This is a genomic window from Paenibacillus foliorum (genome assembly GCF_013141765.1).
Classification (GTDB): domain Bacteria; phylum Bacillota; class Bacilli; order Paenibacillales; family NBRC-103111; genus Paenibacillus_S; species Paenibacillus_S foliorum.
Genome location: NZ_WHOD01000027.1, coordinates 1 through 57671, shown reverse-complemented (window position 1 = coordinate 57671; position 57671 = coordinate 1). Strand labels below are relative to the sequence as shown.

Sequence of the window (57671 nt, the reverse complement as noted above, 5' to 3'; positions counted from 1 at the left end):
CTGTACAGCCTGTGCTACCTTGATCATCTCCGTCATCGGGAGATCCCCAGTTGATAGTCTGAATTCCACACCATCATAAGTCCACATTAATGTTTTCTTCTCATCACCCGTTACGACAGCCAATGTGTAGCCCAAGTCTACGATATCCCCTGGGAGAACAGATACCGTCTGTGTTTGAGGGTGTGATTCCACCAACGTATAGTTATATTTGCCCGAATAGCGCAGCATGACTGCCTTCTCTTCGCCAAGCTTAATCTCATTAACATCCTGCCGCTTCACGCCGCTAGGTGTATAGTAAGGCTCAATGACGCCGAATTGCTTCTGTGCAGCCTTTTGCTTGGAAGTGTCTACGTTAGCACCCGCTGCAGCTCCATTTGCGGCAGTTCCGCTAGCAGCGGCCCCTGCCTTGCCTTGTGCTCCATTAGCTGCTGCTGGCGTGCTGCTATTGGCTCCAGTGCCCGGCGTCGCTGCGGCTCCTGCTTTGGCGCCAGCTGCTTGGCCTGTCACGGTAGCTCCAGCGCCGGTCGCTTGGCCGGCTTGGGTGCCAGTAGCTGCAGCCTTGCCTTGGCCTGCGGCAGCGTCTTTGCCTGCTGCCGCTCCAGTAGCCGTAGCGGCTCCAGCGCTTGCTCCTTGCCCTGCTGCTGCGCCTGTGGCGCCTGCTGTGCCAGCCGCCCCGGCTTTAGTGCCGCTTGCAGCTGTTGTTCCGGCTTTGCCCGCATCAGCAGCCTTAGCATCGCTCGCTGGAGCGGCTGCCATAGTTGGCAAAGACTCGATCTTCCAGCTTGTCATATTGCGCTGCATATCGAACGAATCCTTTTCAAACTTCTTACTAAACTCAAACTGATTGAAATCCACAATTACCATGACGTTCGCGTTTGAGTCAGACACTTCCACATGCTGTGGAGCATAAGTCTTTTTATCCAGCCAAATCTTCTGCCGTGCCAACGAACCGTTTTGATAATTGGCCAACACGTCGAACACGTATCCTTTATCATCTGTTGTAAATTGACGCTCATTATCTAGCAGAATGCTCTGAACCAAAGACTGATACAAATACACCTGCCCTTGATTCTCTGGCCAATCACTCTGGAAGCGGAAGCTTTTGTTCAAATGAGGAGTCAAAACAAACACCCCATCATCATTGCGCAATACGATTTGTGTAATATCCTTCTTGTCATTTTTCAAAGAAATGCGGTAATAATGAGGGTTCTGGTACCATACATCCACTTGATACTCCTGCGGCTCCTGACCGGTATGCAAGATCATACGCCCACTACCCTGATAGCTCTCCAGCTTGTTCAACATCGTGTCCAAATCCTTAACCACTGATCCTGCATCCTTCTTGCCGCACCCCGCCAACACAAGGCTTAAGCACATCACTAAGGCAATCACCCACGTGACTCGCCGCATTTCAATCCCCTCCAGCACATAGTAAATAGCAACTGATAACATGTCTATGTGGGGACTTGGACAATTATGCAGACAAGGTTGACGAGTTGTTAAACTTTTGGCAGGGTGGCTGGTGAACGGCGGTCATTCGGAGCTGACGGTATACAGAAAAGAGAGAAGCGCTTGACCTCCCCCTTTTGGCTTTCGTGCATGAGTATGGCGCTTATGGAACAAGCTTGAGAAGACTAGGTTTTCGCTGTTGCTGTTGAGGTCCTGACAACCAATTCAGGCTTGTATATGACCGATTGTAATTGGGAGCCTTGCTGTTTCCCTTCAATCAAGTCAACAATCAATTTAGCTGCATCCAGTCCCATGGTTCTTTTGGGATGTATAACAGAGGTGAGTTTCACTTCCGACATTTCAGCCAAATAGGAATCGTCATATCCGACTACAGAAACATCTTCAGGGACATTAATATTTAGTTCTCTAAAAAAATTAATGATGTAAAGGGCAATGGCATCGTTATAACTAAAAATTGCTGTTATATCATATTTATGGTTATTGAATAGATGTATTATTTCATTTTGAATCTTCTCTCTCGGGTCCTCTGTATTATAAGATATGATCAGTCCTGGAATTATTGGCACGTTATGAGCTCGGTGGGCCCGAATAAACCCATTCATTCTATTGACGCCTTGCAGGTCATCCGCCTTAAAAATTCCAATGATCTTTTTATGGCCCAGTTGAATTAAATGCTCGGTTGCAATATATCCTCCCTGCTCCTCATCCATAGTTAGACTAGGCGCTTGAAGTTGTGGATATAAGGCATTTAACATGACATAGGGTATATTGTTTGTTTCCATGTTTAAATAATAATTGATATTTGGGTTATATATCGCGCTTTTAGTGGGTTCAACAATTATAGCATCTACATTTCGGGCTAAAATAGAATCTATGCATTTTTTCTCTTTTTCTATGTTATTATTAGTACTCGTTAAAATAAACATATAATCCGTACTGCTTAAATACGACTCGATTCCTCTTATGATAGAGGAAAAAATATATTCGGAGATATACGTAGTGATTACGCCAATAGTCTTGTATGAATGAGATTTGCTTCTTTTAGATTGATCCGCACAAAATGTCCCCTTTCCCTGCCATCGGTAAATCCACCCTTCTTTCTCTAAATCCCCTATAGCTTGCCGAACCGTATGACGGCTAACGTCAAATATCTCCATAATGTCGTTCTCGGTGCCAATTTTTTCGTGAGGCGAAACTTTGCCTTGCAATATCCAAGACTTTATCTCGTCTTTAACCATTACATATTTTGATTTCATAAAAATCTCCTAGTTTAGTAATGTCTGTCCATACTTAATGTCAACCACTACGCTTTAAGACCTTAACCTTACAGAAAACTCCACCTTCTTTTTCATCGAAAGTGGAGTTTTTCATTAAACCGTGCAAACCATTATTTTAAAGCTTCTGTCATATCCTTTTGAGCTTTTTCCAAAGCCTTTTCAGCTGTCATCGATCCATTTATAGCTATTGGATCCATAATCTCACCATAGATTTGGTTTATTTGTTGGAAACGGATAGATGTCTCATCATCAGCCATCTTAGGATCGATAGTTTTAACGATATTGAGCATTAAGTCCATCTCTTTCTGGAAGGCGGTGTACTTTAACCCCTCATTGATAAGACTTGTACGCACAGGAATAAAGTTAGAAGCCTCAGCGAACGCTTTCATATTTGCTTTATTGGTCATATAGTCAATAAAGATTGCTGCAGCATTTGGATATTTGGTGCCTTTGTATGCAAAGATTGAATTGCCGCCCATATCGGAACCGCTTTTACCATTAACTTGAGGCATATAAGTAACTCCCCAATTACCTGGCATGTTTTCTTCCATGTAAGAGAGATGCCAGCTGCCGGAAAACGTAAACGCTATTTTCTTAGCAACGAAAAGCAAATTGGCTGCTGGTTCCTGTGTAAAACCGGTCTTCACAACGAGCTTTTCTTTCTGCCATGATTCATAAAGCTTTGTAGCTGCAAGAGCTTCCGGTGAATTGATGGTTATAGATTTCATATCTTTACTCAGAACCGATCCGCCGTTCATGTAGATAAATGGAAGATAGCGGTAACCGGAGCCATTCTCCCAAATTCCCCCAAAAGCATATTCCAAATTATTGTCTGCTTTAAGTTTACGTGCATTGGCCGTAAGTTCCTCCCACGTCCAGCCGTCTGTAGCATTTTTAGGAATTCTTATTCCCGATTTCTCGAACATAGCCTTATTGTAGAAAATAGCCATTGTATCCGTATGGTGAGGCATAGCTACAAGCTTTCCGTTATATGTTACAGCTGATCGAAATGCGGGAACCAGATCGTTAAGACTTTCTTCGGAAATTTTACCTGTGAGGTCAAGCATAACATTGTTCTCTTTAAATTTTCCAAGTCTTTGATAGGTGTAGCGCACAATATCAGGCCAATCGTTACCGGCAATTCTTGTGTCGAGGGTTTGTCTAAACGTATTTGATGGATAAACCTGTGGGTCTAATTTAATTTCTGGATGATCTTTTGCAAAATTCTTTATCATGAGATCCCAACCAGCTTTATCAGATGAAGATGATTCCCAATACGCTACCTTAAGTACGGCATCTTTCTCTGCAACTCCGGTACCAGCAGTTTCTGTTTTACCACCTGAAGGTGTACTGCACGCGGCCACGGAAACGACCATACTCAAGGCACACAACGTTGATAGCTTTCTCTTAAACTGATGAATTGACATATTCTCTCCTCCTTTTAATAGATAAACCATCAAAGCTTAACAACTTGTAGTTAGATAAAAGAGCAACATCAGCTAGCCTTTAATGCCTGTATGGGTTATTCCCTGCACAAACTGCTTCTGAAAAGCAAAAAATACTATCAAAACAGGAATAATCGAGATAAGAGCAGCACTCATTAGATCGTTCCAGTTAACATAATTCACTCCATTTAACATCGATAGTCCGAGTTGTACAGTGTACATCTTTTTATCTGAAAGTATGATTAAAGGCCACTGGAAATCATTCCAACGCCACATTACTGTGAAAATAACCAGAACGCCAAGAAGAGGTTTTACGTTTGGAAAAACAATCTTACTAAATATATGAAACTCACTTGCACCATCCATACGCCCCGATTCAATAAGCTCATCCGGTATTTCAGACATGAATTGACGAGAAAGGAACAATCCGAAAGCTTCTGCACAAGTAGGCAAAATGAGTCCTGCATAAGTATTAAGCAAACCCAGCTTAGATACGATGATAAAGTTAGGAATCATAGTTACCTGTATTGGAATCATCAATGTGCTCAATACGATTAAGAACATGAGCTCCTTGCCCTTAAATTTGTACTTAGCAAATGCGTAGCCCGCAAGGAGATTAATAAAAACGGTAATAATAGTTGCAATGGATGTAACGATGATACTGTTTTTAAAATAAGTAGGGAAATCCGTTACTGACATTGATTTTGCAAAGTTCCCCCAAAAAAATTCGCCTGGCCATAGTTTAGGAGGAAATTCAAAGATTTCACCTAAAGGCTTTACTGCCGTTACAAACATCCAATAAAACGGAAATAGAACAACAATAGATACGATCACCATTAGTACATAAGTAAAAATATGCGATGCCTTTGGTGGCCGTATTAGCTGATTTTTTTGTTTTTTTATCATACGTTCTCCTTGTTTGATTTAAGTCTGAACAGAGTAAATATCATAAGAATTAGAAATAAAATAACACCCGATGCAGATGCGCGACCAAAATAATTCAACTTAAACGCAGTATCATAAACGTGCATTACAAGAGTTGTTGTTGCATTAAGAGGACCACCTTTGGTCATAACATATATCAAATCGAATGAACGGAATGAGTGAATGACAACCGTAATTAAGATGAAAGTATGAATAGGCTTAAGGAGAGGCATTGTTATAAAACGAAACTTTTGCCAAGAGTTTGCACCGTCAATGGTGGCAGCCTCATAATACTCGGGGGATATTCCTTGAAGTGCCGCCAAATAAATGACCATATTGTACCCTATTCTGCTCCAGAGAGTACCAACGATAATCATTACCATTGCCATATTGGGATTTGTTGACCAGCCAATAGAATTTATACCAAAGGAATTGAGAATATAGTTAATGAGTCCCAATTGGTCATTGAACAACCATACAAAAACCATACCAACAACAACGGACGATATTATGGAGGGAATGAACAATACACTACGGAAGAACGATCTAAATTTAATTTTTTGATTTAATAAAAGTGCAAACATGAGTGACATTATCATTAGAATAGGAACGGTTGCTACCGTGAATAGGATTGTCACCCAAACAGACTTTCTAAATACCTCATCACCCAAGAGATATAAGTAGTTATCAAATCCTATAAATACAGGACTACCCATGCCTCCCCATTTGACAAGGCTATAGTAAAAAGTCATTAAAATCGGAATAATCATAAAGCATAGAAACAGAAGCATATTTGGCAAAATAAAAAGATAAGGAACTACTTTTATATCATTCCAAAATGGTTCTTTATTTTTTACAAACAAATTCTGTCACCTACTAACATTATTATTCGTTTCGCTACATACGCCCCATGATCCGGTCGAGGTATATTGGACCAACGTCTTCCTTCACCGTTGAATTGTGGTAACCAAAGAGCCAGAACTTCAAACATCTCATCACACCTATCCCATACTTCCTTTGTATTGCAGAATGCATCTGTTAACAGGTTGTGAAGTTTAAGCAACTTGACGAGTTCGCGGTCACCCGCGTAAGTGCTGCCTGTACGGCCATATTGTACGCATGTATCAGTGCACTGCTGCGTTTAATTACCTACGTATTGATCCACACCATATTTTAAGGGGGACTTCAGCATCACATTGAAACGCTTCCAAACCGCCAACACATGCCATGCAAAATAGTGTCTTTTACAGCCACTTTCTAATTCAACGTTGATACTACTGTTGCAGAAAGACTTATTCGATTTTAATCATATGTTGGCAATGGGTTGATATCTTTTGCAGGTTTTCTTCATCCATGTCCATTAATTGAAACTCCGATCTTGGAACTCCTGAACAGCTAAGATATCCATCATCAAGCGTCTTGTTAACCCTACACTTCCAGCATTACTCCTTGCATTTTTAAGCATTAGCTAACCTCCACTAAGTAATCTGAGTACCTTACCGATTTGGTTTTATTTTCAGCTTACCTCCTATTCATACGTACAAATCAAATCTTTTATTATGATTTGTAAAAGTTATACGCACGAATGAATACGCTCTCAATGTATGTCAAATGAAAAATAATTATTCCAACCTTTAAAATTTGGTTTTTTGGGGGCTGTATGCATCTCCCGTTCCTTGCCTCAACCCATTTGGCCGTGCTATTCCCCACCGCAACCAAGATTCCCCTCCAAAGGGAAAACCTAATTCAAGCAAGGTCACAAGGTTCGAGCAAAAATAAAAGATTGCAGCCGTCATCCGCGTTATCTTCAGATCGTCACGTTCTCTATCCTATCGAATGCATTTGGTTCGTCGCGGCAACGTTTCACAGCGTTTTCTAGAAACTTTACCTTAAAGTTTTTACCAGCTACTATTAGGGCAGCAAATAAAAACTCCTACAACCGGGTGGTTATAGGAGCAGGTAACGACTAGTAAACTTAAATTAAGGTAAACATTATCTTCTTTTTAACCTAAAATTAAAATATAATGAAGTAAACTACTATTATTCTAAGGGGATTCCGTACATGTCATCTTTTGTATCCGTTATCGGTACCGTTTTTGTTGATTGCAAAGGTTTTTCAAAAAATGAATACATTCCTACAGGCCGCAATCTGGGCAGCATCCAATTTGTTCATGGGGGCGTTGGACGTAACGTTGCTGAGAATCTAGCAAACCTTGAGCTTACTACCTCTTTTGTATCAACAGTAGACAGCACTGGTCTCGGCGATGAGATCATTCAACGTTTAAAAAAATCCAATGCTCACACAGAGTACCTCGGTAAAATTAATCAGGGTATGGGAATGTGGTTAGCTGTATTAGATGAAAACGGCAATCTGGCCGGCTCCATTTCACAAATGCCGCAGCTGGATGAGCTTGAAAGAACGATTAAGACCTCGGGGAGAAAGATAGTGCAACAATCCTCGCACATTGTACTGGAGCTAGACCTCAACGAACAAATTTCCAAAAGCGTAGTCGAGCTCTCCTTGCAGGAAAATAAGCCTGTCTTCGGTATTCCAGGGAATTTAGATGTTATTTTGTCCAACATTTCTCTGCTTAATCAGCTTGAATGCTTTATTTGCAATGATATCGAGGCGGGACGCCTTTTAGAAAAAAACATTGAAGTGCTGAGCCAAGACGAACTGATCCAAGAGTTAATTGCGTTCGTACAAACCATCGGCCTTCGTTCCATGGTTATCACATTAGGAGAGAACGGCTCCGTTTACTATGATTCTAGAACCAAAGAATCCGGCTATCAGCCCGTATTCCCTGTTAAGTTAGTTGATTCCAGCGGCGCTGGCGATGCCTTCTTCTCGGGAACTGTCATGGGACTTGTTCGAGGCTTGTCACTTAAGGAAGCCGTTGTTTGCGGGACAAAGGTTGCAGGCTGGACTATTGAGTCTCAGGAGAATAATTGTCCGGAGTTACGGAGCAAATATAAAGAGGATGAGTATTTTCAGGGGTTGTTGGTGAAGAAGTAGGAAAGACTCCTATGGTTATTTCACTAGTTTGTTGTAATAGTTAATGATATGCAATTTTAGTAGGTACAATTGAAAGAGCCGTTTTGTCCTTGCTGCTGGTCAGCTCAAATGGACAAACCGGCTTTTAATTGCGGACTCCTATAATTACTAAACTGTGTAATAGTTTTATTTAATCATATTTACATTTCTATTTCAAAATATATTTAGTAAAATGAAACAAAGAATGCGAAAATCATGAAGAAGGAGACTACTACGTGTGTCAACTAAGTATTATTATTCCAACCTACAATGAGAGAGTGAATGTACGTCTAATTGTTAATAGGATTGTACAAGCATTATCTGATAATCCGATAGATTATGAAATATTATTCATTGACGATAGCCGGGATGATACACCCGATGTACTAAAAGAACTGGCTTCCCTTTTCCCACAAGTGAGATACCTTCACCGAGAAAATGCTAAGGGACTGGGCACTGCAGTTGTGGAGGGTTTTCAACTATCTAGAGGACGACATTTAATTGTAATGGACGCAGATTTGCAGCATCCTCCAGAATTAATTCCGTTGATATATCATCGATTGTCCGAAATAGACGTAGTGATTCCAAGTCGTTTTATTCAAGGCGGTTCAGACGGTGGGTTAAATTGGCTTCGAAAATTCGTTTCGTGGACAGCTAGATCAATCGGTCGTATCTTCATTAAGAAAACAAGAAATATATCAGACTGTACCGGAGGTTTTTTCGGACTAAATCGTGATGTCATTGAAAAGGTAGCATTAGACCCTATTGGTTGGAAAATCCTTATGGAAATTCTGGTAAAGGGAAATTACCGAACGGTGCATGAAATCCCATATTCTTTTGTTGCAAGGGATTCTGGGGAATCAAAAATGAGCATCAATGAACAGTGGAATTATTTGCGTCATATTGCAAGGTTAATGTTACGCAGCCCTGATGATAGGCGCTTCTACTTATTTTGTTTCGTTGGGATTCTAGGGGTTATAGTCAACTTGTTTGTCTTTACAATATTAGTTAATTTGCTCGCTATCCCCTCTTTATTAGCATCCGCTGTGGCATCGATTGTTGCAATGCTGCACAATTTTGTATGGCATGACAAGCTTACTTGGAAAGACTACTCCAAAACAAAACTATCGGAGCGCATACTTCAGTTTCCAAAATTTATGGTTATATCAACCTTAGGTATTGCCCTCACAACTTCATTCGTTCAACTATTTATTATGAATGAGTGGAATATTTATTTGGGCCAGACAGCAGGTATCATCGTTGGAACCTTGTGGAATTATTTCGCAAATAAAAAATGGACATGGTCAAATCCCAGCAAAAAACGAAACACTCGAGATATTCTCGTAACTCAGGAGATAGGGCAACAAAACTCATTTTAGTAAACAGTAAATATAAAACTAATTAAAAGAATATTAGATAACAGAGGTGTCCTAAAATTTTATGGAATCAAGTGAGCAGAAGCAGGGCAACAAATTTTACTGGTATCCTTTAATGGTTGGGGGACTTCATATCCTACTGTCCCTTGCACTAGTGTTTGTAGTTAAGCATTGGATCCCATTTAACACGAACATAACGCAAACTAATTGGATAGAAGGATTTGGATCGTGGGATGGACAATGGTATATGAACATAGCAAAAGAAGGCTACACGACTATTCAGTCCACAGCATTTTTTCCCATTTATCCTCTTTTACTACAAATAATGAGTAAAGTAAGCTCTCTCACCTATTTACAGAGTGGTTTGTTGATTTCAAATGTAGCTTTCTTCTTCGCAATATTTTTTTCATACAAGTTTGTTGAACAAAAATGGGGAATTCCAGTAGCGAAAAAAGCAATATGGCTACTTGCAGCGTTTCCAACGGCCTTGTTTTATCATACGGTGTATACCGAGTCCTTGACACTTCTAACGACTGTACTTTTTTTCTATTTTTTGCAAAAGAACAAGTGGTACGCGGCTATGATAAGCGGATTTATTGCAACAGGTGTACACGATCTCGGAGTTGTATTGGCATTCCCAGCTCTATTCTATCTTTGGAAAAACAAAGAGTCTTACAGTCGATCTAAATTTATTGTAAGATTTCTTAGCATTAGTATTATCGGTTTAAGTTTACTTTTTTATATGATATTTCTGTACATAAAGTTTGGAACTCCTTTTGCCTTTGTTCAGGCGCAAGCCTTCTGGCATAGGGAAGCGGTTGTTCCAGTACTCAGCATCTTTTATGTAATGTTAAAGGTTGCTTATAAAATTTTCATTCTAGGAAAACCAGATTGGAATTACTGCTTCATGATGATTGTAAATGCTGCTTGTACACTATCTTTTGTTTACGCAGCTGTGCTCATGTTTAGAAACAAAACAATATCCGTAGGTCTGAAAACATTCTTTGGTGTTACTCTTTTGTTATCAATTGTATCGGGTACAGGAGGAGATCTACAGTCATTCGGGCGGTTTATGGTTGTAATCTTTCCAGGGTTTATAATAATGGCTCTCAAAATGAAAAAAATGGGGTTTACTATTTCACTTATTAGTATGCTGTTGCTAAAATTTTTATTGTTGGGGATGTTTACTAACGGATTTTGGGTAACGTAAAAAGTCATATATCAATTCCTCATCCATCGATTAAATAGAATGTAAACAAGACCATGTAATCTACAATTTGTAGGTACATGGTCTTGTTTATTACTCGTTGAATATCCTTGACTTTCTTAACAAACTAAAAAGGTATCTGTCCCCTTTTTTATTTCGTTACCGCAGCTTCCTGTGAAGCAGCTAAAATCTCAGCTCCAGCTTTTAGCAGATCAGCCTTGTCAGTTTGCTCCCAAGGAACATTCAGATCATTACGTCCGAAATGTCCGTAAGCCGCAGTTTGCCGATAAATCGGTCGACGCAAATCAAGCATTTTAATAATACCAGCCGGTCTTAGATCAAAATGCTCTCTTACAAGTTTAACCATCAACTTATCACTGATAGTACCGGTACCAAAAGTATTTACAGCAATCGAAACAGGCTTAGCTACACCTATAGCGTAGGCCAACTGTACTTCGCATTTATCAGCCAATCCTGCAGCCACGATATTCTTAGCTACATAACGTGCGGCATAAGCAGCGGAACGATCTACTTTAGTTGGATCCTTACCCGAGAAAGCTCCACCGCCATGACGTGCATATCCACCATAAGTGTCAACGATGATTTTTCTGCCTGTTAAACCTGCATCACCTTGAGGTCCACCGATTACAAAACGGCCTGTAGGATTAATGAAGTAGTTTGTATTCTCATCAATAAACTCGTGAGGTACAACAGGTTTAATTACATGCTCATGCATATCTTCCTTGATCTGTTCCAAAGTCACATCCGGACTGTGTTGAGTAGAGATAACAATCGTTTCAATTCGAACCGGCTTCTCCCCCTCGTACTCAACAGTAACCTGAGTCTTTGCATCAGGGCGCAAGTAAGTTAAGGTGCCATTTTTTCTAATTTCAGCTAAACGACGAGCCAATTTATGTGACAGAGCAATAGGAAGCGGCATAAGCTCAGGTGTTTCATTGCAAGCAAACCCAAACATAAGTCCTTGGTCCCCTGCTCCAATCGCGTCAATATCATCCTCGCTCATTTGTCCTTCACGGGCTTCTAGCGCATTGTTAACACCCATAGCGATATCTGGGGATTGTTCGTTAATCGCCGTTATAACAGCACTTGTCTCGGAATCAAAACCAAACTTAGCACGTGTATAGCCAATCTCTTTAATAGTTTGTCTGGCTACTTTATTGTAGTCCACTTTTGCTGTTGTAGTAATTTCGCCTGTAACCAATAGTAACCCCGTTGAGGTTGCTGTTTCACAAGCTACACGCGCATTAGGATCCTGTGCTAAAATCGCATCTAAAATAGCGTCGGAAATTTGATCGCACATTTTATCTGGATGCCCTTCAGTAACTGATTCTGACGTAAATAAGTGTCTATCTTCATTCATACTAGTTTGTTCCTCCTATACTATTATTCAGCCCAACTGGACAAATATTGTTCTTGCTTCTGAGTTAGCTTATCGATTTTCAATCCTAATGTTTCAAGTCTTAGATAAGCAACATAGCGATCTAGCTCACTTGGGACAGGTTGAACTTTGGGTCCAATCGATTTACTATTTTGCACGACATGTTTCAAAGAAAGAGCTTGCAGGGCAAAAGTCAGATCCATTACTTCTGCAGGATGGCCGTCTCCCGCTGCCAAGTTCACTAAACGTCCACCAGCCAAAAGATACAGCTTACGACCGTCCTTCATCTCATACTCATCTATGTTCTTGCGAACTTCACGGACGCTTACAGCGCGTGCAGCAAGATCATTTTTGTTCACTTCGATATCAAAATGACCCGCATTGCACATGATAGCGCCGTCTTTCATAACATCAAAATGCTCGTCAGCGATAACATCTCGGTTTCCTGTAACCGTAACGTAGAAATCACCATGTTTAACAGCTTCTATCATCGGCATTACAGTAAAGCCATCCATGTAGGCTTCAATCGCCTTAATAGGATCGATTTCCGTCACTATAACTTGTGCTCCAAGACCTTTTGCACGCATAGCTACACCTTTACCGCACCAGCCGTAACCAACTACAACAACCGTCTTTCCAGCGACAACTAAGTTAGTTGTTCTATTAATACCATCCCAAACGGATTGTCCAGTACCATAACGGTTATCGAACAAATATTTGCAATAAGCATCGTTAACTGCCATCATCGGAAATTGGAGTTTTCCTTCGTTTTCCAGAGCTTTTAGGCGTATAATACCTGTAGTTGTTTCTTCGCAACCACCAATGATTTCTTTTGTTTGTTCTGGACGTTGGCTGTGCAGAATACTTACAAGGTCACCGCCATCGTCAATAATGGCATTTGGTCTGAAATCCAAAGCCTTATTAATATGCATATGGTATTCTTCATCTGTTACATTATACCAAGCATATGCAGTAATTCCGCTCTCAACAAGAGCTGCAACCACATCATCTTGTGTAGAAAGCGGGTTGCTACCGCATACAGCAACTTCTGCTCCACCTGCTTGTATAACTTGCGCTAAATAGCCGGTTTTTGCCTCTAAGTGAAGGCAAATCGTTACTTTTAGCCCTTTGAAGGGTTGTTCTTTCTTGAACTGCTCTTCGATAGTATTAAGTAAGGGCATATGTGCTTTAACCCAGTCGAGTTTAAGTTTGCCTTGTGGTGCTAGATTGATATCGCGGATAAGCGAATTATTTATGGATGATGTCATTTAAATCTCCTTTGAATTGATTTTTTTGTTAAAAGTAAAAAGTGAATTCCCAAAATAGCTAAGAACTATATATATAAGTCCTCCAATAAATACTGCAATGTTCTCTAAAATAACTCGGTCTGTATTAGTAAAAAAATAGTTTACAACTAATTTTGAGATCCACAATCCACTATAATATGAAACCAGATATGCCATGACAAAAACTATCAGGTATTTCCACAAGACTTTTCCGTAATGATCATTATTCTTAAAGGTATAGTGCTTATTAAGCAAAAAACCATTAATGAACCCAACCAAGTATCCCAAAATAGTGGAAAAAAAGTAACTTAAATTAAGAACATTATAAAAAAAGTAAATAACCAAAAAACCTATTAATGTATTTGAAATACCAGTAAAGATATATCTAACAGATTTCCTATTTAGTAGCTGCAACATAGTATTGTCCCCCCAGAGGGACTTTTGCTAAGTATTTTTCCAAAAATATTACTTTTCTAAATAAACCTTTCCTTGGGAAGAAAATGGTGAATTTGGTTTTTGCAGTTTTAAATCCGACATTTTTAACTAATCTTTTTGTATACTGTGGATTTAGAAGAACAGCATCTTCATCAAAAACACAGTCACTCACAACTTTTCTCGTTACAGGGTTATAAGGATTATGTTCGAAAATATATAAATTGCTGTTTTTCTTTAAAACCCTTAATGCTTCATTTATTACCGATTTATGATAATTAATATCAATGTGATGCATGACACATGCTATGAGAATTATATCAAATGTTTCTCCTTCAAAGGGCAGAACAGACCCATCATAACTAACAAACTTGCTATTTCTTATGTTCCTACTTTTTGCAACTTCAATACTGTCTTTGGATACATCTACTCCATATATCTCAGCTTTCGGAAAATGATTGCGAAAGAATCTTGTACCATTCCCATCACCACAACCCAAATCCAAAATTTTTGTTACCTTCTTATTATTGAGTTCATTATTTTTTATCTCAATAATTTTATATTCACTAAAAAAGTCACTATCTACACCACTAACTTTTATATTTTCATTATGAATTTGTCGATAATCTTTGGCAAACTCATCAAAATTATCAAAAGTTCTTTTAGACATCTCATAAGCTCCTTTACATTCGAGCAGATATATGTTTGACTTTGTCATCTTGAGGTTCATTCATATTTGATTGAATGTCCTCATCATCAACGATGTACAAGGGTCTATTTCTTGTTTCATCGTAAATTCTTCCTAGATATTCGCCAATAATCCCCAATATAAATAGTTGCATACCTCCAAGAAATAGCATAACTATCATTAGAGAAGTCCAACCTTGTATTACATAATCTGTTGTAAATTTTAAAATTAGAGAAATAATAATACCAAATACACCTAATATGGCTGAACTCACACCTAAAAACCCTGCTATTTTTAGTGGGAAGTAAGAAAAAGAAGTTATAGCATCTATTGAAAATTTTATCATTTTCTTCAAAGGATATTTTGTTTCCCCTGCAAAGCGTTCAGCTCTATCATATGGTATTCCAATTTGTTTAAACCCAACCCACGATACCAATCCCCTTATAAAGCGATGTCTTTCTTTAATCTGTTTTAACACATTAACGACCTTCCGGCTCATTAATCTAAAATCACCAGTATCCACTGGAATATTTATATCAGTAATTTTATGAAGATATCGATAAAAATAACTCGCAGTAACCTTTTTAAACCATGTTTCACCTATTCTTTTTCGTCTAACCGCGTAAACAACCTCATAACCATTTTCCCATTGTTCAATAAATTCCAAAATTAACTCAGGAGGGTCTTGTAAGTCAGCATCAATAAGAACAACTGCATCTCCTTTAGCCGAATCAATTCCAGCAGTGACTGCAATCTGATGTCCAAAATTTCTCGAGAAATTGATTATCTTAACATGAGAATCATTTCGGGAAATTTCTTTTAATAATTTAAGCGTCATATCTTTAGAACCATCATTGGCAAATATCAACTCATAATTATAACGTTTTTCTGTACAAGCCATAACTGAAGTTAATCTTTTGTAAGTTTCAATTATGACAGCTTCCTCGTTATAGCATGGAATTACAATAGAAATTAATTTTTTCATTTCATCCTCCGAAGTTAGGATTAATGCATAGCTTTGTATGAATCTACCACATTGCGTAGGTAATCAAGTAATTCCTTGCTTATATCTTCGCGCTCTAAAGCAAAATCAATAGATGTTTTAATAAATCCTAGTTTTTCACCTACATCATAGCGAATCCCACTAAAATGGTATGCATTTACTGGTTCTAATATATTCAATTTATTTATAGCGTCCGTTAATTGAATCTCTCCTCCTGTACCAATTTCTTGATTTTCAAGAATTGAAAAAATACCAGGTGATAAGATGTACCTGCCTAATATCGCCAAATTAGATGGTGCCTCTTTCTGACTTGGTTTTTCAATCAAATTATTAACTTTATATAAACGATGATCTATTTCCTTTCCATCAACTATCCCATATCTTGAAACCTCTTTCTCATCCACAGGTTGAACTCCTATGATAGAGGATCCTATCTTATCAAATAGTTCAATGAGCTGTTTTAAACAGGGTATTGGTTTTGACTGAACAATATCATCCCCTAAGAGTACTGCAAATGGTTCATTACCGATAAACTTTCTTGCGCACCAAATAGCATGGCCAAGCCCCTTTGGTTCTTTTTGGCGTATATAGTGAATATCTACCATTTTGGAAGATTTTTGTACTTGATCCAATAAATCAAACTTCCCTTTTTGAAATAAGTTTTGTTCTAACTCAAAGGAATTATCAAAGTGATCTTCTATTGCTCTTTTTCCTTTACCTGTGACTATAATAATATCTTCAATACCAGATTCAACTGCTTCTTCAACAATATATTGAATAGTTGGTTTATCAACAATGGGTAGCATTTCTTTTGGCATGGCTTTTGTAGCTGGTAAAAATCGAGTACCTAACCCAGCGGCAGGAATAATTGCCTTTCGAACTTTCAATTGAAACCCTCCTAATATTTATTTCGATAAAGATAGATAAAGAGGAACTGGACTTAAAAATTGAATTTAATAATTTATTTGAAAATTGGTTGTTAATATTGATAAAGGTCTAGAATCTGAAGGTACAGTATCAGCCCCTTCTACTATTTCTATTCTAACTACATTTTCTTTTTCAGAAATTAGTTTAATTTTTTCAAATTTTATTTTATTGTTTTTATTTTTAAACGCTTTAAAATCACCGATATATTCATCATTCACAAATACTTTTCCAGTTTTGTATTCTGTTATTGAAGATGGTACAACATTATTGATATCAAAACTTAAATCAACTTCCTTATTTTGCGAGCTTTTTATTTTTATATATCCTTCATTATTCATCCATCTCCATGAAGATTGATCGCTTTTCTCTACGTTATAAAATCCTTTTTCGAATGATACCCCTAAAAAATTATCGGTATATAACAATTTGAATCTATCATTTTGCCATATAATCTTTTCTTTTTCACTTCTATATATATCTTCTTGTTTTTCAAATGAAGTAAGAATATACATCGGGGTTTGTTGTTTGAATGTTAAATCATTCAATCCATAATAACTAAAATAACTTACGTTATTTAACAATATCTTTCTATCTCTCAAAAAATATGAGGCTAAATGTGTTTCACCAAAAGGAGCTAAATTTATTGTGATTGGTATGTCTTTGGGAACTATATTTTTAATTTCTTTTAATTCTATAAAATCTTTATTTATTAGTAATTCATTTGTTAGAACACGATTCTGTATTTTATAAATATTAATTAGATTAACAATTATGAATATACTTAAAAGTACGAGCATCACTTTTTTAAAATTATTTATATAGAATGATATAGAAATAGATATTATGATGATAAAAATACTTTCCATAAAAATAATGTGTTTGTACGTTCCATAAGGGAACATTTTATAGTACCTAAAGTATATAAAGATTAGAAATCCGAATGAAATCATATAACAATAAAATAACTTATTAAAAATCTTTGATTTTATAAAACCATAAGCAATAAATATTAAACTTAATATCACTAAATACTTCATTACAGTAAATGATTGCGTAATTGGAAAAGGTAAATACCCTAATATTAAAGCAATGTAATTATTAGTTGGTATAAAGAAAGTTATATTTCCAGCATCTGTTCCAGATAATTTCATAAGCATTAACTGCTTATGAAACATAATTATAAATCCAGGGACATTAAATAAAACAGTAATAAAGGTGATTATCAAAATGAAAATTATGTTCTTAATAAAATTATGAAGAAAATCTTTATAATTAGCTATTAAATAACACAAACAAAATATAAATAAATAGATTATTATTTCAGCATACACTCCAACAGCAGATGCTCCGGCGATAGAAAGCAACACTATGTTGGGAATATTTTTTTCATATAGTACTTTTATAAAAAAACAAATTGTCAGTAGCATGAGAACAATCCCACATATTTGGGGAATAAACTGTGAAAACATAACATTCATCATTAACGGAGATGTTGAAGATAATATTAAAGATATAAGTGCTATATTTTTTGATAGTTTCAAATAATTTTTACAAAGTTCATATAGAATTACTCCAAGTAATGAAAACAATAAGCATGCGAGAGTCCCAAATATTTGATACGTCTCAAGCCCTGTTAAATTACTTATGTTTAGTGTTATATAATCTAGTCCAACTCTTTCTAAAGCATTTTTTATAAGAATTGTAGAATAATCAATCAAAGGATATCCAGGTATTTTTGGAGGTTCAGATAAATACTTATTACTATTTAGCCACTCAGGATTTAGTAAATACACAATGAGATCATTATTAAATGAATTAAAGGAAGTCAGTCTTCCTACAATAAATTGCGGTAATAATGAAATGAAGCTTGATAAAGAAAATAATAATATTACTAATTTATTTTCGGATAAAAAAATCTTAAAATTGGAAAAAATTTTTTTATTATAATAAATCAAAGATAGTAATATAACTATGAATAGTATTGTTGATAAGTATTTTCCAGACAATATCAAACCTATATTTTGGGAATAAATGATTAAAGCAGCCAATCCAATTATTGGACTAATTAAATAATATTGCTTGTGTTCTAATTTCAGAAGGGTTATTAAAATAAGACCACAAATTGAAAAAAAAAGCATCATAATAATATATAATAAAATGATATTAAGCAAATCGTTAGTCTCCTCTTTAAAATTACTGTTTGCAAATTAGATTTGATTAGATTAAATTTTTAATAATTCTTTATTATTTAAATGGAAAATTTGACCTTCCCATGAAACTTTATATTTTATTAATTGATAAAAATTTTCAGCAAATTGTATTCCGTCTAGGCTTTCAACAAATTGGCCTTCGAAACAAGATGGATCAATGAAAAATGCATTAACTCCTCTTCTTTCCACTGAAACAAACTTATACCCATATAATTCAAAAAGTTTTTTCCATGCCGCAATTGAAACACCATAATATAAATAATTTTCATAATTTCCAAAATCAATCGAAAAATTTTCATCATACTTAATGGTTAAACTGTTATTTGGACCAAATGCAGAATTATATTCAACAGCAAAGATTTTAGGTTTAAATCCTTTTTCTAATAAAGCTTTTGCGATATAATAATCGTTTCCATCTATATCCAGAGAAAAAAAATCAGGTGAGCTATACAACGACTTTGAAATGATTTCATCGGTGTTTTCTAAACTCACAAAAAGGTGATGCCCTTCTACACCTAGGATTAGAGGTAAAACATTTTGCTTTAATCTTATTAAAGAATCTACATTGCCTTCAAACATGATTCCTTCATATTTTCTTCCGAATGCTAGCCACGAAGTATTATTTTCCATACCATCTGAGGCGCCAACTTCAATAAAATAATAATTTGGATTTATGATCTTTTGGGTTAGAAAATCTATAATCCCATCTTCACCGTTTTGACTAAATCCAGAAAATTCCCAAGTGATTGGTTTTGTTTCATCTATTTGTCTAAGCTGCGATGTGGCTGCTGCTCGTGATAGAGCAAGGGTAATTTTCTGCATATACAAGAGATTTTCCATATGCATCTCCGATCTAAATTTACTAAATTACAAAGATCATTCGTTAATCCTTAGCTAATCAAAACTTATTAATTAAATACAAATATCCGCCTGCCAATTTACTTATTATTTTAGTAACAACAGAAGTGTTCTTAAATTTAATCTCTCTAATCATACTAACGCACCAATGCAAAGGCACATACCCTATATGTTTCTTAAGTAATTTAAAAGCTTCCTTGTAATGTTTCTCTTTATTATTATTTGTCTTGGTGCCTTCATGATCTCTCGAACATGCTGTGAAGGAATCTATATGATCTATGCACCCTATTTTGCTTAATCGCCACCACAAATCGTAATCCATACACATATGAAAAGAAGTGTCAACACCATATACGTCGTTCCAAGCACCACTTCGGATTAAAGTAGCCGGTTGACATATAAAACAACTTTGAGCTAAACCCTCAACGGAAAACTTTTCTGTAGGATAATAACTTATTATCTGATTGTGACTATCTGTAATATAAGCATTAGCATATACAGCTACACATTTATTGTTTTCTTCCAGGTGTTTAGCCATTGTTGTTAAACCATTTTCTAAAAAAACATCATCAGCATTTAACCAACAAACATAATCAGTAGCAGGTAAATTTACAATACCTTCGTTGATAGCCGCGGCTTGACCTTCATCTGGATGCGATCTCCAATAAGTGATATAGTTACTATATTTTCTTATAATAGACAAGGAATCATCAGTCGAACCAGCATCCATAACAGCTATAAATAATTCTAAACTAGACTGTTTCATAATGCTCTGAATTGCTTGCTCTAAAAAATGCCCTTGATTTAGATTAGGTATGACGATAGCTACGGTTGGCTTCCTAATATTTATTTGTGCCATGCTTCCGTACTCATCACCTTGTCATATATTTTTAACACTTGGTCTGCTGCATACGTCCATGAGAATTTCGCAGCTTGAATAAGAGCTTTTGATATCAGTTCTTCTCTGAGACCTTCTTGAATATTCAGCTTTAACATAGCGTCTGATAAACTTTCAACTTTCTTAGCGTTTATTAAAAGCCCCGCATCTCCTACAACTTCAGGAATGCTTGAATTATTACTTGTAATAACCGGAGCACCACAGCTCATTGCTTCTAAGACAGGTAAACCAAAGCCTTCATAATGGGACGGATAAATAAAAGCGAAGCATTGACTATATAGGACAGACAACTCTTCGTCTGACACATATCCAAGAAACTTCACTTTCTCAGTAATCCCTAGTTCTTTTATGCGATTTTGTATATCATTTTCCATCCAGCCTCTTCCACCTGCAATATAGAGTGGCTTTGTTTCGTTATTTTCATTCACTAATTTTGCATAAGCTTCAATCAGAAGCCTGTAGTTCTTTCTAGGTTCTACTGTACCTACTCCGAGCCAAAAGTTCTCTTTCAAACCAAACTTAGTAAAAACTTGCTGTATTAAAGTTGTCTCCGTAACTTTATTCAGGGTTGGTCTATTACCAAGATAAACAACCGACACTTTTTCTTCTGGGTAATAAGGAAAATATTTAAGGAATGATCGTTTGGAGAATTCCGATATAGTAATTATATGATCTGCTGAAATACTTGCATCAAAAGCGCCTTTAAAACATACCAATCGATTGGCTTCTGTAGTAAATTCAGGGCAATCTAAATAACCCATATCGTAAATGGTCATTATTCGTTTTGCTTTTACTTCATGAGGAAAACTAAAGTTATTTGAATGAATCAAATCAGGAAAACCCAACAACTCATCCATATTTGAGTTATCTGTCCACATACTATTTACCTTACGCCAAGATTGATCCAAAAACAAACTACTCACATTCGGAAGTTCACTTTTAAAAGCCTGCTTATAGTCAGGATGGCGGTATCCATAAAATACTGGGTATAATAGATACTGATTCTCTTTATTCTGTTCAATAAGATGAGATATAATTTGTTTAGCAAAAAAACCGCAACCCGCCATCTCCTCAGCAGTTTGGCTGACATCATAGCCAATTTTCATTTTTTTACCTCCAGCATTGCTTTTCGTGCACTCCGTAACCACCCCATCATTTCTTTACATTGAGCTAATGGTATACTTTTTTGATATTTCAAAAAAGATAACGCTGATGTCTTAACCACATTTTTAACAAATTCATAATTTTGCTTCTCACTACCACGGCTATAACCTGACTCTTCAGTGATTACATGTGCTAAATTATATATCCATCTAATAGGAGGCTTATTAGATTTTTCTTTTAACATACTGATAATTTCTTCGTGAACGGCTCTTCTACTTCCTAATGTTTTATTATCTGAATATAACCTAGAACCTGCTAGTTTTTGATCTATAAAAGCAAACGGTTTATCTTTACTAATTCTAAGCCAATACTCATAATCCATACAGTAGCGAAGTTCTTTATTTAACACACCAAATTTTTCTACCACTGATTTTCTAAAAAAAACAGCTGGCTGACAAATAAAACAGATCTCCCTTAATCTCTCATAATCCCAGGATTCCGTATAATAGTCTTCTAAGAAATTATCAAATTCATCAATATGATCCGCTCTACCATAAACTACATCAACTTCAGGATTTGTATTAAAAAAATCAATCACGGTTCTTAGAGCATTGGGATAGTACACATCATCTGAGTTTAACCAGCCAATTATTTCCCCCGATGCTTTTTTTAGCCCCTTGTTAACAGCATCTGATTGCCCATCGTCCTTTTGTGAAATAAAGAATAACTTTTCTCCATAACTTTGAAGGATTTCTACTGTATCATCTTTACTGCCACCATCGAATACAAGGTATTCCAAATCATCAATTTTCTGATTTAAAACACTATCAATAGTTCTTTTAAGAAAGATCCCTTGATTGTAAGATGGAGTTACCACAGATATTTTAGTTTTCATTTCCACTCAACCCTTATATATAATTTATGCTTTATGAAAAGTGCGAATAGTCTCTCCTGTTATGTTATCTTTGATTTCGATTTTTATCATTTGAATCCCTAATTCCCGCTTATCCATTATCCCAATATCCTTAGGTCTGAAGGTATTTTCTATTTCAATACAAATATCGCAACTTGTACTTGGTAATATTTCTTTTATCACTTGTACTTGACCATTTATCAACGTATGTTTTTTCTTTTTATTATCTATAGTCACATATACCTGGGCTTGCTTATGTGGTGACACAGGTGGAAGATGCATTTCAATATTTATAACCCTATTCCTTGAATCTTCTCCAACCGAAATGAGAACTTCAGGCTCAGTCCAATTATCTCCGTATACCCCCTTCAACAAATTTCCCTTTACTGATTGTTTTTTTGCGACTTCATGTAATGTATCATGGTAATGCTTTACCATAGTTTCACTGTTAAATTTCTTAACTTGCTCAGTTCCCTTAGTTATTAATTTCTGTCTTAGAATATTATCCGTTATTAACATATACATGATCTCTGCTATTTCCTCTGGTTTTCTCGGATCGAAATATTGAGCTGCATCCCCACCGACCTCTGGAAGACTTGTATTATTGCTACACATTACTGGAATACCATTACTCATTGCTTCTGCTACAGGTATTCCGAATCCCTCAAATAAACTAGGAAATACCAGGAAGTTTGCACCCGCCATTAGTGCAGAAACCTCAAGTTCACTCAAATATCCAAAATGATGAACTTTACCTTGCAAATTCATTTGGTTAATAATTTCATTAAAACTATTTTCTTGCCCTAATAAACTTCCTGTGAGGCATAAATGAAAGTCTATTTCTGGATGCTTGTTTAAAAAAATAGACATTGCAACCAAGAGCATCCTATGATTTTTATGAAGCCAAAAATTTGCCGGATAGTAAGCATATATTTTTTTTGAAAGGTTAAACTTGTCTAATATTCTATCTTGTTCTGTGGAATCTATGTTATTTAATCTATCTTGTATACTAATATAAATAACTTTCGACTTATTTTCCGGGTAATTAAGTTTCTCAATTAATGTGTTCTTTGTGAATTCAGAAATACAAACTACATAATCTGCAAGATCACAAATTCCGTTATAAAATTTTTTTCTATGATGTATTTCTTCATCTGAAAAAAATTGTGGATAATATTCATGCTGTAAATCGTAAATCAAACTAAGGGTAGGAATACCCGGTTCTGCTAAACTAATTGCACTCATTGGGCAAAACAGTATGTCGATTGAATTGGTTCTTAAAATAGATTTACTTTTTTTTTTTATCTTTATATTGAATATTTTAAATAATTTTTTGAGAATCTTTTTTAACAATAAATTGCCGTTTTTTTCAACTTTCAAAGAAGTGTTATGAACACATATTCTTTCCACACCGAACTTTTCAAATTGTTCAAAAAATTGATGGTTCCACTCAGCGGTTAGTAAGTAATATTTATCTGATTTATTAAAAAGAGCAAGGCCTTTTATTAATTCCAAAACTAATAAAAGCGCACCACCCATTTCCCCTGTATTTCTTATAGGAACAACATCGATAGCTACTTTCATATTTACACACCTAACCTTACTTTTGTTTATTACGACTAGTATATCTTTTCAAGAACCAATTTTTATTTATTTTATTTTGCAATGTTTCTAAATCTTCTTTTAACTTCTTATTTTGTACTTGTTCTATTTCTAAATTATGTTGGGTTTCTTTCAATAATTTTTCTAAAAAAATCGTATTATTTAAACGCGCTTTTCGATCATCTTCACTAATTCTAAGGTTCTCTTCAAGAGTTATAATCGCTTCTAATCGTGCTCTTCGATCTTCTTCAGCAATTCTAAGATTATTATTTAATGTTGTTCGTTCTACTTCACTAAGTCGTAGATTTTGTTCTAAAGTTAAAATTGACTTTAATCGTTCACCACGATCTTCTTCAATAGATCGAATTATTTCATCATTTCTATTTAGTAAGTCTAACCTAGCTGCTCGGTCCTCTTCACTTTCAATAAGGTTCTTTTCTAAGGTTTGAATAGCTTCCAAACGAGCCACCCTATCTTTTTCACTTTCTTGAAGCCATATTTCTAGTTTTTGATTAGATTGCAGACGAAGTATTGCTTCGTTCTCAGTTTTTACTTGTTTATCATATAAATCTAAAAGAGCCATAATGATACGACCCTCTCGAGTTTTCATTAATAATTTTTCTATATCTTCAAGTTTTTTAGTGATAATAGGCTTCTTGGAAGCTACAACGAACATATCATAGGGGAACAAAGCAGGTTCAATATACGAATATTCAAACCCAAATTGTTTTAACATTTCCTTCATTCCATCTTCTGTATATAGATATAAATGTTCTTGATCTATCATCATTTGGAGAAAGGGATCATCTGTAGCTATCATTTCATTATAGGATAGATTTTGGTTTCGGAAACATGGAGTTTGAATAATTACATATCCATTGTCTTTAATTAACTTACTAACACTCGCAATAGTTTTCAATGGTTGAGGAAGATGCTCCATAACATCAAGCAAAATGATTGAATCATAACTTTTCGGTTTCGAATCAAGATCCTCGATTTTGTTTTTATATACATTAACTCTATAGATGTCCTTAACATACTGTACTACCCAATCACTTAACTCAATCCCTGAACTATTGAAACTTAAAGCATTCAGTAGAGCTATTAGCCCACCTGAACCGAATCCAACTTCTAAAGTTGTCGCTTTTGGTTCAAGATACTTTAATATAACTTTTAACCAATAGATACATCTACCAGATAAGTCAGTTCTTGATCTGTCGACTATGGATTGTAATCCTAGATCATTAACTTGATGCTCGAGCCAATAATTTTTCCCATAATACGATTGTTCTTCATCAGTTACATCAAAAAACTTATCCTCATATCTTGGAGAATTGATGAGAGTATTACAGGATAAACAACGAACATAATTTTCGGAATAAAGTTCCAACAAAGAAGAACCACACCAACATGTTGTTATATCAATTTTGTTCATCATTAATCTCCTTATTTTTCAAACAACTTTCATAATTAAAAGAAGAAGGCATGTAAGCAATACCATGGAATGTTCTCCATGAAGGTTTCATAACCTCGAGAGTCATGCATCCCTCGATCCAATCATAAATTAAATTACCAACTTCAGTTTGGCAATCGGATGCAGCAACCATAATTGTATATAGACCTTGAAATAAATTCATTTCAATATCGAAAGATGCAGCAATAATCTCACCTTTATGTGCAGTCAATTTATTTTTGTTAACCATATAGGAGTTTTGCCCAAATACTACAGTATTGTGTCTATCTGAAAATTGAAAGGCAAAGGTAAGATCATTAATGTCTTCCATGACTTCTGCATACATACGGAGTCTTATCTTATCACTAGTATTTACAGTTCTTACTTCAAACCCATCTTGATCATGGATAACAGCACCAATTATTTTAACTTTTCCATCTCCACGCCGAACACCAATAGCATTTTCCACATTGATCTTGCTTTCAATTGGAATATCTAATCTGGCAACTAAGTGATCACTGGTTTTTGTTAAATTCTCCTCAATTGTATTATTCTTTGTTCCTTGTTTATTATTCATCGTGTAAAAGAGATTGACCATCTCAAGTGGCAATCCTTCGTGTGTTACATTTCCACCTTCTAATATCAAAACTCTGTCACAATATTTTTTTACTGTTTGCATATCATGAGTCACTAGAATTATAGCAGTTCCTTTTGATTTTAAATTATTTAAAAAATCAAAGCACTTTTGTTGAAAGAATATATCCCCAACCGATAAAGCCTCATCAACTACATAAATATCAGGCTCTAAGTTTGCATATAATGAAAAAGCTAACCGAACATACATACCTGATGAGTATGATTTCACAGGTTGATGTATAAAATCGCCTAGCTCAGAGAAATCAATTATTGACGATAATTTATCATTTAAGTAATTATCTGAAAAGCCCAGTAATTTGCCACTGTTAAATATATTTTGATATCCCGTTAATTCAGGATGAAATCCTGTACCAAGTTCAAGCAAAGACACCATATTACCTTCAGCATAGATAGACCCACTCGATGGCCACAGAGCTTTGGAAAGAATTTTAAGTAGAGTACTTTTGCCGGCACCATTGTGTCCAATGATGCCTAAGCATTCACCTTTTTTAACGGTTATATTCACATTATTTAATGCTTTAAAAACACTATGTTTTTTAAAAAATCCGAAAGTTAACCATTCTAATAACCTATAGTAAGGTTTGGAGTACATCTTATATTGTTTTGATAAATTTCTAATTTCCACAACATTTTGTTGTTCCATTATATAACATCCCTTATTTCAGAACGTAAGATTTTTAAAACAATAGTACCTAAAATCATAGATAACATTGCAAAAATTAGCATAAAAAACCAATTCAATGAATTTGGTAAATGAGAAAATACAATAATCTGATGTAAAGAATCAATATAATAATACAATGGATTATATGTTAAAATTTTCGCAAATCCTGTCGGAACAATCTCTGTCACGTATACTATGGGTGTCAACCACATCCAAATTTGAATGAATGTACCTAAAAACTGGCCTACATCTTTAAAAAAAACATTAATACTTGCAAGTAAAAAAGCTAACCCTAATGCAAACAACAATAATAAGAATAAAATAAATGGTAATAGCACCCACAAAAAAGAAACCGATCCACCTATTAATAATACAATGATAAAAAGTAAACACATTGAGATTAATAAAGTTATCCCAGAACTAATACCGATTTGAATGATGAAAATATATTCTGGGATAGCTAATTTTTTTAAATATGTTGCATTTTCAAGAAAAGCATTACTGCCTCTTATAACTATATCAGAAAAGGCAGCCCATGGAATCAAGCCTGCACATAAGTAAATTGCGAATGCAGTGGATGATTCCATATCAGGCAATTTAGCAATCATAATCTGGGAAAAAACATAAGTAAATATTAGAATTTGAAATAATGGCTGTAATATATTCCAAAGTACACCTAAAGAAGAACCAGCATAGCGGTTTTTCAATTCTGATACGGCATTACCCCAGATATACTTTCGATACTGCCATATAGTCCGCATTACTTAGCCACCCTACCGTATTCAATATACCATTGGATAGTTTTTTCCAAACCTAAATCAAAATTAGTTTTTGATTTAAAACCAAACTCATTTTGAGCACGGCTTGTATCTAAAGATCTACGGGGTTGACCATCCGGCTTGGTACTATCCCATATAATCTCTCCATCAAACCCAGTCATTTCTGCAATTTTTTCAACCAAATCTTTAATAGAAATTTCATGTCCCGCACCTAAATTTATCGGTTCGCTTTTATTATAAGACTCTGTTGCTAAAACAATACCTTCAGCGGCATCTTCTACATATAAGAATTCTCTCGTAGCATTTCCCGAACCCCATACGATAATTGAAGATTCTTTATTCACTTTTGCATCTACACATTTTTTTATTAAAGCAGGAATTACGTGAGACGTTCTTGGATCAAAGTTATCCTTAGGACCATATAAATTAACTGGCAAAAGATATATTGAATTAAAATCATATTGTTCACGATATGCCTGTGATTGTACCAACATCATTTTTTTAGCCAAACCATACGGTGCATTCGTCTCTTCAGGATAACCTATCCATAAATCTTCTTCCGAGAAAGGTACCGGCGTATGCTTGGGATAAGCGCAAATAGTACCAATTGCTACAAACTTCTCAACTCCAAACAAGCGTGATTGTTCTATCAATTGAGTTCCCATCATTAAGTTATCGTAAAAATACTTGCCTGGATTCTCCCGATTAGCCCCTATACCACCTACAACAGCTGCTAAGTGAATGATAATATCAGGCTTCGCTTCGTTAAGCATAGCAACGATGCCTGTTTCAGTTCTTAGATCGTAGTTCTTACTTCTTGGAACGGAAATATTTCCACAACCGATTTGGTGTAATTTGTCAACAACATGAGACCCTAAAAAACCAGCCCCGCCTGTTACAACGATATTCTTATTTGTTAATTTCATCATTAACACCTCTCCAATAATAAAGCATATCTCTCATTGTGTCTTTTAAGTCATATTTTGGTATCCACCCTGTAGTAAGAAGCTTTTGATTATTTCCAAAACGAATCGGAGCATCAATACTCCTTAATTTAGCAGGGTCAACATTAATCTTTGAATCATTGATATTTGAGTAATAAAATAACCAATCAAGAATCTCAGATATTTTTGTAGCCTTCCCAGAACAAACATTATATACCTCACCTTGGGTTCCTTTTTGCATGATTAAATGATATGCATTTACTACATCACGTACATCAAGAAAATCCCTAGATACATTTATATTACCTACATTAATTTCATTCTTTCCTTCAATCTCCATAGATGCTATTTGCTTAGCAAAATTAGAACAGACAAAACTATCATTTTGTTCTGGACCAGTATGATTAAAAGGTCTGGCTCTCATTATCTGTAAACCATAAGTTTTGGCATATTGTTCACTTATTAAATCAGCACATGCCTTGCCACCAGCATAAGGATTATTAGGATGAAGAACTCTTTCTTCTTCAAAACCATTTCCTTCACCATTTCCATATACATCAGCCGATCCTACGTATAATATTTTACAATCTAATCCGAGTTCTCTTACGGCCTCGTATAAAGTTAAAGTACCATTAACTAGTATATCATATACCAAAAATGGATTATTATATGAAAATGGTATGAAAGCTGGTCCAGCTAGATGATAGATTTCGTCTGGTTTATATTTCTCTAATATTTGTTTTAATGTTTGTTTATCATTTATTTCACAACTATGAAAGGAAATTTTATTTTTTTTAAGTTCTACCCTTCGTGAAATGCCAGAAACTTGATATCCTTCTTGCAATAACTTTTCACATAAATAGGACCCAACAAATCCACTAATCCCAGTGATAAAGGCTTTCATTAATCAGTCACTTCCTAAATTTATCTACTACTTATCTCTTGCCCTTTTCCAAGCTTTTTCAAATCACTTTCAACCATCATCGTTACTAACTGTTCGAAACCCACTTCTAGTTCCCACCCTAACTTAGTCTTTGCCTTAGTGCAATCACCAAGTAAAAGATCAACTTCAGCCGGTCTTACGAACTTAGGGTCAACTACAACATAATCTCTCCACTTTAAGCCAACATGACCAAAAGCAATTTCGACCAATTCTTCTACAGTATGCATTTCACCAGTAGAGATTACATAATCGTCAGGTGTATCTTGTTGCAGCATAAGATGCATTGCCTTTACATAGTCACCTGCAAAGCCCCAGTCTCTTTTAGCGTCAAGATTGCCCATTCGCAGTTCTTTTTGTAATCCAAGTTTAATCCTTGCAGCAGCATCTGTAACCTTACGTGTTACAAACTCTACACCGCGGCGAGGAGATTCATGATTAAACAAAATACCGGAGCAAGCAAACATATCGAAGCTTTCACGGTAGTTTACCGTTATCCAATGACCGTATACTTTAGCTACACCGTAAGGACTTCTAGGGTAGAAAGGTGTCGTCTCTTTTTGTGGTGTCTCTACAACTTTACCGAACATTTCACTGCTTGAGGCTTGGTAAAATTTCGCATCAGGTTTCGCCATTCTTACAGCTTCCAACATGTTCGTTGTACCGATACCCGTCACCATACCTGTAGTAACTGGTTGATCCCACGAAGTACCAACAAAGGATTGTGCAGCAAGATTGTAAACTTCGTCAGGCTTTGAAATACGAACGGCATTTATTAATGAACCGGCATCAAGAAGATCACCGTCTAAAAACTCAATCTCATCCTTAATATGTTCGATGTTCTCAAGAATTGGTACGCTTGTTCTTCTACGCAATCCGTAAACTTTGTAGTCTTTTGACAGCAACAACTCCGCTAAGTAAGATCCGTCTTGCCCTGTAATACCTGTAATTAATGCAGATTTAGTCATGATTATTTTTATCTCCCTAGAATTTGATTATTATAAGTATAAGTGATTACAAATATTTATCTAACTTTTGCATTCTGAGTTCTTTTAGAAGCACCTTTACTTCTTGGGCTTTATCTTTAGAACATATCAAGGTTACATCCTCAGTATCCACTATAATTAAATCTTCAACACCTAGCGTTGCAATAAGTTTGCCATTACTTTCGATGATGCATCTCTTTGTATCCAAATTTAGTATATTACCTTTTATAACATTTCCATTTTCATCATGTTCATTAATTCGATCTAGTGCAGTCCAACTGCCAACATCGTCCCATCCAAAAATACAGGGTATTACATAAATATTATTAACTTTTTCCATGATTCCATAATCAATAGATTGATCAGGCATTTTATAAAATTCTGATCTTATAATATCATTCCTGTTTGTTGAAGTAGAAAATGCCGTTTTCATAGTTTCCAGAATATCATGCATATCTGGCATCAACTGTTCTATATATTTCCGTATAACGGCTGTTTTCCAAATAAAAATCCCACTATTCCAGAAAAAGTTACCTGAAGAAAGATAATTTTCAGCTGTTTCCAAATTGGGCTTTTCCACAAATTTATTTACTTTATGAACTTCTAATTCATTAATAATTTCCATCTCTTTCGTGCTTTCAATATAACCATACCCAGTTTCAGGATAAGTAGGTTTTATTCCTAGAGTAACAAGATTGCTATTATTCTGGGCAACTTCCACAGCAGTTCCCAAAATCTTAATAAATCCTTCTTCGTTTTCTATAATATGGTCTGATGGGAGAACTACCATTGTACTATCAGGGAATTTCTCTTCAATGATAATAGAAGCAACTCCTACACAGGGAGCTGTGTTTCGACCGATAGGTTCAATAATAATATTATCTATTGGTAAGTTGGGAAGCTGAGCGTGAATTAATTCCGCATATAGCTCATTAGTAACGATAAATATTTGAGATACATCTATTAACTTCTCCAGTCTTCCTATTGTCTGTTGGATCATAGACTTATTGCCTGAAATATTTAAAAATTGCTTCGGCAAATTAGTTCGGCTTTTGGGCCAGAAGCGCTCGCCTTTTCCGCCTGCCATAATTACCGCGGTAATGGTCATATCTTCCCCTCCACTTGTCGACATAAAACACAGAATATCTACAATTATATCATTATAACGCAACAAAATACGACAACGCAATTTTTCTGGAATTAATTGTTTTTTTCACCATATTGTAATAGTATAATGGTTTTAGAATTTTACTTTCCAAATTAATGTTAGCAAGTAATAAATAAAATGGCTAGTTTTATAAGTTGGTAATATATAAAGTTGTTTTTATAACCGATTGCGAATAAAATTAAATAAGGAGTCGAATTTTGGAGGTATTTCAATAATGAATTACTCTTATGCTACACAAAAAAACAAAAAAGAACATTTTATTCCTACTATGGAAATTAATAAAAAACTTGGGACAAAAAAAATGTATTCTTTCTTTCTTGCCACTGTATTTATAGCATTAGAGGCACTTGTAATTGCACTATTGTATTTCTATCTCTACGAATATCGTATAGGACAAGAATTCGATCGAGATATTGTTTTTTGGGACATGGCCTCCCCCCGTTTTGTTAATTATTCAATTTTCTTTGTCATTTCATCTATTATTTATATCTACTTTATGTATCGTTATAAAATTTTTCGGTTTAGATCTCAATCAGGTCTAGCTGATGAAATATTCAAAGTAGCTAAAGCTTATTCGGTCTCTCTATTGATAACCATTGGAGTCAGTTTCCTCCTCAAATACACGGACTTATCAAGGATTGTTATTGCAAGCTACTGGATAGCCGCCATTATCTCTTCCAGTATTGTTAGAAGCATTAAACGTTTTATTTATATCAAACTAGCTAAAGAAGGAATTCTCAGCAAGAATGTGGTTATTGTAGGAGCAGGAAAATTCGGAAAGTCTTTAATGGAGGAGCTCAGTACTTATAAATACTTAGGATACCATATAATTGGTTTCGTAGACGATAACGAGCAGGATGACTTTGAACAATATAAAAATCTAGGTCCTATATCTAAGTTAAACGAGATTTTGAAAAACAACCTTATTGAGGAGATCATAATTACAATTCCTTCTGAAAGAGAATTAGTAAATAAGCTTATCACTGACTTAAGAAAGCTAGATATTAATATTAAAATCATTCCGGACTTATATAATTTAGTTATGAGTACTGTTCAAATTGGTAATATTAATTCTTTACCTGTAGTTACTTTGGTTAAAACACCTATGCGCGGGCTGGGGCTTTTTGCGAAAAGGATTATGGATATTATTGCTGCATCTATACTAATTATATTTATTTCACCCATTTATGTTCTAACTGCAATAGCTATAAAGCTTGATTCAAAAGGAAGTATTATTTACAAACAACAACGGATTGGAAGAAATGGTAAAACATTCTCTATGCTTAAATTCAGGTCCATGGTTTCAGACGCGGATGTCTTACTTAAAAAGCTAAAAAACAAAAATGAAATCGATGGAATAGCCTTTAAAATGAAAGATGACCCTAGAATCACTAAAGTTGGTAAGTTCATCAGGAAATATTCAATAGATGAACTACCCCAGTTATTTAATGTACTAATTGGTAATATGAGCTTGGTTGGTCCTCGTCCGCCTCTCCCTCATGAAGTAGAGCGATATGGCGACTGGGAATGGAGAAGGCTTGAAGTACTCCCAGGAATAACAGGACTGTGGCAGGTTAGCGGTAGAAGCGATTTATCTTTCCAGCAATGGATGAGCTTAGATATTTATTATATTGAAAATTGGAGTATTGCTTTCGATATTAAAATTTTAATGAAGACCATACCTGTAGTACTAAAAGGGGAAGGGGCTTATTAACCTTGAATGTTTTTTTGGATGCCCAGTCTTTATTAGGAACACGGTCAGGAATAGCTCGCTACGTAGAATGCTTAGGTTCTCAGCTTTCCAAAGATACTGGTGTCAACTTATTTTTAGCCTTTAATCAATTAGCTAATTCTATTCGTGAAAATCACGTTTTGGAAATAAAACGTGATTTTCATCTTCATTTAATAAACAGCGTGTATCCTTATAAAGTGATTCGCAGATTATGTAAGCCAAACTTTTTCTATCAAATGCCATATGACATATTAGCTAAAAACAAAGCAGATATTTATCATGGAACTAATTTCACTTACACACCTTCGGTTAAGGCAAAGAGTATTATAACCATCCATGATTTGGCGTATATGAGATACCCTGAATCAACAAGTGACCGAATTTATAAACATCATAGCAATTGGGTCCCTTTCAGCGCTCGCCAATGTGATCAAATAATCGCGGTATCTCAGCAGACCAAATCAGATATCATTGAGCTTCTAAACATTCCTGAAAATAAAGTTGATGTCGTTTATCACGCTGCTGGAGACAATTTTCAATTTGTTCCCTATACTGCATCCATTCTTGAAAAATATAATTTACCCGAAAAATATATTTTATTTGTTGGTACCTTGGAACCAAGGAAAAATTTATTGGGTTTACTCAAAGCTTTCTATTTGCTCAAAAAAGAATACTCTTGTTCTGAAAAACTCGTTATTGTAGGCGCAAAAGGATGGAAGTTTACACCTATTTTTGAGTGGGTACAGGAACATTATCTAGAAGAAGAAGTAATTTTCACAGGATTTATAGATGATGAAGACCTGCCTGGACTTTACAGTGCAGCTTCGGTTTTTGTGATGCCCTCTATTTACGAAGGTTTTGGGCTCCCCCTTCTAGAAGCCATGCAGTGCCGCACACCTGTAATTGGATCCAACGTCTCCTCCATTCCAGAAATTATCGGAGAAGCCGGTATGTTATTAGCGCCGGATGACCCTATGGCTTGGGCGGAAGGAATGTATGGGATAGTATCTGATTCCACAGTAAGGGAAACCTATTCTCAACTGGCATTTGAACGTTCTAAACAATTTACATGGGATAAAGCAGCTGCTGAAACCAAACAAGTATACGAAAAAGTACTCGGCAATTTAAATTGAGCTATATTTTTATGAAGCTTACAAAAAGAGGTGCATCATGAAAGTCGCCCTTGTTCATGACTATTTAAACCAGTACGGAGGTGCTGAGCGTGTTCTTGAATGTTTCATGGACATGTTCCCCGAAGCACCCGTCTACACGCTAATTTCAGATTTGTCTAAAATGCCTGAACGATTTAGACATACTGATATTAAAAATTCATTTGTTCAAAAAATACCTTCTTCAAATAAACATTACAAAAAAATGCTAGGCCTTTTCCCTTTGGCTGTAGAACAATTTGACTTACGCGAATATGATCTTGTACTTAGTTCTTCCAGTGCCTTTGCCAAAGGAATTATTACAAATCCTTCACAACTACACATATGCTATTGCCATACTCCTATGAGATATGTTTGGGACTTGTACCATCAATATATGGATGAAATTAAAAATCCCATTTTCAAAAAAGCTTTGCCTTTTATTTTGCATCGTATACGTAATTGGGATCAACTGAGCTCACAGAGAGTGGACCACTTTATTTCCAACTCTCACAACGTTTCAAGACGAATAAAAAAATACTATAATCGGGAAAGTACTGTGATACACCCGCCTGTTTCAATTGACCGGTTTCATCCGTCGAATGCAAATGAAGATTATTTTTTGATAGTCTCAAGGTTAATTCCTTATAAAAGAATTGACTTAGTAATAGAAGTATTCAACAAATTGAAATTGCCTTTAGTGATAATTGGAGATGGGTATGATCGAGACAGGTTGAAAAAAATGGCTGGTCCTACAGTTAAAATGCTTGGTTATCAATCTGATGAGATTATTTCCGAATATTATGCCAAATGCAAAGCTTTTATTTTAGCTGGTGAAGAAGATTTTGGGATAACTCCACTTGAGGCGCAAGCAAACGGAAAGCCGGTTATCGCCTTTGGAAAAGGCGGAGCAAAAGAAACCGTGATTGATGGACAAACTGGCCTATTTTTCTCAGAGCATTCTGTTACTTCTTTGACAGAGGCACTAGTTCGCTTTAATAACAGCACCTTCGACTCTCAAACTATCAAAGAACACGCAAACCGATTTAACGAAACTCGATTCAAACAAGAAATGTTAGATTTTATCAATGCGGCCATAAATAAAAAGGAGCTTTCTCATGAGTGAAAAATATGCTTACGGAAAAAAAACTCTCAAGCAAGAGCAACCGGATAAAGAAAAGACCTCGCTATTATTTTGGTTGTTAATGGGCTTTACAGCGCTTTTTTTGTGCTGGGCTCCGTTTCAAAAGGCTCTTTTTAACGGCAATACGGCTGACTTCGAAAGACCTATTTATAGTTCGTTAGTTTGGGGATTTATCGTTCTAGTTGTGGCATCCATCTACCTGTTCTATAACTGGAGACTCCGTGATCATCGTGATATTCTTAGTCTTGTAATCTGGCTGCTTCCGCTTAGTTATTTGATATCTAAAGTCTCTGAAGCATCGCACTATTTTGCGACGAATATGTTATATATTCAGATGATCTACGCTATCTTTTTTATTTTAGGTATTTATTTATGCAGAGGGCAAATTGGCAACAAAGTTTTAACCTATAGTTTGATGGGATCCGGCTACCTGATTGTTTGGTTTGGAGTACTAAACTGGGTAGGCTTTAAGCAATTTGCGGCAAAAATGATTCAATGGTTTGTTGAACTGCCTGGTGATGGATTGCAATATCAAGATGCGGTAATGTCGGCCGAGAATCAGTTAAGGCTCACATCTACCTTTCAGTATGCCAATTCATATGCAGCCTTCCTAATTGCTCTGCTTCTTGGTGCTGTTTACTTAATCTTATCCAGCAAAAAGCCACAAGCTATTCTAGTGAATGCATTTATGCTAGTGCCGATCATCATCTCTTTCTTTCTTACAATATCCAGGGGTGGACTCGTTGTACTACCCGTTGTAATACTCCTAGTCCTTCCATTTATGAAACTGACCAAACAGATTTTTTACTTCATCTATCTAGGCATTGCATTTGTAATTTCTCTATTAATTCTTGATAAAGTAACCGTCATTGGTGAGCAAGCTTTTAAGCAGGATTTATCCTCCGCTTCCGTTGGTTTATGGACGTTCATAGGTGCTTCAGCTATTTGTGCGGCTATTATCTGGGTGCTACATAGGTATGTGTTTCATGCCGTTCAAAAAGTATTGGATGCCAAAATTAAAATTAAGTTTGCCAATATCTTATTACCCGCTGCTGCACTAATTATTGGTAGTTTAGGCATGCTCTTATTGTTTGGAAATACAGGCGCCACTAATTTGCTCCCTGATTATATGAAAAATCGTATAGAGAACATTAATTTTAATCAGCACAGCGTTTTAGAAAGAGGAACCTTTTATAAAGATGCCGTGAAGCTAATTGCAGACTATCCAGTCGTTGGAGCTGGTGGTGGTGCATGGGCTGCCCTGTATGAAAAATATCAAAATAACCCTTATGTAAGTCGGCAAGCTCACAACTTTTTTATGCAATATCTTGTTGAGACAGGAACTGTCGGTATTATAATCCTTATCGGTTTCCTCATTTATATATTTAGCTTATATATTCGCCATCAACTCAAAGCTCAAGAAAGCAGTCCAGATCGTCACGTATTTTATATTATTGCAGTATCTTTGCTGGTTCATAGCATCATTGATTTTGATCTGAGTTATGTATTTTTAGGTATTGTTGTCTTTTTAAGCTTAGGCGCCATGGTTTCTCACGTTACTATCAGCCCTAATCTTCGTTTCATAAAAGATGAGAAAGCACCTTATATCAATAAGATTTACCCATCAGTTCTTTTGATTTTATCCGTAATTATGTTCTTTATTTCCGCTCAGAACTTAAGTGCAAACAGTTTATTCCGTACAGCAACTGCAGCCGCGAGCAGCAACAAAGCGATAAATGAAATTTTCACGCCTTTAGATAAAGCATTGAGTATTCGTAATAATCATCCAGATTACACGCTTTTTAAAACAAGCCTTTTGCTTCAAGCTTTTCAACAAACAAAGGATGAGAAATATTACACGGAGTTAATGGGCCTTCTCAATCAATTAAAAACAAACGAGCCTCATAACCGGTATCGAATTGAGCAAGAAACGCAAGCTTATTTAATTAAGGACCAATTAGCGCAAGCACAAGAGCTAACAAATGCAGAAATAGCTAATTTCCCATGGGATATCAGCTTGTATGAGAGAAGTATTGACCTTGATATGTCTCTGGCTGAGAAAGCCCGTTTGCAAAAAGATGATGCATTAAAAACAAAGTATTGGAACCATGCTTTCGCTGTTCATGATAAGGTTTTAAGTAAAATGAAAGAGCTTGAAAGCCTTCCAAAAGAGCAGGTTCAAGGCCGAGCATTTAATGTAACAAAAAATATGTCACTTCGCCTGGGACAAATGGAGTATATCCGCGGTAATTACGATTCAGCGATTTCTTACTTTAAAATGTATGTGAGTGATCAATTTGATGACACAACAAATAAAGAAATCGCACGCTGGTACCTCACAGCCCTGCAAAAGCAAAATAAAAATGACCAAGCCTTATTCGATAAGCTAGTTGCAAAGGACCCTAAAGAGCGTGAAGAAATCAGCAGATTGGCTAATGCAGCTTTTTAGATAGAACTATCTTACTTCTTAGTTAAGGAGCTAATACAAGTAGACCCGATACCTCGGTATCGGGTCTTTTTAGTGCAAATTTAGGATCTAGACTTTCAGTAGAGCGACGAGCTTACGAAAGCATAGATGCCTCACACTCCACAAGATGCCCAGTAGGCGCCTTTCAATCGCGTTGAAGTAAAAAGTCAGCAATCCTGGTAATATAAGCTGCAGGATCGCAATACAAGCTCTCTCATTTACGTTGATGAGCGATGAGGGTACAACTAGTGAAACTATGAGAACATAATAGCTTATTTTTCCGAGTTAAAAAGCCATACGAATATTTATCCGATAAGTTCAGAACAAAAAGCTAAGATACACCTGAATAGTAACTCTTTCTCCAGAAGCTGCTGATCATCGGGATCAACTGCTACTGGATTTATTCATTTCCATACGAAGGTGTCACACCACCATATCCATACTCTCTAAACCAACGAACTACTACTTCTTAACCGCGGCAGACACTGCGGCATATAATTTCTGCCACTGTAGAGACATATCTTTGATGTGCGGGCTAGTGACTAGATTAAACTGTAACGTATAGTCTTCAACAGCAGCCGTTTTGCTTTTTCTGGGCCCACGCGTTTTCTTTACCTTCTCTTCTTTCTCAACTGCTTGATCTTCTTTAACCACTTCAACGGCTTCAGGAGATTGTTTGGCTTCTTCCGCATCTGCTACTTGCAACTTTGCTCGCCCCGTTTCCTCTTCTTGCCACTCAGCTAGCCCTGCTTTTGCCGCTTCCTCTACTTGCCACTCAGCCCGCTCTGTTTTTCCCGCTTCCTTTACTCGCCCATTAGCTTCCTCTGCTTCTCTCGTCTCTCCTACCTGCCTATCCGTTTCCACTCCTTCTCCCACTCCCACAACCTGCTCCGCAGCATGTTTAGACTGACGTTCCTCCATTCATCCTCTACCTCACTTCCCTAATGTATCCTGACGCAGAGAAAATAGCTCTCTAAGCTCGTCCGTAGACATTTCCGTAACCCAGTTCTCCCCAGTCCCAATAATCTGTTGGCTGAGTCCCTGCTTGCGTTCAAGCATTTCATCAATACGCTCCTCCAAAGTGCCCAGTGTCACAAATTTATGAACCTGTACATCCTTGGTCTGCCCGATACGAAAAGCCCGGTCTGTTGCTTGGTTCTCAACGGCCGGATTCCACCAACGATCGAAGTGAAAAACATGATTGGCCGCTGTAAGGTTAAGTCCGGTGCCGCCAGCCTTCAAGGACAGAATAAAGATGCCGCACTGCTGTTCCTTCGGAAGGGTCAGGTCCTGGAATCTCTCAATCATTTCATCTCGCTTAGCTTTGGGGACGCCCCCATGCAAAAATTGAACCGGCTCACCTCGTACCTGCTCAATGGCTGCTTGCAGCATATGGCCCATATCAATATACTGGGTGAAAATTAGACAGTTGTCCCCCTCATCCCTAAGCTCATCGATCATTTCGAGCAGCCGCATCATTTTGGCAGAACGGTCTTCCCATGTGACCTGCCCATTTTCCTTAAGCAGCAATGCAGGATGATCGCATACTTGCTTCAGCTTAGTCAATGTGGCAAGGATTAGCCCCTTTTTCTCGATGCCGGTTAATGTATCAATCTTATCCATAAGACTTTGAACTACATTCTCATACAAAGCCCCCTGTTCCACAGTTAACGAAACATAGGCTTTCATTTCATTCTTATCCGGCAGATCCAACTGAATGGCAGGATCCTTTTTGACCCTACGCAGTAGGAAGGGACGGATCAGCTTTTGAACCTGTCCGGTTAGCTGTAAATCGCTGTCTCGCTCAACTGCGTTCACGTAATTGTGAGTAAATGATTTTAAGCTGCCCAAATAGCCAGGATTGATATAATCAAAGATTGACCATAGCTCAGTCAACCTATTCTCAATAGGCGTGCCTGTTAGCGCAATACGGTGATTGGCCTCCAGTTTCCGTATCGAGGTGGACTGCTTGGTATAGGCGTTTTTAATATTTTGCGCTTCATCCAAACAAATACAATCCCACTTAACACCTGAAAGCTCCTCCTCATCCATTTGAGCTAAAGAATAGGTGGACATTACCAAGTCAGCTCCATGGATAGAATCCATAAACGCATCTCCTTTGGCCCGCTGAGAACCATAGTGCAGATGAATCTGGAGCGTTGGAGCGAATCTTTGAAGCTCCTTCTGCCAATTACCCAACACAGAAGTCGGACAGATGAGTAATGCAGGTACACCCTTCTCAACAGATCCCTTATTCTCCGATGAGCTTAGGCTCCCCTCTCTGACTTGAAGTAGGTAAGATATAAACTGAATGGTTTTACCGAGACCCATATCATCGGCCAAGCAGGCTCCCAAACCACATTTGCGAAGGAACAACAACCAAGAGAGTCCATCTAATTGATAGCTGCGCAAATCTGCTTGAAGGGAAGCTGGAGGCTGAACCTGCGGAATTTGCTTGGTTTGCTGCAATTGATTCATCAGCTTCAGCATGTGTTTATTTAGCTCAATTTGAATCTGCAGTCCTCCGCTTGAAGATGCATCTTCAGAAAGGGATTCCCCAGAACCTACCGGCCGCTCAGAATCTTCCATACCAAGCAGCTGAAGCTGGAGTACATCCCGAAAGGACATGCCACGTTTCTGATCGACCTTCTTCATCGCTTGACGGACTTGCTCCAAAAAAGCTGGATCCAATTGAATCCATCTGCCGCGAATGTACATCATTCTTTTTTTCTCGGAAGCAAGCTTCATGAACTCTTCTTCTGACAGATCCATGCCGCCTATGGCTATTTTCCAATCAAACTGCATCAGCTGCCCTAGTCCTAGCAAAGATTCGCGTCCGGATCCAACCGAGGTTTTTAACTGCGCTTTGAGCCTAGGTCTGAGCATTCTCAATTCTTCCCACCATGATGGCAGTAATAGGGAGTAACCTGCCTTCAATAACTGCAAGCTGCTTTCTTCCATAACCGTCCAAGCCTGGTCGTCCGACAAAGTTGTTGCTATTTGGTCTGGTTCCCCTTCAATCAGCCTCAGCATAGGTACAATGCGAAGCAGCTTACCGATATCCTTAGATAACCGAGCTTCATAAAAGCTACGCCAATGATCTGGTAAATCATTTGGCATACTGCCGTTATTTAAAAAAGTCTCCTGAACCTCATATAGCAGATTAGAGTCATTTTTAGCCTGTAGGAGCACTTTCAGATGCCATTCCTCGTCAACTTTTTTCGGTGATTCCCACTCCATATCCATGTTCGGTTCCGCCAGTTGAATGCAGACTTTAAATGGGACATCGTCCTGCTTCCATCCTATTGAAACGAGCCATTCCTCTTCATCCAGCCAATCGAAGGATAAACTCTCCTCCTGATTAAAATTCGAAACTGTGAATGCTTCGCGACCCACGTTGGCAGGCAGCTCCGAGTGGTCCAGAGCCTGCTGTTCCATACAAAGCTCCGCCCATGCTTCCATCGTATTAGTGGTACCTTGCAGCAGCTCGTTAGCAGCACTTTGAAACCAAGCTGACATGTAGGTAATTTCCAGTTGTTCCGCATCATTAAGAAGCTTCTCATAGTTAGACTCTTTCTCCTTAGGAAGCAGCAGCTTCCAGCCTGTCCTCCCCTGCTTCCACTCCTCGAACGATGGGATAAACCAGCCCTCGGATAGTGCCTCCATGAAGATAACAGCTGCATGTTTCAACACTTGAAGCTTAGGATCCCATTCGATACGTCCATGAAGCGATGCGGAATCGGAAGCTAAGTAATCCAGTGCCGTGTAGGGCGATAAATAAAGACCGAAGTTATCCTCATATTCAGCCTTACCGCCTAGTATCGCTCCATAAAAAGAATGCCTATGCCAAGCAAACAAGCGAATTCTAAGCTCATTCGAGGTAAGCAAAGAATGCTCTTTTCCCATACCTTTAAAATGAAAATCTCCATTGACTTGCCGCTCTGCGCTAAGGGTCAAGGTGTCAAGTTTAATCATTGGATAAGCTTTCCTTTCTGCAATTCCTCCTGAAAAGCGCGATAGCGCGAAAATTGTTTTTTGATATGCATCAAGTAACGCTGCCCGTGCTCCTGTTCCCCCAAATGCTTGTAGTATTGGTTGAGCTTTTTCATGAGCCTTACGGCACTTTTATAGGCAGCACGGTTTTTCTGCAAAATAAAACGCTCTACTGATAAATGATAAAGTGGCAGTAACAGATTCCTGTCATGCGCTTCAATCAGCTTTAAGCTTTCTTTTTCGATTTCAAAAGGAGTCCGTTCAAATATCATCTGAAGATCAATCCACCGCCGATACTGCTGATGCTTCAATAAATATCGGGAATAGTAGGTAAAGCTCGAAGGCAGCATAGAACAAACGATATCAAGCCACTCTTCAGCAAGCTCCCGATGCTTGGCCGCTTCTTGCCAATAATGAAAATAAGTCTCCATATGAGAAGTACCTGATGATTGTACTAAAGGACGGAGCCATTTCAGCCAGTCAATTAATCGGTCCCATTCCTGATTGGTCATAAAGGCTTGCAGAAAAAAGACATACAAGCTCGGCTGCCTGTTCGGCAGTTTATTTGTCCTTTGCATGGCTTGCTGATCATTTCCTTCTATCACATCGAAAAGAGCCAGGTTCATACTTATGTCTTGCTTCTGTCTGGGAGAAAGCTGCTCTTGATGCTCCGATATCGACTCCAGTCGATCCTTTTCATTGCCGATTCTGGCCTCATCTCTCAGCAATCCCCACCATAATAAGCTATATGTATCTCGCCAGCGCATCATGGAGCTATGCTTAGGAGAGCTGTATGCCGCTAAAAAAGCTGCTGTTTCTTGCATATAACTCGGGTTCAATTGACTTACTTCCATGCTATTCATTTGCGAATCGAGGACAAGAAATTGTTCATAACATTGCTTCGAAATAGCACGAAAGCCTTGTCCGTACGAGTGTGAATAATAAGAGTAGTTACGCTCGATCTGCTGCTGTAAAACATCTGTTCGTTTCATTATGAATAGTAGGACGTTCATCTCATACAATACCTTTAGCGAAGGATTCCAGCCTTGTCCAAATATTAGCAGCTTACTCGAAACCTCATCAAAAAAGCTATCCAGAGCTCCGGAGCTGTAGATGGAATAATTGCTGAATTGCTTTTCAAAATAACGATGCCAATCTGTTACAGAGCCTACTTCCTTTGGTGTTGTGACAGGTTTTATAGCTATGGAAGCACCCTCCGCTGCTGCAATTGTAGGTAGGGTAGGATTGGATATACCTCCATTTGAAACTGAGGCCGACACCTGTAATCCACCTAAATCCATCTCTGCTTGCACCGCGAACAAAGTGTCTACAGGTTTATGATTGGCTGCTGGTTTGGAGTTAATCATCAACTTCCGATCGGGCGTTAAAAATTGAAGAGGCTGTAAACCCACTTGTCTAACCGCCTCAAACATAACTGCAGCCATATGCTTGCAGTAGCCATTATAGGGACAACTGCATTCACTGCTAGAAAAATGCTTAATATCCAACCTCACCTTATATAAATCGGAGCCATAGATTATAGCTTGGACTATTGAACCGTTCTCCATACGGAACCGTTCCACCATATCTTCGCGGTAATATTCCCAACCTCTTTTCAAAATAATTGAGGAGAAATAGGGACGAATGTTCTGAAATAGATTTTCATAGGTTAATTCGAACATAATTCTTGGATCCTCCATAGCTCATATATAGATAATTTATTATATCACATGCAAAATTCACTCGGCTTTGAACAAAAATAGACTTCTCACAATTCTAATGAATTGCTGGAAGTCTTTCTCATTAATTCCACATTCGTGGTATGGGTAACCGATATCTCGGTAATTCATCGTCGGGATTACAAGGAGGTTTATAACTTTATGAGGTACTACTTTTGTTTAAGTAGATATGTTTGTTCTTCTGTGCGAGATATTTTATCACGTTGATAATCAAGCCGCTCGTTAGTTGTTCTAATCGACTCAAGCAGACGATTATCTGCCTCTATATTCTCGATATGCTGCTCTCTTATACTGCATTCTAGCTGCTCTACTCTTGTGTCAAGACGATCTGCTTTGGCCTCAAGACGATCTACTTTTAATTCAAGTCTGTCCGCTTTCAAATCAAGTTGATCAAATCTTGCTTCGAGTTGAATCACTTTTGAATCGAGTTGGTCCACATTGGCATCCAATTGGTTCACTTTTACGTCAAGTTGATCTACTTTGGTTTCAAGACGATTAACCGACGCTTTGACATCCTGTAACTCAGATAATATTCGGTTCAGCAGTTCCTCCACAAAATCACGCTCCCATGAGTTATTATATCATAGGCTCAATTATTTCGTTAGATTAACATCATGATTGGAGAAAAGCTATTTATCTGTACCCAACAATAACCAGATCAGGAGAGATTAGGACGCGGCTTAATATGAATTTCCAAAAAGAAAAAGGCCCCGAAAGGGACCTAATTCCTTGATATATAAGAGCTATCTGGGGGCGATATTACATCATTCCGCCCATGCCGCCCATTCCACCCATGCCGCCCATATCAGGCATGCCTGGTTTGTCTTTTTCTGGTTTGTCAGCGATAACCGCTTCAGTTGTCAAGAAAATTGCAGCAACGGATGCTGCGTTTTGCAATGCGGAACGAGTAACTTTAGCTGGATCAACGATACCAGCTTCGAACATGTTAACCCATTCGCCAGTTGCAGCGTTGTAGCCAATGCCTACTGCTTCTTTTTTCAAGCGCTCAACGATAACGGAGCCTTCTTGACCAGCGTTAGCAGCGATTGTACGTACAGGCTCTTCAAGAGCACGAAGAACGATGTTTACGCCAGTTTGCTCGTCGCCATCATTGCTTTTAACAGCAGCTACAGCAGCATACACGTTTACAAGAGCAGTACCACCACCGGATACGATACCTTCTTCAACAGCAGCACGAGTTGCGTTCAAAGCATCTTCAATGCGAAGCTTGCGCTCTTTCAATTCGGTTTCAGTAGCTGCACCGACTTTGATAACCGCTACGCCACCAGACAATTTAGCCAAACGCTCTTGCAATTTCTCTTTATCGAAATCGGAAGTTGTTTCTTCCAATTGGGAACGAATTTGCGAGATGCGAGCGCCGATATCTTTCTTGTCGCCTGAACCGTCAACTACGATCGTGTTTTCTTTCGTTACACGAACTTGACGAGCAGAACCCAATTGGTCAGGAGTTGTGGATTTCAAATCAAGACCCAATTCCTCAGTGATCACTTGGCCACCAGTCAAAGCAGCGATATCTTGCAGCATAGCTTTACGACGATCGCCAAAGCCAGGAGCTTTAACAGCTACGCAAGTAAAGGTTCCACGAAGTCTGTTCACAACAAGAGTCGCCAATGCTTCGCCTTCAACATCTTCAGCGATGATAACAAGCGGTTTACCTTGTTGTACTACTTTTTCAAGCACAGGCAGAATCTCTTGAATGTTGGAGATCTTTTTGTCTGTGATCAAGATGTACGGGTTTTCCAATACAGCTTCCATTTTATCTGTATCAGTAATCATGTATGGGGAGATGTAGCCACGGTCAAACTGCATACCTTCAACTACTTCAAGCTCAGTTGCAAAGCCTTTGGACTCTTCAACAGTGATAACGCCGTCTTTGCCTACTTTTTCCATAGCTTCAGCAATCAGTTGGCCAACTTCATCGTCAGCTGCGGAAATAGCTGCTACTTGAGCGATGGATTGTTTACCTTCGATAGCTTTGGAAATGTTTTTCAATTCTTCAACAGCTGCTTTAACCGCTTTGTCGATCCCTTTACGGATAACCATTGGGTTAGCGCCTGCAGTTACGTTTTTCAAGCCTTCGCGAATCATAGCTTGTGCCAAAACTGTTGCTGTTGTAGTACCGTCACCGGCTACATCATTAGTTTTAGTTGCTACTTCTTTAACAAGCTGTGCACCCATATTTTCGAATGCATCTTCAAGCTCGATTTCTTTTGCAATTGTAACACCATCGTTAGTGATCAATGGGCTACCGAATTTTTTCTCAAGCACGACGTTACGGCCTTTTGGACCCAACGTGATTTTTACAGCATTTGCAAGCGCGTCAACACCACGAAGCATTGCGCGGCGAGCGTCTTCACTGAATCTGATCTCTTTTGCCATGAGTGATACCCTCCCGAAAATAAATTGTATGTTGGAAACGTTTCGTTTAACTTCATAAGGTAACGGCTTACCGTCCTTCAAGGACGAGCCTGTTTAAGTATATGCTCACTAATTACATTAGCAGCTGATGAGGCGTCTATTCGTATAGGAACCTTAATTAAGCTAGAACAGCAAGGATGTCGCTTTCACGCAAAATTAGAAGCTCGCGGCCCTCAAATTTAACTTCAGTACCAGCGTATTTGGAGAAAATGATACGGTCGCCTTCCTTAACTTCAAGCGGAATACGCTCTCCGTCTTTTAGTGCTCCGCTGCCTACCGCTACAACTTTACCTTCTTGCGGTTTTTCCTTGGCAGTTTCAGGTAGAACGATACCGCTTGCGGTCGTTTCCTCCTTAGCAATGGCTTCAATGACAACGCGATCACCTAAAGGTTTGATCATTAGAAAATAGCCTCCTTATATATGGTTCTAAATTTCTTCACATTAGCACTCAAATACCTTAAGTGCTAACAACACTTATTATGATACTCAGTTTGCAGCAAATTTGCAAGTGCTTTTACCGAATTTTCACACCCCAATCATTCTATCCATCCAAAAGTAAAATATACGGTCATCCGATACAGCCACCAACAGCACCCTATACATTCAATCCAAGTAGACATTAGCTTGTAGAAATACGGCGAAATGTCGATTCTAAGCAAAAAAACACCTGAGTTCCACAGTCATTAGCACTAGCTTTAAATGACTGTGGAACCAGGTGTTATTTCTCTCCGAATTCTTCCTCCCACGCCTTATCCTTGAGCAGCTGCTTACGGTATACAACCCCGGATAACAGCACACTGAACTCGTAGAGCAGGATCATAGGCACAGAGACGACAATCGCAGACACCGCATCGGGCGGAGTAATCATGGACGCTACAATAACAAGCAGCAAATAGGCATAGCGACGCAGAGTATGCAGCCGTTTAGGATTTAAGATACGAAGCTTGGTTAAAAACATGATAACAATAGGAAGCTCAAACAGAAGTGAAATTGGAATCAAAATATTAAACATAAACGTGAAATATTGGGAGATCCCATAGGTCTCTTGCAGCGACAGCTTCTCTGTAATACTCGATGTAAACAGAAAGGCCATTTTGAAAACGACAAAATACGCAAACGCCAAGCCAATCAGAAACAATAAGAAGGCGAAGGGTACAAACATCAATGAAGCTTTCTGTTCCTCTATACGCAACCCCGGCTTTAAAAAAGACCAAATTTGGTACAGAGCAAACGGTAGTGTAACAATAAGGCCCGTAACCAATGCAAAATTCATGTACATCCGTATGGCATCCCAAGGAGAAAATACGTTCCAGCTAATTCCGTCCGCAGGAGGTACTTGCTTGAGATAAGTGATTAGGGGCTGCGCAAAAATCAACCCGATAACCATACCAATAATTAGAACGACGATAATCCAAATAATTCGTTTGCGAAGCTCACCCAGATGCTCGACGAGCGACATCGCATCATCCATATCCATAAAGGTTTCACCAACCTAGCTGTAAAGTGGTAAACGTGAAGCTTATTCAGGCAGTCTCCGCGTATCCGCTGACTTTTCTTGTCGAATCTGCTGAGGTGCCTCCTGCTCATGCTGCGTCTGTGCCTGCGCTTGTTGACCTTGCTGAGCTGGTCGCTCAGATGGAGCCGATACAGGTGGAAGCATCATACCGGATACCGGATCGGGACCCGGACGCGGCGTCACATCTTTACGCTCTTCTTGAGGTGCAGACGCATGAACGTCTTCCATCAAGTCCTGAGCGCCTTTCTTGAATTCTCGCATCGTCTTACCAATGGCTCGCCCCAGCTCGGGCAGCTTGCTCGGACCGAATAAGACCAGTACAACAACAGCAATCAACAAAATATGACTTATGCTCATTTGTTGAAACAACTCCTTTCTATAACACTAGACTGACACCCATCAGCCTTAGCTTATGCGCTAACAATTGTACAAGCCCCCGTACCCCAGCTCCGTAATATCTTCCCGTACTATAGTCTCTCCTGCGCAAATACGCGGTAATAGCACATCAAACGAAGTGTAGGGGTCGTGCATCACACAACCCGGCAAACCCATCACCGGCACCTCCGCTTCGCCTAGATAGCCCATAAGCAGCATCGATCCAGGGAGCATCGGCGTTCCGTAGCTGATTATCCGCGCTCCAGCCTGCTTAATCGCTCCCGGTGTCCGATCATCCGGATCAACCGACATCCCGCCAGTTACCAGAATCAGATCAACCTTCTGCTCCTCCAAAAAATAACGAATTTCATTAACAATCGTATCGCTTTCGTCCGGCGTTAATCGCTGTTCTATAACCTCGGAGCCTAATGCAGCTACCTTTTCACGAACAACAGGCCCGAACTTATCTTGGATTCGGCCCTTGTACACCTCACTGCCTGTAGTAATCAAGCCTACTCGCAAACGACGAAACGGCTTAACCTCAACCAAAGGCAGAACAGCAAGCTGCTCTACCTGCCGTACCTTCTCCTCCTCAACAAGAAGCGGAATAACACGGGTTCCGGTTAATACTTGACCCTGTTTGACAACCGTATTAGATTTCAGCGTGGACATGACCACCTGATCTATGGAATTAGCTGCATCAACCAATGATTTATTGATTTTGACCAATCCATGAATGGTCGATTTTAAGGAAACCTTGCCCTCATGCGGATCCGTCAATGACACGTTGGCCCCTGCAGCAGCTCGAGCCAAGCGGATCGCCGCTTCATCCTCATGCAGCCAGCCTTCCTCCATTGCAATAACATAGATATGCTCTTTGCCGATACTCAGCAGAGCGGGTATGTCCTGCTCCGTAATAACATGGCCTTTCGTAAATAAGCGCCCCTTGAAGGCTCCAGGAATAATTTGCGTCAAATCATGAGCCAGCACCTTGCCTATTGCTTCTTCTACCTTCACCTCACGAAGCATGGAATCAAGCTTCTTCATAGCCATGATCCCCTTCACGCCCAGTCAGTATACCCAAAGCATGGGGAAGCTGCTCCATGATGGCAGCCAAATTTTCAGATACACCCTTCGGACTTCCGGGCAAATTTATTATTAACGTTCTGCTGCGAATTCCCGATACAGCGCGTGAGAGCATCGCACGAGGCGTTTTCTGCATCGATATCATCCGCATGGCCTCGGCAAATCCCGGAGCTTGACGATCTATGACGCTCAATGTTGCTTCTGGAGTCACATCACGCAATGCAAGTCCTGTTCCGCCCGTAGTAAGAATCAAATCCACCTTGAAATAATCGGTCATTTCTATGAGCGCGGCCATAATTTCATCCTTCTCGTCTGGCACGACCCGATATTCGATAATTTCCCCATTGATTTCCTCTTCAATGAGCTCCCGAATAACTTGGGCGCTTGTATCTTCTCGCTCTCCAAGGGATCCTCGATCGCTTGCCGTCAAAATCGCCACTTTCCAACGCATAAGCTTACTCCTCTCCATGGGTCCATTGTATCGTAAAGTTATTACAAATCGGTGTCTTTTCTGTGAAAGTCACCGCTTTTTCCTCCTGATTTATTCAACAGCAGCGTTGGACCAATCTGCATCGTCTTCTCCGCTGCCTTGCACATGTCGTAAACGGTTAGCGCGGCAGCAGAAACGGCCGTGAGCGCCTCCATCTCGACACCAGTTTGCCCTCTGGTTTTGACAGTAGCTTCTATGTATAGCTCATCTTGTTCATTATCGGAAAAACGGACATCTACCCCAGTTAACGATAGCGGATGGCACATCGGAATCCAATCGGACGTCTTCTTCGCGGCCATAATTGCAGCCACCTGGGAAACAGCTAGAACGTCACCCTTACCGATCTTCCCTTGTTTTATCAGCTGTAGTGTAGAAGGCAGCATGGTAACGATGGTTCGTGCAGTTGCACTGCGACTCGTCTCCTGCTTGTCAGAAATATCGACCATACGGGCTCTGCCTTGTTCGTTAAAATGGGTTAGCGGGCTAGCATCAACATCAGACACCGTGCAGCTCTCCTCTCGTACGAATGGTGCAAACACAACAACCCCTGTGCCTCACTTCGTTGTTTTGGCAGCCCGAACCGTTCTTTGCTCTGTAATAAGTTCGTCCAGCCGGAAATCGAACAAGCCCATCGGGACTTCCTCAATAAGTTGTAAATCGAACGCACCCGCAATAATATATGGCCTAGTGAACCCAGCACGAACATACTGCTGCATAAACCGGTCGTAGTAACCGCCCCCATAGCCTAGCCGTCCCAGGTCAAGATCAAAAGCCAGTCCGGGTACAAGCGCAGCATCAATCTGGCGAATATCAGTCAGGAATTCCATATCAGGAACCGGCTCCAATATTCCCCAGGCTCCTTTCTCCAAATCGGAGTGCGAGCGGACCTCGAACAGCTTGAGTTTCTGCTCCGGCTGTACCTTAGGCACCAAGACTCGGTAACGCTTTAACCAGCAAGCCTCCATCACCGGAGTTACATCAACCTCAGATTTTACAGGCATGTAAGTAAAAAGAGTCGGTCTACGGCCCAGCCTAACCCGGGAATCCAAAACATCACTTATTCGCTTGATTAATAATTCATTTATCCGCTTGGATTTTACGCCCCGCTCGGATGGCGTCAAAGCATTTCGTTCAGCCTCCGCCTTGCGTCGAAGCTCGATTTTCCATTCTTTGATATTCATGAGACGGCCTCTCTTTGATGGGGTCGGTAACGTGATTAAGAACATTTTAATGCTGAGCAATGCTTAATAGCAAATTCTGGTGGAATATGAAGTCTAAAAATACCTTTATTTTTTAATATACCATAAACACAGCTAAAATAACGAGTTTAAGTAAGGATACGTTTAAAAACCCCCGAAATTGAGGTCTTTTATAGCCAGAATTCCCCTTTCCATATTTCAAAGCATATTAAAAAGAGCCCCGTCAAAATCTCGGCAGCCCTTCTCATAATTCGATTGGATTAATTAATCGCCTTACTTATGGATTCGAGGACTCTCTCCGACTGGAACGGCTTAACAATAAAATCTCTTGCTCCAGCTTGGATAGCTTGAACAACCATATGCTGCTGCCCCATTGCAGAACACATAATAACTTTGGCTGAGGGGTTCTGGCTTTTAATCAGCTTCAAAGCTTCGATCCCTTCCATTTCAGGCATAGTAATATCCATCGTCACTAAGTCGGGACGCAGCTGATTGAACTTTTCAACAGCAACAAGCCCATTCTCCGCCTCACCTACAACTTCGTGACCACCTTTTGTTAAAATATCTTTAAGCATCATCCGCATAAATGCCGCATCATCAACCACTAATATTTTTGCCATTTGTTGTTATCTCCCTTTTATGAATTCTGTTGTTTGACTTTCCAGTTCCAGTCCCAAGGAATCACTCGCTTGAATATAGTTTTGATTGTAAAAGGATATACCGTTTCGACCGTTATTTTTGACCTGATATAAAGCTTTGTCCACATTTTGAAGCAGCCTGATTGCATCGTCTCCGTCTCTTGGATAAACAGTGACTCCCATACTAATCGTAGCCTCCAGAACGTGTTCGCCAATCTTCCAGCCTTCTTGAATGGAAGCAATGATCCGTTCAGCCACCCTTTGGGCATTTATAACGGAATCAATTCGTGGCAGAAGGATAACAAATTCATCGCCGCCTAAGCGTGCCAGCATATCGATTTCCCGTATACATCGCTTCACCCTTGAAGCAAAGGTTTTCAGCAGCAAATCCCCTGTCTCGTGTCCATATTGGTCATTAATCCTTTTAAAATCATCTATATCCATATAAAAAAGAGCCATCAGCTGATTGTATCTTTTGGCATTCGCAATAGCTTGCTGCAAATACATCTCAAACGCTCTCCGGTTAGGCATCTCTGTAAGAGGATCCTGATAAGCTAATCGGGACAGCTGTTCCTCTCGTTCCTTGATCTCTGAAATACTTCTTATAGAAAGAAAATACTTGTACACGGAAGAATCCGCTTCTTTAACAGGAATTATTATCGCTTCAATCCACGACCATTCTTCATCATTGACCGCCCACTGACATTCAAATGAAACCTTATCATTGGTAGTTAATAGTTCGACCAGGCTTTCCTTCACAACCGATTGATTATCAGGATGTATGTATGCAAAAAGGCTCATAGGCTCCGAAATAAACACAAGCTCCAAAATAGATTGTTGAGTAAGCACTGTATAAGTAATCGTTCCATCCTTATCAAGAATGTACATACGATTGGATAACTGTCCCAAAATATAGCTAAGCATCTCAGGCCGTTTGATTAGTGCCTCGACCTGTATCAAGTCATTGGGCTGTTGGCTCATCATCGGTATCACCCTTATAATCGTATTTCCCCTTATCCCACCAAGGTTTGGATAAACAAATTTGAATGCTTACTCAAATCAATATAATCGTCTCCAACCTTTACCAGAGGATTAGTAAGGTCTAAAGGGTTGCTGTTCACGATATCCCCGCGGCGCCCATCGGTAAGTATAACTTCATCTCCAACAGCCAGCTCCATCATTCGACGAATAAAAATATTGCATATCAAAGGATCCAGCTGCCCGAATCTATCCTCCTGCATTTGACGAATAACCAGATAGAAAGGCGCTGCGTCCTTATAAACTCTTTTAGAGGTCATAGCATGAAAAATATCGGCTACAGCGACAATTTTGCTGAAAAATTCGATTTGATCGCCCTTCAATCCATTCGGGTACCCTTTACCATCCTCCCGTTCATGATGCTGCAGCGCTACCAAGGCTAATTCAGGGGGCAAATTGGGGGTGCGTTTAATAATATCAAATCCGAAGGTGGTGTGCCTCTTCATAATCTCATACTCGTTATCCGAATATTTACCGGGTTTATTCAGGATCTCATCACCAATTTGTATCTTTCCAACATCATGAAGCGTAGCGGCTGTACTCAGCATTGAAAGCTCATCTTCAGGGAGATGCAGCCACCTCCCAATTAATGTGGAAATGACTCCGACTCCAATATTATGCCTGTATGTATAATCATCCTTAGCCTGAAGGCCAGAAAGTACACTGAATAAACTTGGAAACTCCGTTGCCTGGTAAATCGCCGGAATAACGGATCGGTTTAGTGCTTCTAGAGGAATTTCTTTCTCCTCATTAATTAGATGAAACATTTCCTTAACCATCTCACTAGCCTGAGTAACTAGCTCCTCGCTCGTAACCAGTTGCGCGCTCTCGAAATCTTGCTCTTCCATTATAATTCCATGATTCAAAATCCACTCTACGTGATGCGCTTCTAAGAGGCTTTCCTTTGGAATGAGAATCAATCCCCAGTTATTGATAAGGTCTCTTTTAAATCTATACCCTATCCTCTGAACTAACTGCTGTTCATTCATGGTTATTCAACCGATCTCCCCTCGAAGAGAATTAGCATCATTGAGTAAGGTCAGAGTGAATAAACGTTTAGTGAGGAAGGGGGAAACGCAATACTCACCTGACACAGAGTGAGTTTATTTTACAATATATCCCTAAATTAATATCTGTAAAAAACTCCCTTTTACCTAAAAATATCACTATAAATGGACAGAAATGAAATATTTTATTAAAAATTGATCTTTTTCCACTATTGTAAAACCTTAATTTGACATAATACGGGAAGATGGTCAGATGATTGCTCATATTGCAGCCAAGCTGGAGACTCATGAGCAAAGCTCGTAAATATATGATCAATCTCTCCACCATTAACAACTGTAGCTTGAGGGAGCTGCAAAGGAATCTTGTAAAGGAGCTTGTGCAGGTCGCTCATCAAGTTGTCGGAATCAGGCATATTGAAATCTCCCATCACAATTAACGGGGTGCCAATTGATTTCAGAATATCAACCAATGCAGGCATTTGCAGCTCACGTTCGCTGCGAGCAACTCCAAGATGAGTCGTAACAATAGTTACGATCCGCTCTTCTAGCTTTATTTGGGCCGTCAGCACCGTGCGCGGCTCCTGACCCTTGCCACCGGGAAGCGGATAAACCCGTACATTATCTATAGGAAAGCGACTTATCAAAGCTATGCCGTATTCAGAGAATCCGCGACGAAAAGCAGGTGCGAACGTATAGTTCATCCTCAGAGCTTTTGCCAAATTAGCTGCCTGATCCTGTAAACCAGTGCGCCATTGGTAACGGTCTACCTCCTGAAGAGCGATAAAATCAGCATTTCCCTGTTCAATTTGTGTTCGGATAGCAGACAAGTGAACCTGATTATCCATTCCTTCACCATGACGAATATTATAGGTCATCAAACGCAAGGCCCCCTGCTCCCCTGCTGCACGTTGAATGGGAGCCGTCTCAATCCTGTTCCAATGGGAAAAAGCAGCTGAAGCGCAGAGCAGTAACACAAAAGCCAGCAGCACGGTGTGCCGCCCTATTAATGATCCTCTGCTATTTCTTTGTACCACTGTCTGCATCCTTAACACCCTCTTCCGCCTCTTTAATCGTCCTTTTAATAGTTGATAGATTCAGCATACGATGGCAGATTTAGCTTTGTATACGGGAGAAATGATGGAAATTCGGCGGCACAGTCGGTAAGGCTGAAAATTCGACAAGAACATGGTACACTACTAATTAGTGCATATCCGATGATAATCGGCTTCGCTGTCCTTGATGGACGAGCGGTTTGTCAAAGTTGTGCGAAGTAATGTATCTATCCCAACCAAAGATATGCGGCTTCGGGCGTCCCTAAATACGAGTGAGTTTACCACGGTTGTGAGAAGTAAAAGGTGACATACGTCCACTATCAGAATGTAAATGAATAGATATCACACACTAATCCTAAGTACTATTTCGGGAGGCATATCATGCTGCTGCAAGTGTCAGGAATTACAAAAAGCTACGGTATTAGTACCGTGCTTTCTAATATAACGTTACAGATTGAGCCGCGTGAGCGCATTGGTTTAGTTGGCGTGAACGGTGCAGGCAAATCAACGCTGCTGCAAATTATTGCAGGGGAAATGTCTTATGATTCAGGAGATATTTTCAAAGCAAAGGAAACCAAAATCGGTTATTTGAAGCAAAATAGCGGACTCATCTCCGACCGTTCGATATGGGAAGAAATGAAAAGCGTATTCGCTCATTTGGAGGAAGCTGAGCTCGAGCTTCGCAAGCTGGAGGCCATGATGTCCGATCCAGCTGTATTGGCTGACGAGAAGCTCACTGAAGATACGATGAAGCGGTATGCTGGGCGATCGGAATGGTTTAAGGAGCAAGGCGGTTATGAAGCTGAGGCTCGTATTCGGGGGATTCTTCATGGTATGGGCTTCGGAGATTTTGCTCCGGAGACGCTTGTGAACACATTGAGCGGCGGTCAGAAAACGCGGTTAGCTATGGCCAAAATGCTGCTGCAAGCCCCAGACCTGCTGCTGCTTGACGAGCCCACGAACCATTTGGACATTCCTACACTAACTTGGCTGGAGGGTTACCTTCGCTCGTATTCGGGCTCTATTCTGGTTGTATCTCATGACCGTTACTTTTTGGATGCATTGGTAGGGGCTATTTACGAAATCGAACGGCACGCATCCAAGCGATACACGGGCAATTACTCCAAATTTGTGGATACCAAGCAGGCCGAATACGAAATCCAAATGAAGCAATTTGAAAAACAGCAAGGTGAAATTGCCAAAATGGAGGAGTTTGTTCAGCGTAATCTGGTTCGGGCTTCCACTACTAAGAGGGCGCAAAGCCGCCGCAAAGCATTGGAAAAGATGGACCGCCTCGACAAGCCTATGGGCGACTTGAAGCGCGCTCACTTTGCCTTTGAGGTGGAGCAAGCAACCGGTAAAGAGGTATTGCAGGTAAATGATGTATCCATATCCTATGACGGACGCAATCCGCTGCTTCGAGACATTACGTTCCAGCTGCGCCGAGGAGATACTGCCGCTCTAATAGGACCTAACGGGATTGGGAAATCCACTTTGTTGAAAGCGTTAATTGGGGAACAAAAGCCGCAAACAGGCATCATCCAGTGGGGAAGCAATGTGCGCATCGGCTACTATGACCAGGAGCAATCAGGGTTAAACGGGAAAAACACCATCATCGAAGAGGTGTGGAATGCATTCCCCCATATAGAGGAAGCGAGAATTCGGACAGTTCTAGGAAGCTTTTTGTTCAGCGGCGAGGATGTATTCAAGAAGGTTTCGGCTCTAAGCGGCGGTGAAAAAGCACGCGTCTCCTTAGCTAAGCTGATGTTGGAAAAAGCGAACGTGCTCATTCTCGATGAGCCTACCAACCATCTGGACTTGTACAGCAAGGAAGTGCTGGAATCGGCTCTTATAGATTACGAGGGCACGCTGTTGTTTATTTCCCATGACCGGTATTTCTTGAACAAAATGGCCGAATCCATGCTGGAGCTGACGCGTACTGCTGTTACCTCCTACTTGGGAAATTATGACGACTATGTAGAGAAAAAGCAGGAGCTAGCCGAGATAGAACGGCAAAGGCTGGCACTTGAAGCAGCAAAAGGGAAAAACACCACCACTGCTAAAACGGATGCAGCAGCAACTGAGAAAAGCTTCGAAGCAGGCAAGCAAGCCAAGCGTTACGAACGAACGCGCCAGCGTAAGCTAGAGCAGCTGGAACAAGATATCGCCCGATTAGAAACGGAGATAACCGATCTAGAGACAGAGTTGGCCAAGCCTGAAGTGTATAACGACTACGTACTGGTACAGCAAAAGAACGAGCTCATCGAAGTGAAGAAAGCAGAACTTGCGGAGTGCTACGAGCAGTGGGAGCAGCTGGCGGAGTAAGTAAATGGAATTGGATCAGTCACAGTCAGCCTAAACGAAGAAAAGAAAGCGCCTGAGAAACTCATCAGGCGCTTTCTAGTTTGAGCAGCAGCAGAGGTACGCTGCCGTATATAATCATCGTTGCCGCGGCAACGATGCCTGAGTCATTAAGCAAGAGCGCCGCGATTGTGCCGATTACATTAGCTGCGCAGCCGTACATCAGGTACGGATAGCGGCGCTGCCAGCGGCGAAACAGCCCTCTGGGCCGCAGCACCAATGCTGCCATTACAACAAGGCTGGTGAGCAGCACCTTGCTCCAGGCCGAGACGCCGATTAGATGCCAATTCATCTCGACCTTCCGCACAATCATGGCGCCTATGGCGTCCAGCCGTCCCTGGAGCAGCGCTTCGAAGGCTCGGCCGATATGGCTCTGCTTATCGGCCGGGAGACCTGTGGCTGCACCTGAGTTGAGCAGCCACAAGCCCGCGAGCGCTGCAGCGAGCAGCAGCGCGAGAAGCGGCGCCAGGCGCAGCCAGCGGCGCCCACCGGCCAGGCGCGCCGTCAGCGCGCCGAAGCCCGCCGCGGCGGCAAGCGCACCGCCGGCGTTAGTGCCGAGCGCCGGCGACGCGAGGTAGCCGGCGACGAGCACGCCGGCCGCT

Annotated in this window: 48 protein-coding genes and 1 pseudogene (1 of these 49 running past the window's edge); 8 read left to right on the top strand and 41 right to left on the bottom strand. The window is 39.1% G+C overall.

What is annotated here, in order from left to right; genetic code table 11:
- From GC093_RS07115 to GC093_RS07095, 5 genes are all read right to left on the bottom strand, one after another.
- Positions 1-1410: the 5' portion of an outer membrane lipoprotein-sorting protein gene (locus tag GC093_RS07115; RefSeq protein WP_171651182.1), read on the bottom strand. Its footprint begins 18 nt before the window's first position; only the first 1410 of its 1428 coding nucleotides appear in the window; the start codon lies at positions 1408-1410; its stop codon lies beyond the left edge, outside the window.
- Positions 1411-1634: 224 nt separating this feature from the next.
- Positions 1635-2726 carry a GntR family transcriptional regulator gene (locus GC093_RS07110; protein WP_171651181.1) on the bottom strand — a complete coding sequence of 364 codons (1092 nt, stop codon included), beginning with the start codon at positions 2724-2726 and terminating at the stop codon, positions 1635-1637.
- A 131-nt stretch (positions 2727-2857) separates the two neighbouring features.
- Complete coding sequence (locus GC093_RS07105) at positions 2858-4174, bottom strand: ABC transporter substrate-binding protein (RefSeq protein ID WP_171651180.1); 1317 nt, start codon at positions 4172-4174, stop codon at positions 2858-2860.
- A 72-nt stretch (positions 4175-4246) separates the two neighbouring features.
- Entirely contained in the window at positions 4247-5098 is an 852-nt protein-coding gene (locus tag GC093_RS07100; protein WP_171651179.1) for a carbohydrate ABC transporter permease, read from the bottom strand.
- On the bottom strand, positions 5095-5979 hold the full coding sequence (locus GC093_RS07095) for a carbohydrate ABC transporter permease (RefSeq protein WP_171651178.1): 885 nt from the start codon (positions 5977-5979) through the stop codon (positions 5095-5097). Before GC093_RS07095 ends, GC093_RS07100 begins: the two co-directional genes overlap by 4 nt.
- A 1199-nt stretch (positions 5980-7178) precedes the next feature.
- Here GC093_RS07095 and GC093_RS07090 point away from each other — a divergent pair.
- The 3 genes from GC093_RS07090 to GC093_RS07080 all read left to right on the top strand — a co-directional run bounded on the left by GC093_RS07090 (position 7179) and on the right by GC093_RS07080 (position 10736).
- Complete coding sequence (locus GC093_RS07090) at positions 7179-8132, top strand: PfkB family carbohydrate kinase (RefSeq protein WP_171651177.1); 954 nt, start codon at positions 7179-7181, stop codon at positions 8130-8132.
- A gap of 254 nt (positions 8133-8386) precedes the next feature.
- A complete protein-coding gene (locus GC093_RS36585) occupies positions 8387-9529 on the top strand; it encodes a glycosyltransferase (protein ID WP_171651176.1) in 1143 nt (380 codons plus the stop codon).
- A gap of 61 nt (positions 9530-9590) precedes the next feature.
- Positions 9591-10736 carry a mannosyltransferase family protein gene (locus GC093_RS07080; protein WP_312886469.1) on the top strand — a complete coding sequence of 382 codons (1146 nt, stop codon included), beginning with the start codon at positions 9591-9593 and terminating at the stop codon, positions 10734-10736.
- Between the two features lie 148 nt (positions 10737-10884).
- On the opposite strand, the gene metK is transcribed toward GC093_RS07080, so the two are convergent.
- The 19 genes from metK to GC093_RS06985 all read right to left on the bottom strand — a co-directional run bounded on the left by metK (position 10885) and on the right by GC093_RS06985 (position 31584).
- Entirely contained in the window at positions 10885-12114 is a 1230-nt protein-coding gene (gene metK / locus GC093_RS07075) for a methionine adenosyltransferase (protein WP_171651174.1), read from the bottom strand.
- A gap of 23 nt (positions 12115-12137) precedes the next feature.
- The gene (locus GC093_RS07070) at positions 12138-13400 is read right to left on the bottom strand and encodes an adenosylhomocysteinase (RefSeq protein WP_171651173.1); all 1263 of its coding nucleotides are present in this window, start codon (positions 13398-13400) and stop codon (positions 12138-12140) included.
- Entirely contained in the window at positions 13401-13835 is a 435-nt protein-coding gene (locus GC093_RS36845; protein ID WP_171651172.1) for a GtrA family protein, read from the bottom strand.
- Positions 13816-14520 carry a class I SAM-dependent methyltransferase gene (locus tag GC093_RS07060; RefSeq protein WP_171651171.1) on the bottom strand — a complete coding sequence of 235 codons (705 nt, stop codon included), beginning with the start codon at positions 14518-14520 and terminating at the stop codon, positions 13816-13818. Before GC093_RS07060 ends, GC093_RS36845 begins: the two co-directional genes overlap by 20 nt.
- 13 nt (positions 14521-14533) lie before the next feature.
- Positions 14534-15523 carry a glycosyltransferase family 2 protein gene (locus GC093_RS07055; protein ID WP_171651170.1) on the bottom strand — a complete coding sequence of 330 codons (990 nt, stop codon included), beginning with the start codon at positions 15521-15523 and terminating at the stop codon, positions 14534-14536.
- Positions 15524-15543: 20 nt separating this feature from the next.
- Positions 15544-16428 (bottom strand): UTP--glucose-1-phosphate uridylyltransferase GalU, encoded by an 885-nt coding sequence (gene galU / locus GC093_RS07050; protein WP_171651169.1) that lies wholly within the window; start codon positions 16426-16428, stop codon positions 15544-15546.
- Positions 16429-16494: 66 nt separating this feature from the next.
- Positions 16495-18639 (bottom strand): hypothetical protein, encoded by a 2145-nt coding sequence (locus GC093_RS07045; RefSeq protein WP_171651168.1) that lies wholly within the window; start codon positions 18637-18639, stop codon positions 16495-16497.
- A gap of 51 nt (positions 18640-18690) precedes the next feature.
- Positions 18691-19500 carry a hypothetical protein gene (locus tag GC093_RS07040; RefSeq protein WP_171651167.1) on the bottom strand — a complete coding sequence of 270 codons (810 nt, stop codon included), beginning with the start codon at positions 19498-19500 and terminating at the stop codon, positions 18691-18693.
- A 76-nt stretch (positions 19501-19576) separates the two neighbouring features.
- Positions 19577-20395: a glycosyltransferase family 2 protein gene (locus GC093_RS07035; protein WP_171651166.1), complete on the bottom strand. Its 819-nt coding sequence runs from the start codon at positions 20393-20395 to the stop codon at positions 19577-19579.
- Positions 20383-21540, bottom strand: a complete 1158-nt coding sequence (locus tag GC093_RS07030; RefSeq protein WP_171651165.1) for a glycosyltransferase family 4 protein — start codon at positions 21538-21540, stop codon at positions 20383-20385. Before GC093_RS07030 ends, GC093_RS07035 begins: the two co-directional genes overlap by 13 nt.
- A complete protein-coding gene (locus tag GC093_RS07025) occupies positions 21537-22433 on the bottom strand; it encodes a glycosyltransferase family 2 protein (protein ID WP_171651164.1) in 897 nt (298 codons plus the stop codon). Before GC093_RS07025 ends, GC093_RS07030 begins: the two co-directional genes overlap by 4 nt.
- Positions 22434-22457: 24 nt before the next feature.
- Positions 22458-24035: a glycosyltransferase family 4 protein gene (locus GC093_RS07020; protein ID WP_171651163.1), complete on the bottom strand. Its 1578-nt coding sequence runs from the start codon at positions 24033-24035 to the stop codon at positions 22458-22460.
- A gap of 16 nt (positions 24036-24051) precedes the next feature.
- On the bottom strand, positions 24052-25488 hold the full coding sequence (locus GC093_RS07015; protein WP_171651162.1) for a class I SAM-dependent methyltransferase: 1437 nt from the start codon (positions 25486-25488) through the stop codon (positions 24052-24054).
- Positions 25475-26806: an ABC transporter ATP-binding protein gene (locus GC093_RS07010; protein WP_171651161.1), complete on the bottom strand. Its 1332-nt coding sequence runs from the start codon at positions 26804-26806 to the stop codon at positions 25475-25477. Before GC093_RS07010 ends, GC093_RS07015 begins: the two co-directional genes overlap by 14 nt.
- Entirely contained in the window at positions 26806-27588 is a 783-nt protein-coding gene (locus GC093_RS07005) for an ABC transporter permease (RefSeq protein ID WP_171651160.1), read from the bottom strand. The genes GC093_RS07010 and GC093_RS07005 overlap by 1 nt, the downstream gene beginning before the upstream one ends.
- Positions 27588-28535, bottom strand: a complete 948-nt coding sequence (locus tag GC093_RS07000; RefSeq protein WP_246313793.1) for a GDP-L-fucose synthase family protein — start codon at positions 28533-28535, stop codon at positions 27588-27590. Before GC093_RS07000 ends, GC093_RS07005 begins: the two co-directional genes overlap by 1 nt.
- Positions 28516-29454 (bottom strand): GDP-mannose 4,6-dehydratase, encoded by a 939-nt coding sequence (locus GC093_RS06995; RefSeq protein ID WP_171651159.1) that lies wholly within the window; start codon positions 29452-29454, stop codon positions 28516-28518. Before GC093_RS06995 ends, GC093_RS07000 begins: the two co-directional genes overlap by 20 nt.
- 20 nt (positions 29455-29474) lie before the next feature.
- A complete protein-coding gene (gene gmd, locus GC093_RS06990) occupies positions 29475-30458 on the bottom strand; it encodes a GDP-mannose 4,6-dehydratase (RefSeq protein WP_171651158.1) in 984 nt (327 codons plus the stop codon).
- Between the two features lie 46 nt (positions 30459-30504).
- Complete coding sequence (locus GC093_RS06985; protein ID WP_171651157.1) at positions 30505-31584, bottom strand: mannose-1-phosphate guanylyltransferase; 1080 nt, start codon at positions 31582-31584, stop codon at positions 30505-30507.
- Between the two features lie 274 nt (positions 31585-31858).
- Here GC093_RS06985 and GC093_RS06980 point away from each other — a divergent pair, with 274 nt between their 5' ends.
- From GC093_RS06980 to GC093_RS06965, 4 genes are read left to right on the top strand one after another with little or no spacing between them, the layout of a single operon-like run.
- On the top strand, positions 31859-33358 hold the full coding sequence (locus GC093_RS06980; RefSeq protein WP_171651156.1) for a sugar transferase: 1500 nt from the start codon (positions 31859-31861) through the stop codon (positions 33356-33358).
- Positions 33359-33360: 2 nt separating this feature from the next.
- Positions 33361-34509, top strand: coding sequence for a glycosyltransferase family 4 protein (locus GC093_RS06975; RefSeq protein ID WP_171651155.1), 1149 nt, complete (start codon positions 33361-33363; stop codon positions 34507-34509).
- 37 nt (positions 34510-34546) lie between these two features.
- Positions 34547-35650, top strand: coding sequence for a glycosyltransferase (locus GC093_RS06970; protein WP_171651154.1), 1104 nt, complete (start codon positions 34547-34549; stop codon positions 35648-35650).
- Positions 35643-38117, top strand: coding sequence for an O-antigen ligase family protein (locus GC093_RS06965; protein WP_171651153.1), 2475 nt, complete (start codon positions 35643-35645; stop codon positions 38115-38117). The genes GC093_RS06970 and GC093_RS06965 overlap by 8 nt, the downstream gene beginning before the upstream one ends.
- 480 nt (positions 38118-38597) lie before the next feature.
- On the opposite strand, the gene GC093_RS06960 is transcribed toward GC093_RS06965, so the two are convergent.
- The 16 genes from GC093_RS06960 to GC093_RS06885 all read right to left on the bottom strand — a co-directional run bounded on the left by GC093_RS06960 (position 38598) and on the right by GC093_RS06885 (position 54699).
- Complete coding sequence (locus tag GC093_RS06960; protein WP_171651152.1) at positions 38598-39056, bottom strand: hypothetical protein; 459 nt, start codon at positions 39054-39056, stop codon at positions 38598-38600.
- A 12-nt stretch (positions 39057-39068) separates the two neighbouring features.
- Complete coding sequence (locus tag GC093_RS06955) at positions 39069-42110, bottom strand: DEAD/DEAH box helicase (protein ID WP_171651151.1); 3042 nt, start codon at positions 42108-42110, stop codon at positions 39069-39071.
- Positions 42107-43810: an SWIM zinc finger family protein gene (locus GC093_RS06950; protein WP_171651150.1), complete on the bottom strand. Its 1704-nt coding sequence runs from the start codon at positions 43808-43810 to the stop codon at positions 42107-42109. The genes GC093_RS06955 and GC093_RS06950 overlap by 4 nt, the downstream gene beginning before the upstream one ends.
- Positions 43811-44016: 206 nt before the next feature.
- Entirely contained in the window at positions 44017-44421 is a 405-nt protein-coding gene (locus GC093_RS06945) for a hypothetical protein (protein ID WP_171651149.1), read from the bottom strand.
- A 205-nt stretch (positions 44422-44626) separates the two neighbouring features.
- Positions 44627-46267, bottom strand: a complete 1641-nt coding sequence (groL, locus tag GC093_RS06940; protein ID WP_171651148.1) for a chaperonin GroEL — start codon at positions 46265-46267, stop codon at positions 44627-44629.
- 157 nt (positions 46268-46424) lie between these two features.
- The gene (gene groES / locus GC093_RS06935) at positions 46425-46706 is read right to left on the bottom strand and encodes a co-chaperone GroES (protein ID WP_171651147.1); all 282 of its coding nucleotides are present in this window, start codon (positions 46704-46706) and stop codon (positions 46425-46427) included.
- Between the two features lie 319 nt (positions 46707-47025).
- Positions 47026-47778: a twin-arginine translocase subunit TatC gene (gene tatC / locus GC093_RS06930; protein ID WP_376768635.1), complete on the bottom strand. Its 753-nt coding sequence runs from the start codon at positions 47776-47778 to the stop codon at positions 47026-47028.
- A 48-nt stretch (positions 47779-47826) separates the two neighbouring features.
- Positions 47827-48180, bottom strand: coding sequence for a twin-arginine translocase TatA/TatE family subunit (gene tatA, locus GC093_RS36300; RefSeq protein WP_171651145.1), 354 nt, complete (start codon positions 48178-48180; stop codon positions 47827-47829).
- A 60-nt stretch (positions 48181-48240) separates the two neighbouring features.
- A complete protein-coding gene (locus tag GC093_RS06920; RefSeq protein WP_246313791.1) occupies positions 48241-49245 on the bottom strand; it encodes a molybdopterin-binding protein in 1005 nt (334 codons plus the stop codon).
- Positions 49232-49735 (bottom strand): molybdopterin adenylyltransferase, encoded by a 504-nt coding sequence (gene mog / locus GC093_RS06915; RefSeq protein ID WP_171651144.1) that lies wholly within the window; start codon positions 49733-49735, stop codon positions 49232-49234. The genes GC093_RS06920 and mog overlap by 14 nt, the downstream gene beginning before the upstream one ends.
- Before the next feature lie 41 nt (positions 49736-49776).
- Complete coding sequence (moaC, locus tag GC093_RS06910) at positions 49777-50277, bottom strand: cyclic pyranopterin monophosphate synthase MoaC (protein WP_312886468.1); 501 nt, start codon at positions 50275-50277, stop codon at positions 49777-49779.
- Between the two features lie 51 nt (positions 50278-50328).
- Positions 50329-50955: a 5-formyltetrahydrofolate cyclo-ligase gene (locus tag GC093_RS06905; protein WP_171651143.1), complete on the bottom strand. Its 627-nt coding sequence runs from the start codon at positions 50953-50955 to the stop codon at positions 50329-50331.
- 278 nt (positions 50956-51233) lie between these two features.
- Positions 51234-51593 carry a response regulator gene (locus GC093_RS06900; RefSeq protein WP_171651142.1) on the bottom strand — a complete coding sequence of 120 codons (360 nt, stop codon included), beginning with the start codon at positions 51591-51593 and terminating at the stop codon, positions 51234-51236.
- 6 nt (positions 51594-51599) lie between these two features.
- Entirely contained in the window at positions 51600-52595 is a 996-nt protein-coding gene (locus GC093_RS06895; protein WP_171651141.1) for a GGDEF domain-containing protein, read from the bottom strand.
- Between the two features lie 29 nt (positions 52596-52624).
- On the bottom strand, positions 52625-53497 hold the full coding sequence (locus GC093_RS06890; protein WP_246313783.1) for an HD-GYP domain-containing protein: 873 nt from the start codon (positions 53495-53497) through the stop codon (positions 52625-52627).
- A 368-nt stretch (positions 53498-53865) separates the two neighbouring features.
- Positions 53866-54699 carry an endonuclease/exonuclease/phosphatase family protein gene (locus GC093_RS06885; RefSeq protein WP_171651139.1) on the bottom strand — a complete coding sequence of 278 codons (834 nt, stop codon included), beginning with the start codon at positions 54697-54699 and terminating at the stop codon, positions 53866-53868.
- Between the two features lie 390 nt (positions 54700-55089).
- On the opposite strand from GC093_RS06885, the gene GC093_RS06880 reads away from it, so the two are divergent.
- A complete protein-coding gene (locus GC093_RS06880; RefSeq protein WP_171651138.1) occupies positions 55090-57033 on the top strand; it encodes an ABC-F family ATP-binding cassette domain-containing protein in 1944 nt (647 codons plus the stop codon).
- Positions 57034-57097: 64 nt separating this feature from the next.
- Here the strand turns inward: GC093_RS06880 and GC093_RS06875 are convergent.
- Positions 57098-57671 (bottom strand): annotated as a pseudogene (locus tag GC093_RS06875) (hypothetical protein); the annotation flags it as partial.

What these genes read in the sequence shown, in the direction of transcription:
- metK (WP_171651174.1), bottom strand. Translation starts at nt 12,114, where the DNA reads ATGAATGAAGATAGACACTTATTTACGTCAGAATCAGTTACTGAAGGG.
- GC093_RS07055 (WP_171651170.1), bottom strand. Translation starts at nt 15,523, where the DNA reads ATGAAAAAATTAATTTCTATTGTAATTCCATGCTATAACGAGGAAGCT.
- GC093_RS07040 (WP_171651167.1), bottom strand. Translation starts at nt 19,500, where the DNA reads ATGCAGAAAATTACCCTTGCTCTATCACGAGCAGCAGCCACATCGCAG.
- GC093_RS06965 (WP_171651153.1), top strand. Translation starts at nt 35,643, where the DNA reads ATGAGTGAAAAATATGCTTACGGAAAAAAAACTCTCAAGCAAGAGCAA.
- GC093_RS07080 (WP_312886469.1), top strand. Translation starts at nt 9,591, where the DNA reads ATGGAATCAAGTGAGCAGAAGCAGGGCAACAAATTTTACTGGTATCCT.
- GC093_RS07035 (WP_171651166.1), bottom strand. Translation starts at nt 20,395, where the DNA reads ATGGCACAAATAAATATTAGGAAGCCAACCGTAGCTATCGTCATACCT.
- GC093_RS07070 (WP_171651173.1), bottom strand. Translation starts at nt 13,400, where the DNA reads ATGACATCATCCATAAATAATTCGCTTATCCGCGATATCAATCTAGCA.
- GC093_RS07100 (WP_171651179.1), bottom strand. Translation starts at nt 5,098, where the DNA reads ATGATAAAAAAACAAAAAAATCAGCTAATACGGCCACCAAAGGCATCG.
- GC093_RS06900 (WP_171651142.1), bottom strand. Translation starts at nt 51,593, where the DNA reads ATGGCAAAAATATTAGTGGTTGATGATGCGGCATTTATGCGGATGATG.
- groL (WP_171651148.1), bottom strand. Translation starts at nt 46,267, where the DNA reads ATGGCAAAAGAGATCAGATTCAGTGAAGACGCTCGCCGCGCAATGCTT.
- GC093_RS06985 (WP_171651157.1), bottom strand. Translation starts at nt 31,584, where the DNA reads ATGACCATTACCGCGGTAATTATGGCAGGCGGAAAAGGCGAGCGCTTC.
- GC093_RS06980 (WP_171651156.1), top strand. Translation starts at nt 31,859, where the DNA reads ATGAATTACTCTTATGCTACACAAAAAAACAAAAAAGAACATTTTATT.
- GC093_RS07005 (WP_171651160.1), bottom strand. Translation starts at nt 27,588, where the DNA reads ATGCGGACTATATGGCAGTATCGAAAGTATATCTGGGGTAATGCCGTA.
- GC093_RS06970 (WP_171651154.1), top strand. Translation starts at nt 34,547, where the DNA reads ATGAAAGTCGCCCTTGTTCATGACTATTTAAACCAGTACGGAGGTGCT.
- GC093_RS07020 (WP_171651163.1), bottom strand. Translation starts at nt 24,035, where the DNA reads ATGAAAGTAGCTATCGATGTTGTTCCTATAAGAAATACAGGGGAAATG.
- gmd (WP_171651158.1), bottom strand. Translation starts at nt 30,458, where the DNA reads ATGACTAAATCTGCATTAATTACAGGTATTACAGGGCAAGACGGATCT.
- GC093_RS06905 (WP_171651143.1), bottom strand. Translation starts at nt 50,955, where the DNA reads ATGAATATCAAAGAATGGAAAATCGAGCTTCGACGCAAGGCGGAGGCT.
- GC093_RS06995 (WP_171651159.1), bottom strand. Translation starts at nt 29,454, where the DNA reads ATGAAAGCCTTTATCACTGGGATTAGTGGATTTGTTGGGTCCTATTTA.
- GC093_RS06950 (WP_171651150.1), bottom strand. Translation starts at nt 43,810, where the DNA reads ATGTTCGAATTAACCTATGAAAATCTATTTCAGAACATTCGTCCCTAT.
- GC093_RS07110 (WP_171651181.1), bottom strand. Translation starts at nt 2,726, where the DNA reads ATGAAATCAAAATATGTAATGGTTAAAGACGAGATAAAGTCTTGGATA.
- GC093_RS06885 (WP_171651139.1), bottom strand. Translation starts at nt 54,699, where the DNA reads ATGCAGACAGTGGTACAAAGAAATAGCAGAGGATCATTAATAGGGCGG.
- GC093_RS07090 (WP_171651177.1), top strand. Translation starts at nt 7,179, where the DNA reads ATGTCATCTTTTGTATCCGTTATCGGTACCGTTTTTGTTGATTGCAAA.
- tatA (WP_171651145.1), bottom strand. Translation starts at nt 48,180, where the DNA reads ATGAGCATAAGTCATATTTTGTTGATTGCTGTTGTTGTACTGGTCTTA.
- GC093_RS07010 (WP_171651161.1), bottom strand. Translation starts at nt 26,806, where the DNA reads ATGGAACAACAAAATGTTGTGGAAATTAGAAATTTATCAAAACAATAT.
- GC093_RS06895 (WP_171651141.1), bottom strand. Translation starts at nt 52,595, where the DNA reads ATGATGAGCCAACAGCCCAATGACTTGATACAGGTCGAGGCACTAATC.
- GC093_RS07105 (WP_171651180.1), bottom strand. Translation starts at nt 4,174, where the DNA reads ATGTCAATTCATCAGTTTAAGAGAAAGCTATCAACGTTGTGTGCCTTG.
- GC093_RS06890 (WP_246313783.1), bottom strand. Translation starts at nt 53,497, where the DNA reads ATGGAAGAGCAAGATTTCGAGAGCGCGCAACTGGTTACGAGCGAGGAG.
- GC093_RS06880 (WP_171651138.1), top strand. Translation starts at nt 55,090, where the DNA reads ATGCTGCTGCAAGTGTCAGGAATTACAAAAAGCTACGGTATTAGTACC.
- GC093_RS07000 (WP_246313793.1), bottom strand. Translation starts at nt 28,535, where the DNA reads ATGATGAAATTAACAAATAAGAATATCGTTGTAACAGGCGGGGCTGGT.
- GC093_RS36845 (WP_171651172.1), bottom strand. Translation starts at nt 13,835, where the DNA reads ATGTTGCAGCTACTAAATAGGAAATCTGTTAGATATATCTTTACTGGT.
- GC093_RS06960 (WP_171651152.1), bottom strand. Translation starts at nt 39,056, where the DNA reads ATGGAGGAACGTCAGTCTAAACATGCTGCGGAGCAGGTTGTGGGAGTG.
- GC093_RS07030 (WP_171651165.1), bottom strand. Translation starts at nt 21,540, where the DNA reads ATGAAAATTGGCTATGATGTCAGCCAAACTGCTGAGGAGATGGCGGGT.
- GC093_RS06920 (WP_246313791.1), bottom strand. Translation starts at nt 49,245, where the DNA reads ATGAAGAAGCTTGATTCCATGCTTCGTGAGGTGAAGGTAGAAGAAGCA.
- GC093_RS06955 (WP_171651151.1), bottom strand. Translation starts at nt 42,110, where the DNA reads ATGATTAAACTTGACACCTTGACCCTTAGCGCAGAGCGGCAAGTCAAT.
- GC093_RS07060 (WP_171651171.1), bottom strand. Translation starts at nt 14,520, where the DNA reads ATGTCTAAAAGAACTTTTGATAATTTTGATGAGTTTGCCAAAGATTAT.
- mog (WP_171651144.1), bottom strand. Translation starts at nt 49,735, where the DNA reads ATGCGTTGGAAAGTGGCGATTTTGACGGCAAGCGATCGAGGATCCCTT.
- GC093_RS07025 (WP_171651164.1), bottom strand. Translation starts at nt 22,433, where the DNA reads ATGAAAACTAAAATATCTGTGGTAACTCCATCTTACAATCAAGGGATC.
- GC093_RS07015 (WP_171651162.1), bottom strand. Translation starts at nt 25,488, where the DNA reads ATGAACAAAATTGATATAACAACATGTTGGTGTGGTTCTTCTTTGTTG.
- groES (WP_171651147.1), bottom strand. Translation starts at nt 46,706, where the DNA reads ATGATCAAACCTTTAGGTGATCGCGTTGTCATTGAAGCCATTGCTAAG.
- tatC (WP_376768635.1), bottom strand. Translation starts at nt 47,778, where the DNA reads ATGGATGATGCGATGTCGCTCGTCGAGCATCTGGGTGAGCTTCGCAAA.